This window comes from Streptomyces sp. NPDC030809 (genome assembly GCF_055572195.1).
This window is the reverse complement of sequence record NZ_JBVIDV010000019.1, coordinates 1-52,078: the sequence shown is the minus strand read 5'-3', so window position 1 is coordinate 52,078 and position 52,078 is coordinate 1. Positions and strand designations below refer to the sequence as shown.

Annotated in this window: 51 protein-coding genes; 17 read left to right on the top strand and 34 right to left on the bottom strand. The window is 74.5% G+C overall.

All coding sequences use genetic code 11. The features are described from left to right. Positions 1–68: 68 nt before the first annotated feature. From ACZ407_RS24210 to ACZ407_RS24200, 3 genes are read right to left on the bottom strand one after another with little or no spacing between them, the layout of a single operon-like run. Positions 69–578, bottom strand: coding sequence for a DinB family protein (locus ACZ407_RS24210; protein WP_468131556.1), 510 nt, complete (start codon positions 576–578; stop codon positions 69–71). Positions 579–589: 11 nt separating this feature from the next. Beyond that, entirely contained in the window at positions 590–1,477 is an 888-nt protein-coding gene (locus tag ACZ407_RS24205; protein WP_468131554.1) for an ATP-dependent DNA ligase, read from the bottom strand. A gap of 55 nt (positions 1,478–1,532) precedes the next feature. After that, positions 1,533–3,434 (bottom strand): trypsin-like serine peptidase, encoded by a 1,902-nt coding sequence (locus ACZ407_RS24200; RefSeq protein ID WP_468131552.1) that lies wholly within the window; start codon positions 3,432–3,434, stop codon positions 1,533–1,535. A gap of 137 nt (positions 3,435–3,571) precedes the next feature. On the opposite strand from ACZ407_RS24200, the gene ACZ407_RS24195 reads away from it, so the two are divergent. Then, positions 3,572–4,096, top strand: a complete 525-nt coding sequence (locus tag ACZ407_RS24195) for a hypothetical protein (RefSeq protein WP_468131550.1) — start codon at positions 3,572–3,574, stop codon at positions 4,094–4,096. A gap of 99 nt (positions 4,097–4,195) precedes the next feature. After that, positions 4,196–5,188, top strand: a complete 993-nt coding sequence (locus ACZ407_RS24190) for a Rossmann-fold NAD(P)-binding domain-containing protein (RefSeq protein WP_468131548.1) — start codon at positions 4,196–4,198, stop codon at positions 5,186–5,188. Between the two features lie 175 nt (positions 5,189–5,363). Here ACZ407_RS24190 and ACZ407_RS24185 read toward each other — a convergent pair whose 3' ends face one another. Beyond that, the gene (locus ACZ407_RS24185) at positions 5,364–6,329 is read right to left on the bottom strand and encodes a threo-3-hydroxy-L-aspartate ammonia-lyase (protein ID WP_468131546.1); all 966 of its coding nucleotides are present in this window, start codon (positions 6,327–6,329) and stop codon (positions 5,364–5,366) included. A gap of 404 nt (positions 6,330–6,733) precedes the next feature. Here ACZ407_RS24185 and ACZ407_RS24180 point away from each other — a divergent pair, with 404 nt between their 5' ends. The 4 genes from ACZ407_RS24180 (at position 6,734) to ACZ407_RS24165 (ending at position 10,038) form a co-directional block, all read left to right on the top strand. Then, entirely contained in the window at positions 6,734–7,246 is a 513-nt protein-coding gene (locus ACZ407_RS24180; protein ID WP_468131544.1) for a helix-turn-helix domain-containing protein, read from the top strand. 298 nt (positions 7,247–7,544) lie between these two features. Beyond that, positions 7,545–8,234, top strand: coding sequence for a hypothetical protein (locus tag ACZ407_RS24175; RefSeq protein WP_468131542.1), 690 nt, complete (start codon positions 7,545–7,547; stop codon positions 8,232–8,234). Further along, on the top strand, positions 8,231–9,472 hold the full coding sequence (locus tag ACZ407_RS24170; protein ID WP_468131540.1) for an MAB_1171c family putative transporter: 1,242 nt from the start codon (positions 8,231–8,233) through the stop codon (positions 9,470–9,472). The genes ACZ407_RS24175 and ACZ407_RS24170 overlap by 4 nt, the downstream gene beginning before the upstream one ends. Next, positions 9,469–10,038, top strand: a complete 570-nt coding sequence (locus ACZ407_RS24165) for a hypothetical protein (protein ID WP_468131538.1) — start codon at positions 9,469–9,471, stop codon at positions 10,036–10,038. Before ACZ407_RS24170 ends, ACZ407_RS24165 begins: the two co-directional genes overlap by 4 nt. 51 nt (positions 10,039–10,089) lie before the next feature. Here ACZ407_RS24165 and ACZ407_RS24160 read toward each other — a convergent pair whose 3' ends face one another. Both ACZ407_RS24160 and ACZ407_RS24155 read right to left on the bottom strand, forming a co-directional pair. After that, positions 10,090–10,713 (bottom strand): hypothetical protein, encoded by a 624-nt coding sequence (locus ACZ407_RS24160; RefSeq protein WP_468131536.1) that lies wholly within the window; start codon positions 10,711–10,713, stop codon positions 10,090–10,092. A gap of 109 nt (positions 10,714–10,822) precedes the next feature. Next, a complete protein-coding gene (locus ACZ407_RS24155; RefSeq protein ID WP_468131534.1) occupies positions 10,823–11,827 on the bottom strand; it encodes an ArsR/SmtB family transcription factor in 1,005 nt (334 codons plus the stop codon). 474 nt (positions 11,828–12,301) lie between these two features. Between ACZ407_RS24155 and ACZ407_RS24150 the strand changes: the two genes are divergently transcribed. Then, positions 12,302–14,089: a S8 family peptidase gene (locus ACZ407_RS24150; protein ID WP_468131532.1), complete on the top strand. Its 1,788-nt coding sequence runs from the start codon at positions 12,302–12,304 to the stop codon at positions 14,087–14,089. A 130-nt stretch (positions 14,090–14,219) separates the two neighbouring features. Here the strand turns inward: ACZ407_RS24150 and ACZ407_RS24145 are convergent, their stop codons facing one another. Together ACZ407_RS24145 and ACZ407_RS24140 are read right to left on the bottom strand one after the other, a co-directional pair. Next, positions 14,220–14,774 carry a DUF6434 domain-containing protein gene (locus ACZ407_RS24145; protein ID WP_468131530.1) on the bottom strand — a complete coding sequence of 185 codons (555 nt, stop codon included), beginning with the start codon at positions 14,772–14,774 and terminating at the stop codon, positions 14,220–14,222. A 166-nt stretch (positions 14,775–14,940) separates the two neighbouring features. Next, positions 14,941–15,180 carry a DUF6158 family protein gene (locus ACZ407_RS24140; RefSeq protein WP_468131528.1) on the bottom strand — a complete coding sequence of 80 codons (240 nt, stop codon included), beginning with the start codon at positions 15,178–15,180 and terminating at the stop codon, positions 14,941–14,943. A 236-nt stretch (positions 15,181–15,416) separates the two neighbouring features. Between ACZ407_RS24140 and ACZ407_RS24135 the strand changes: the two genes are divergently transcribed. Continuing rightward, positions 15,417–17,024 carry a sigma-70 family RNA polymerase sigma factor gene (locus ACZ407_RS24135; protein WP_468131526.1) on the top strand — a complete coding sequence of 536 codons (1,608 nt, stop codon included), beginning with the start codon at positions 15,417–15,419 and terminating at the stop codon, positions 17,022–17,024. A gap of 48 nt (positions 17,025–17,072) precedes the next feature. Here ACZ407_RS24135 and ACZ407_RS24130 read toward each other — a convergent pair whose 3' ends face one another. From ACZ407_RS24130 to ACZ407_RS24100, 7 genes are all read right to left on the bottom strand, one after another. Next, complete coding sequence (locus tag ACZ407_RS24130) at positions 17,073–17,447, bottom strand: hypothetical protein (protein WP_468131524.1); 375 nt, start codon at positions 17,445–17,447, stop codon at positions 17,073–17,075. Between the two features lie 54 nt (positions 17,448–17,501). Then, positions 17,502–17,909 carry a roadblock/LC7 domain-containing protein gene (locus ACZ407_RS24125; RefSeq protein ID WP_468131522.1) on the bottom strand — a complete coding sequence of 136 codons (408 nt, stop codon included), beginning with the start codon at positions 17,907–17,909 and terminating at the stop codon, positions 17,502–17,504. A 115-nt stretch (positions 17,910–18,024) separates the two neighbouring features. Further along, complete coding sequence (locus ACZ407_RS24120) at positions 18,025–18,798, bottom strand: transcriptional regulator (RefSeq protein ID WP_468131520.1); 774 nt, start codon at positions 18,796–18,798, stop codon at positions 18,025–18,027. Next, positions 18,795–19,187 carry a roadblock/LC7 domain-containing protein gene (locus ACZ407_RS24115; RefSeq protein WP_468131519.1) on the bottom strand — a complete coding sequence of 131 codons (393 nt, stop codon included), beginning with the start codon at positions 19,185–19,187 and terminating at the stop codon, positions 18,795–18,797. The genes ACZ407_RS24120 and ACZ407_RS24115 overlap by 4 nt, the downstream gene beginning before the upstream one ends. 261 nt (positions 19,188–19,448) lie before the next feature. Then, the gene (locus tag ACZ407_RS24110; RefSeq protein WP_468131517.1) at positions 19,449–21,032 is read right to left on the bottom strand and encodes an LPXTG cell wall anchor domain-containing protein; all 1,584 of its coding nucleotides are present in this window, start codon (positions 21,030–21,032) and stop codon (positions 19,449–19,451) included. A 99-nt stretch (positions 21,033–21,131) separates the two neighbouring features. Further along, positions 21,132–22,049, bottom strand: coding sequence for an NADP-dependent oxidoreductase (locus ACZ407_RS24105; RefSeq protein WP_468131785.1), 918 nt, complete (start codon positions 22,047–22,049; stop codon positions 21,132–21,134). Positions 22,050–22,685: 636 nt separating this feature from the next. Then, entirely contained in the window at positions 22,686–22,865 is a 180-nt protein-coding gene (locus ACZ407_RS24100; RefSeq protein ID WP_468131515.1) for a hypothetical protein, read from the bottom strand. Between the two features lie 207 nt (positions 22,866–23,072). On the opposite strand from ACZ407_RS24100, the gene ACZ407_RS24095 reads away from it, so the two are divergent. After that, entirely contained in the window at positions 23,073–23,852 is a 780-nt protein-coding gene (locus tag ACZ407_RS24095) for a helix-turn-helix domain-containing protein (protein WP_468131513.1), read from the top strand. A 629-nt stretch (positions 23,853–24,481) separates the two neighbouring features. Here the strand turns inward: ACZ407_RS24095 and ACZ407_RS24090 are convergent. The 5 genes from ACZ407_RS24090 to ACZ407_RS24070 all read right to left on the bottom strand — a co-directional run bounded on the left by ACZ407_RS24090 (position 24,482) and on the right by ACZ407_RS24070 (position 29,958). Continuing rightward, positions 24,482–25,174 (bottom strand): (2Fe-2S)-binding protein, encoded by a 693-nt coding sequence (locus ACZ407_RS24090; RefSeq protein WP_468131511.1) that lies wholly within the window; start codon positions 25,172–25,174, stop codon positions 24,482–24,484. Positions 25,175–25,297: 123 nt separating this feature from the next. Further along, positions 25,298–26,590, bottom strand: a complete 1,293-nt coding sequence (locus tag ACZ407_RS24085) for a glycosyl hydrolase family 8 (RefSeq protein WP_468131509.1) — start codon at positions 26,588–26,590, stop codon at positions 25,298–25,300. A gap of 17 nt (positions 26,591–26,607) precedes the next feature. Then, a complete protein-coding gene (locus tag ACZ407_RS24080; protein ID WP_468131507.1) occupies positions 26,608–27,627 on the bottom strand; it encodes a TolB-like translocation protein in 1,020 nt (339 codons plus the stop codon). 11 nt (positions 27,628–27,638) lie between these two features. Beyond that, entirely contained in the window at positions 27,639–29,012 is a 1,374-nt protein-coding gene (locus ACZ407_RS24075) for a discoidin domain-containing protein (RefSeq protein WP_468131505.1), read from the bottom strand. A 235-nt stretch (positions 29,013–29,247) separates the two neighbouring features. Then, complete coding sequence (locus tag ACZ407_RS24070; protein ID WP_468131503.1) at positions 29,248–29,958, bottom strand: TetR/AcrR family transcriptional regulator; 711 nt, start codon at positions 29,956–29,958, stop codon at positions 29,248–29,250. A 142-nt stretch (positions 29,959–30,100) separates the two neighbouring features. On the opposite strand from ACZ407_RS24070, the gene ACZ407_RS24065 reads away from it, so the two are divergent. Next, a complete protein-coding gene (locus ACZ407_RS24065; protein ID WP_468131501.1) occupies positions 30,101–31,345 on the top strand; it encodes a saccharopine dehydrogenase family protein in 1,245 nt (414 codons plus the stop codon). 18 nt (positions 31,346–31,363) lie between these two features. Here ACZ407_RS24065 and ACZ407_RS24060 read toward each other — a convergent pair whose 3' ends face one another. Further along, positions 31,364–32,296, bottom strand: coding sequence for a nitroreductase/quinone reductase family protein (locus ACZ407_RS24060; RefSeq protein WP_468131499.1), 933 nt, complete (start codon positions 32,294–32,296; stop codon positions 31,364–31,366). Between the two features lie 386 nt (positions 32,297–32,682). After that, positions 32,683–33,177: a VOC family protein gene (locus ACZ407_RS24055; protein WP_468131497.1), complete on the bottom strand. Its 495-nt coding sequence runs from the start codon at positions 33,175–33,177 to the stop codon at positions 32,683–32,685. 194 nt (positions 33,178–33,371) lie between these two features. Between ACZ407_RS24055 and ACZ407_RS24050 the strand changes: the two genes are divergently transcribed. The 3 genes from ACZ407_RS24050 to ACZ407_RS24040 all read left to right on the top strand — a co-directional run bounded on the left by ACZ407_RS24050 (position 33,372) and on the right by ACZ407_RS24040 (position 35,233). Further along, the gene (locus tag ACZ407_RS24050; RefSeq protein ID WP_468131495.1) at positions 33,372–33,905 is read left to right on the top strand and encodes a GNAT family N-acetyltransferase; all 534 of its coding nucleotides are present in this window, start codon (positions 33,372–33,374) and stop codon (positions 33,903–33,905) included. Between the two features lie 98 nt (positions 33,906–34,003). After that, complete coding sequence (locus ACZ407_RS24045; protein WP_468131493.1) at positions 34,004–34,393, top strand: STAS domain-containing protein; 390 nt, start codon at positions 34,004–34,006, stop codon at positions 34,391–34,393. A gap of 108 nt (positions 34,394–34,501) precedes the next feature. Beyond that, positions 34,502–35,233, top strand: coding sequence for an SIR2 family NAD-dependent protein deacylase (locus ACZ407_RS24040; protein ID WP_468131491.1), 732 nt, complete (start codon positions 34,502–34,504; stop codon positions 35,231–35,233). Here ACZ407_RS24040 and ACZ407_RS24035 read toward each other — a convergent pair. From ACZ407_RS24035 to ACZ407_RS24020, 4 genes are all read right to left on the bottom strand, one after another. After that, positions 35,155–36,258 (bottom strand): SIS domain-containing protein, encoded by a 1,104-nt coding sequence (locus ACZ407_RS24035; protein ID WP_468131489.1) that lies wholly within the window; start codon positions 36,256–36,258, stop codon positions 35,155–35,157. The two genes, ACZ407_RS24040 and ACZ407_RS24035, sit on opposite strands and share 79 nt — an antisense overlap. Before the next feature lie 258 nt (positions 36,259–36,516). Then, the gene (locus ACZ407_RS24030) at positions 36,517–37,578 is read right to left on the bottom strand and encodes a TolB-like translocation protein (RefSeq protein WP_468131487.1); all 1,062 of its coding nucleotides are present in this window, start codon (positions 37,576–37,578) and stop codon (positions 36,517–36,519) included. Beyond that, entirely contained in the window at positions 37,575–38,969 is a 1,395-nt protein-coding gene (locus tag ACZ407_RS24025; protein ID WP_468131485.1) for an MFS transporter, read from the bottom strand. The genes ACZ407_RS24030 and ACZ407_RS24025 overlap by 4 nt, the downstream gene beginning before the upstream one ends. A gap of 2 nt (positions 38,970–38,971) precedes the next feature. Further along, positions 38,972–39,880 (bottom strand): alkaline phosphatase family protein, encoded by a 909-nt coding sequence (locus ACZ407_RS24020; protein WP_468131483.1) that lies wholly within the window; start codon positions 39,878–39,880, stop codon positions 38,972–38,974. 524 nt (positions 39,881–40,404) lie between these two features. On the opposite strand from ACZ407_RS24020, the gene ACZ407_RS24015 reads away from it, so the two are divergent. Beyond that, positions 40,405–41,463 (top strand): alpha/beta hydrolase, encoded by a 1,059-nt coding sequence (locus tag ACZ407_RS24015; protein WP_468131481.1) that lies wholly within the window; start codon positions 40,405–40,407, stop codon positions 41,461–41,463. On the opposite strand, the gene ACZ407_RS24010 is transcribed toward ACZ407_RS24015, so the two are convergent. Beyond that, positions 41,426–42,868: a carboxylesterase/lipase family protein gene (locus ACZ407_RS24010; RefSeq protein WP_468131783.1), complete on the bottom strand. Its 1,443-nt coding sequence runs from the start codon at positions 42,866–42,868 to the stop codon at positions 41,426–41,428. The two genes, ACZ407_RS24015 and ACZ407_RS24010, sit on opposite strands and share 38 nt — an antisense overlap. A 189-nt stretch (positions 42,869–43,057) precedes the next feature. Between ACZ407_RS24010 and ACZ407_RS24005 the strand changes: the two genes are divergently transcribed. Beyond that, positions 43,058–43,366: a hypothetical protein gene (locus tag ACZ407_RS24005; protein WP_468131480.1), complete on the top strand. Its 309-nt coding sequence runs from the start codon at positions 43,058–43,060 to the stop codon at positions 43,364–43,366. 94 nt (positions 43,367–43,460) lie between these two features. Beyond that, positions 43,461–43,733 carry a chaplin gene (locus ACZ407_RS24000; RefSeq protein ID WP_468131479.1) on the top strand — a complete coding sequence of 91 codons (273 nt, stop codon included), beginning with the start codon at positions 43,461–43,463 and terminating at the stop codon, positions 43,731–43,733. 118 nt (positions 43,734–43,851) lie between these two features. Here the strand turns inward: ACZ407_RS24000 and ACZ407_RS23995 are convergent, their stop codons facing one another. The 5 genes from ACZ407_RS23995 to ACZ407_RS23975 form a co-directional block, all read right to left on the bottom strand. Continuing rightward, positions 43,852–44,715: a tyrosinase family protein gene (locus tag ACZ407_RS23995; RefSeq protein ID WP_468131478.1), complete on the bottom strand. Its 864-nt coding sequence runs from the start codon at positions 44,713–44,715 to the stop codon at positions 43,852–43,854. A gap of 44 nt (positions 44,716–44,759) precedes the next feature. Further along, positions 44,760–45,194 (bottom strand): tyrosinase family oxidase copper chaperone, encoded by a 435-nt coding sequence (locus ACZ407_RS23990; protein WP_468131477.1) that lies wholly within the window; start codon positions 45,192–45,194, stop codon positions 44,760–44,762. 156 nt (positions 45,195–45,350) lie between these two features. Beyond that, positions 45,351–46,472 carry an acyl-CoA dehydrogenase family protein gene (locus ACZ407_RS23985; protein ID WP_468131476.1) on the bottom strand — a complete coding sequence of 374 codons (1,122 nt, stop codon included), beginning with the start codon at positions 46,470–46,472 and terminating at the stop codon, positions 45,351–45,353. Continuing rightward, on the bottom strand, positions 46,469–47,698 hold the full coding sequence (locus tag ACZ407_RS23980; protein WP_468131475.1) for an acyl-CoA dehydrogenase family protein: 1,230 nt from the start codon (positions 47,696–47,698) through the stop codon (positions 46,469–46,471). The genes ACZ407_RS23985 and ACZ407_RS23980 overlap by 4 nt, the downstream gene beginning before the upstream one ends. After that, on the bottom strand, positions 47,695–48,663 hold the full coding sequence (locus tag ACZ407_RS23975) for an NADPH:quinone oxidoreductase family protein (RefSeq protein WP_468131474.1): 969 nt from the start codon (positions 48,661–48,663) through the stop codon (positions 47,695–47,697). Before ACZ407_RS23975 ends, ACZ407_RS23980 begins: the two co-directional genes overlap by 4 nt. Positions 48,664–48,818: 155 nt before the next feature. Here ACZ407_RS23975 and ACZ407_RS23970 point away from each other — a divergent pair, with 155 nt between their 5' ends. Then, on the top strand, positions 48,819–49,817 hold the full coding sequence (locus ACZ407_RS23970; protein WP_468131472.1) for an SDR family oxidoreductase: 999 nt from the start codon (positions 48,819–48,821) through the stop codon (positions 49,815–49,817). A 354-nt stretch (positions 49,818–50,171) separates the two neighbouring features. Here the strand turns inward: ACZ407_RS23970 and ACZ407_RS23965 are convergent, their stop codons facing one another. Both ACZ407_RS23965 and ACZ407_RS23960 read right to left on the bottom strand, forming a co-directional pair. Further along, positions 50,172–51,008 (bottom strand): enoyl-CoA hydratase/isomerase family protein, encoded by an 837-nt coding sequence (locus tag ACZ407_RS23965; RefSeq protein WP_468131470.1) that lies wholly within the window; start codon positions 51,006–51,008, stop codon positions 50,172–50,174. 48 nt (positions 51,009–51,056) lie between these two features. After that, positions 51,057–51,797 carry a PIG-L deacetylase family protein gene (locus tag ACZ407_RS23960; RefSeq protein ID WP_468131468.1) on the bottom strand — a complete coding sequence of 247 codons (741 nt, stop codon included), beginning with the start codon at positions 51,795–51,797 and terminating at the stop codon, positions 51,057–51,059. Positions 51,798–52,078 lie beyond the last annotated feature (281 nt).

Genomic DNA, 52,078 nt, shown 5'->3' with positions numbered 1-52,078 from the left:
CGGCGACCTGCTCCCAACCCCCTGGGGGGTTTCCCCCCCCTGTTTGGGTTGCGCCACGCTGCCGACCCTCAGAAGTAGCCCTTCTGCCCGTCGACCAGCTCGCGTATCGCGTCGAGGTGCCCGGCGTGCCGGGCGGTCTCCTCGATCATGTGGAACAGGATCCAGCGCAGGCTGGCGGCCGAGTCCCGGTACCCGGGATGGCGCCCGGTGTCGTCGAGCGAGCTCGCGGCGACGATCTCGTCGGTGCGGGCGCACTGCCGGGCGTAGTCCTCCAGCAGCCGGTCGAGCGGGATGCCCTCGACCATCATCTCGGAGTCCTCGGGTCCTTCGTATCCGGGCCCCTTGCCCTCCCCGCCGAGGAAGACCACCTCGAACCACACGTGCTCCACCCATCGCAGGTGGCCGAGGAGACCCGCCGCCGTCATGAGCGGGGAGCCGGGGAGCACCGGCCGGTGGGCGTCTGCTTCCGAGAGGCCTGAGCACTTCCAGCGGACCACGGACCGCTGCATGTCGAGCCAGCCGGTCAACTGGGTGCGTTCGTCGGCCGTGTGGTGCGGCCGCAGCCGGGGAGAGGTCATGGGGCGGGAGGTTACCCGGGGGACGGCGGGGTCGGCACCCGGATTTCCACCACGCGGACGGCCGCGTGCCGGGCCGGTCCGGCCACCGCCGTCACCGTCATGCCGGCGGCGCAGGCCGCGTACGGCTCGCCCTCGTCCGTACGGGCCCGGGGGCCGGGCCCGGCCGCGGTCAGGAAGGCCGCGGCGGTGGCGGCCAGGTCGGGCGGCAGCGGCAGGCAGGCCCGGTCCCGCCCGTCGGGGAGCCGTACGACCAGCCGCTTGGGGGCGGCCGCCGCACCCGTGTAACCGAGCACGGGCAGTTCGGCGGTCTCGGCATGCCGCATGACCAGCCGGCCGCCCGGTTCCCCGTAGCGGGCCGTGCCGAGCGCGGCGGCGACCGCCTCGACTCCTTGAGGGCGCAGGGAGTCGTACCAGAACTCCGCGGTCTCGCGGTCGTCGGCGGCCGGGACGGGCTGGAGCGGCGGCCCGATGAGTTCGAGCAGCTCCAGGAGGAGCAGGCGGCGTTCGGTGTACGGGCGGTCGCGGACGTCTCCGTGCACCGGGTGGGCGAGCAGGTCGAAGGCCGCGTACGAGGCGGGCCGTTCGCGGGCGGCGCGCGCGGCGGCAGGCGGGTCGGCCGCGGTGCGCGCCCGGGCGGCGGCCGGGTCGAGGCAGCCGTCGCGCCAGACGACGGCGGCCCCGTCGAGGACGGTGCCGGGGCGCAGCCGGCGGGCGGCGTGCGCGAGCTCCGGCCAGGCGGCGCCGCACTCCCGCCCGGCGCGTGTCTGCAGGCGGGTGCCGTCCGCGGTGCGGTGCACCAGCACCCGCCGGCCGTCGAACACCGGCTCGAACCACCAGTCCGGGCCCTCGGGCAGGCGGCCGGTGTCCTCGGCGGGGGCGGCGGTCACGGGGAAGTCCACGGTCCCAGCCTGCGTACGGGAGCCCGGCCGCGCGCGCCGGACGGTCCGCCCGGGCTCACCTGACCTTCGGCGGGACGAGCAGCCGCTCGCTGCCGGGGGCGGTGCCGGTCTCGGGGTAGGAGGACAGCCGCCCGTCCCCCCAGAGGATCAGCAGGTCGTCGGCGCGGCCGTTGGCGGTGTGGCTGCCGGCGGTGGCGAGGCGGGCGGTCCGGTTCCAGGCCGAGGCGGGCCGGAGCTGGACTCCGGGGCGGACCCCGGCGGGCCCGAGGTCCGGGTGCACCGTGTGCCGGCCGTCGGCCCAGCGGACCATCAGGTCCCAGGTGCCCCTGGCGCCCGTGAAGTCCGCTCCGGTCAGCTGGACGGCGTTCTTCCAGGTCGCGTTGGGCGGCTGGAGCATCTTCTCCCGGCTGAACTTCACGGTGGCGCTGACATCGCTGTAGAGGCTGACCTCCCCGTCCGACCAGCGCACCACGAGGTCGTCGGGGCGGGCGTTGGCGGTCCAGCGGCCCGCGGCGATCTGCACGGCGTGCTTCCAGGTGGCGTTGGGGCCCTGGAGCAGGCTCTGGCGGCCCACCTTGTTCGCCGGGCCCACGTCGGCGACCAGGGCGACCGAACCGTCCGGCCGGCGGACGACCAGGTCGCCGGTGCCCCCGCCGGTGAACTCGCCGCCGGTGACGGTGGCGGCCCCGGCCCAGGCGGCGTTCGGCGCGGCGAGCCGGATCTCGCCCGTGTACCCGCCGCGGCCGTCGCCGGTGTAGAGGGTCACCTCGCCGTCGCTCCAGACCACGAGCAGGTCGGCCTTGCCGTCGCCGGTGTACTCGCCGGACACGAGGTGCCGGGCGTGCATCCAGGTCTCCCCGCCGCCGAGCACGTCCGGGAGGGCGGGCTTGAGCTCCGGGGTGCGGCCGGCGACCGCCGCGTCGTACAGGTCGAAGACCTGGTCGTCGTAGAGGGGGCTGAAGGAGATCGCGTCGTCGCCGTTCTCCAGGCCGCCGCCGTTCCAGCCGCCGAGGTTGCCGACCAGCTTGCCGGTGCGGGTCCGCTCGTCGTAGTCCGCGAGGAAGGGGCTGCCGGAGGTGCCGCCGTAGTAGCCGCCGCAGGCGAAGCGCAGCTGCTTGTAGCCGGTCAGCGGGGTGGTCGTGGTGGTGCACTTGACGGCCTTGTCGGCCGGGGCGCTGCGGCTGGTCGGGTAGCCGATGACGGTCACGGGGATCCGGTAGCCGGGGGTGCGCGTCAGCCGGTTGCCGCCGGTGAGCTGCTGGATCTGGCGGCCCGCCGGGTTCGGCTTCACCGTGGCGAAGGCGAAGTCCAGGTCGGAGCCGGGGCCGGTGCGGGTGTGCCGGTTGTCGCGGAAGGCCCGGTCCACGGCCCAGATGCCGTACGGCTGGGCGGCCGCGGAGGCGCCGGTGCGGTACTGCGGGACGAAGGCGGTCTTGGTGCCGAGGGAGCAGTGGGCGGCGGTGGCGATCAGGTTGCCCTGCGGGCTCTGCACCACGCTCGCGGTGCAGCTGTGCGTGGCCATCCCGCTGTCCACGTAGTAGAGGACGCCGACGGTCGGCGAGCCCGCGTACACGGCACCCTGCGGGATGCCGGCGTACGAGGACCGGGGCGGGCGGCCGGGCTGCGGGGCGGACCGTACGGCGGCCCCCGCGGCCGGGGTGGCGGCGGCCATCCGCTCGGCGGTCCAGAACCGGGCCGCCTCCTCGTTGGTCCAGCCGGCGGAGGCACCGGAGGAGGCCGACACGCCCGGGGGCGCGGACGCGTCCGGGGTGCCGCCCGGGGCTGCGGGCTCCGGCGCCGCCGCCCGGGTCCGCGGACCGGACGGCGACGGCGACGGGGAGGCCGCGGTCGCCGTTCCGGCCGCCGGTGCGGCCAGGGCGGCCGGGGCCGCGGGGACGGAGATCAGGGCGGCGCCGGCCACCACGGCAAGGGCTCGCGCCCGTCGAGAGGTACCCACAACGGCCTTTCTGCCATGGCTAGGGCACGCGAGGCCGGTCGGCCGGGCCGACGGCTCTCGGAAATCCCCCCGGATAAGATCACGGCACGTGGACGGCCTGGTCGGTGCCGTCCGTACGAGCCAGAGGATCACACCTTATGTCACGCATACGCCGCAGCTGCGTGGGCCTGTGCACCGCGGCCCTGCTCGTGCTCGGCGCCGCCCCGGCGGGCGCCGGCACCGGAGGCCTGGACGTGAGCCCCGGTGCGGTCCGGCGGGGCGAACGGGTGTCGATGCACATCCTGAACCCGGGCGTGACGAACCACACCGACGCCGACGACACGATCGCCGTGACCTCCCCGGTGTTCGACGGCGAGGTCCGCCTCAAGCCCTCGGGCAGGGTCAGCTGGGCCGCGAGGGCGCAGGTGCGCTGCGATGCGGAGCCCGGCACGTACACCGTCTCCTTCGCCGAGCCGGTGGAGTTCGACGGCAAGCCGGTCGAAGGCCGGCTGACGGTACGGGCGGACGGGGCGCAGGCTCCCGAGGGCTGTGCCCGGGCCGCGGCGGCCCCCGCCTCCTCCGGCGCCGGGGTGTTCGCGCTGACGGGCGGGGCGGCCGCGGCCGTGGCCGTGGTGGGCGGGCTCACCTGGGTGGCCCTGCGCCGCCGCAGCGCCCGGCACTGAGACCCGCCCGCTCCCGCGCTCCGGCTCCGGCTCCGGCAGCGCTGTGCCGTGGGCGAACCGGCGGGACCGGGAGGCCGGTCCGGTGCTTGGCTGTCCGGCATGGAGATCCTGATACTGGGCGGCACTGCCTGGCTGGGCCGCGAGACCGGACGGCAGGCGGTGGCGCGCGGCCACCGGGTGACCTGCGTGGCGCGCGGCGAGAGCGGGCTCCCGGCCGAGGGCGCGGTGCTCGTCCCCGCGGACCGCGGCGCCGGGCCGCGGGCCTACGAGCCGCTGCGCGACCGCGACTGGGACGCGGTGGTCGAGGTGTCCTGGCAGCCCCGGTTCGTCCGGGAGGCCCTGGCGGCGCTGGGGAGCAGGGCGCGGCACTGGTCGTACGTCTCGTCCATCAGCGCCTACGCCTCGCACGCGGAGGCGGATGCCGACGAGTCGGCGGAACTGCTGGAGCCCACCGATCTGGACGAGGTGGGCCGGGAGCTGTACGGGCCGGCCAAGTCGGCCTGCGAGCGGGCCTGCACGGAGGCGGTGGGCGACCGGCTGCTGATCGCCCGCGCCGGGCTGATCGGCGGGCCCGGCGACGGGAGCGGCCGGTCCGGCTACTGGGTGGCGCGGGCGGCGCGGGGCCCCGGGGAACCTCTGCTCGTGCCCCGGTCAACCGGGGTGGCGACCCAGGTGGTGGACGTGCGCGACCTCGCGGGGTGGCTGCTGGACGCGGCCGAGGCGGGTACCGCGGGCCGCTTCGACGCGGTCGGCCCCCGGCTGCCGTTCGGCGAATGGGTCGAGCTGTCCCGCGCGGTGGGCGGGCACACCGGGCCGGTGGTCCACGCCGAGCCGGACTGGCTCCTGGCGCAGGGGGTGGGCGAGTTCATGGGAGAGGGCTCCCTGGCCATGTGGCTGGCCGACCCGGAGTGGGCGGGCTTCTCGCAGCGCAGCGGGGCCGCGGCGGCGGCCGCCGGGCTGCGGCACCGGCCGCGGGCGGAGCTGCTGGCCGACACGCTGGCCTGGGAGCGGGCGGAGGGACTCGGCCGCCCCCGGCGGGCCGGTCTCAGCGCGGAGCGCGAACGGGAGCTCCTGGCCGCGCTGGGGCGCTAGTCCGTGTCTTCCGGATCTTGCCTGACCCGCGACGCCTGGCACCGCGCCTCGCCGCGTTGTCGGGCAGACCGAGTACGTCCAGTACGGCGGTCTCAGGTCACCAGGCCGTCGCGCCGGGGACGGGCTCGGGGGCCGGCCGGTGCGGGCCGGCCCCCGTCCTGCGTGCCGTCCCGGTTCAGGCGGTGCCGAGCAGGGCCGCGTACCGGGTCATGTCGATGTTGCCGCCGCTGACGAGGACGCCCACCTTGCGGCCGCGCAGCTCCCCGGCGTGCCGGCGCAGGGCGGCCAGGCCCAGGCATCCGGTGGGTTCGACCACGAGCTTCAGGTACGTGGCGAAGAGGCGCATGGCCTCGACGAGTTCTGCGTCGGTGGCGGTGACCACGGTCGGGGCGGTGCGCCGCAGGATCCCGAAGGTCAGCTCCCCCAGGTGCTGGGTCTGGGCCCCGTCGGCGATGGTCTGCGGGGTGTCGATGTGCACGATGCGCCCCTCGGCCAGGGACCGCCGGCCGTCGTCGCCCGCCTCGGGCTCCACCCCGTAGAGCCGGCAGCCGGGTGCCAGGGCCTCGGCGGCGAGGGCCGTACCGGAGAGGAGTCCGCCGCCGCCGAGCGGCACGAAGAGGGCGTCGAGCCCTTCCTCCTCCTCGAACAGCTCCCGGGCGGCGGTGCCCTGGCCGGCGATGACGTGCGGGTGGTCGTACGGCGGGATGAGCGTCAGCCCGTCCTTCTCCGCCAGGGCGCGGCCGATCTCTTCGCGGTCCTCGGTGTACCGGTCGTACGTCACGACCCGGCCGCCGTATCCGCGGGTGGCGGCCACCTTGGCGGCGGGGGCGTCGTGCGGCATCACGATGGTGGCGGGGATGCCGAGCAGCGCGGCGGAGAGGGCGACGGCCTGGGCGTGGTTGCCGGAGGAGTAGGCCACGACCCCGGCGGCCCGCTGCGCGGGCGAGAAGCGGGACAGGGCGTTGTAGGCGCCGCGGAACTTGAAGGCGCCCATGCGCTGCAGGTTCTCGCATTTGAACACGGCCTGGAGGCCGAGCTGTTCGTCGATGAGCCGGGAGCGCAGCACGGGGGTGCGGTGCGCGACCCCCTCGATGCGTGCGGCGGCCTCGACGACGTCTTCGTACTGGGGAAGTCCGGTCATGGCGCCCGTTCGGTAGGGGGTGAACCTGATGGACGCACCCTACCTGCGCGGCACGGAGGATCCGCCCTTCCCGGGCGCCGGAGCGTTGAGGAGGCCGGAGGAGCCCGCGCGGGCGCCCGCCCGCTGAACGTCCCTCCGGAACGGGGCCGTTGACGTGTCTGGGCGCCACCCCCGTGGGCGCCAAGACACATCACGGCATGCGGTTGCCGGCCGCAACCGGCCACCGCATCTCCCATCTAGTCAACTAGACGGGACAGCTCGAAACTTACGCCAGCACCCTCAAGTCTTGTCAAGCCCATTAGACGAGGGCCCCCCGCCCGTACACTGTTCCGTCTAGTCAAGTAGATTGCTCGCGGCGCGGCGGTCCCCCGCGCCCCGACCCGCGTACGGAGGAGGCCCCCGCGATGAGTGAGCGAGCTCCCGGCGACCGGCCCGACATCGCACGCAAACTCGGACATCTGATCGAGACCCTGCATCCCGAGAACCGCGGCCCCTACACGTACCAGGAGATCGCCGACCTGATCCGGCAGCGGGCCGCGGAGGGCGATCCCACGGTCTCGCACGGCACCATCCAGTCGATCCGGACCGGCAAGGTGACCAATCCGAGCGTGGATTCGCTGCGGGCGCTCGCCTCCTTCTTCGGGGTCCCGCCGAGCTACTTCCTCGACGACTCCGTCTCGGCCGCCGTGGACCAGCGGATCCGCGAGATCAAGGAGAGCGTCGAGCGGGCCGGCGCCGGGGACGAGCTCGCCAAGGCCCTGGAGGACCGGGAGGTCCGGGCGGTCGCCTTCCGGCTCAGCGGGCTGTCCGCCCGCTCGCTGCGCGGGATCAAGGGCATCGTGGAGGGCTTCCGCCAGGCCGAGGGCCTGCCCGAGGTGGAGAGCCGCAGGCGGCGGGGGCGCGGCCGGTCCGACTGACACCCCGGCCGGCGCCCGCGCATCCCGTCCGGAGCCCGTGCACATCCCGTCCGGAGCCGGGCGCGGGGTGCGTTCCGGACCGCCCCTTCCACCCTGCGGAACCGGACGGGCGCGCGGTTTCGGCCAGACCGGCGCCCGTCGGCCATGCCCGGACCGTTTTTGCGGACGGATACCCCCTCGGCCTCGGCCGATTCCGTGCCGGGGCTTAGGGTGTGGTCGCAGGCTCTGCCGGTGGCCCGGCCCTGCGCGGCGGCGGAACACCCCGCCGCTGGTCCGGCAGGGATGGGACAGAGCGGGAATGTGGCGGTGGGGACGTCGGCGCCGGGCTTGCGCCGCCCTCGCGAACGGCCTGGAGCTTCCGCAGCCGTTCGACCTCGGCGCGTTCTGCGACATGATCGCCGAGGAGCGCGGCCGCCCCCTGGTGCTGCTGCCCCTGGAGGGTCCCGGCGGCGAGGACCTGCCCTGCGGGGTCTGGCTCGGCCTCGACACCGCCGACCTCGTGTTCTACGACGCCACCGCCCCGGACATCCTCCGCGTGCACATCGTGCTGCACGAGATCGCCCACATGCTCCTCAACCACGTGGCGCCGGAACTCGACCTCGGCACGGACCCCACCCCCCAGGAACTCGACACCGCGGCCACCCATTTCGGCCGGCTGCTCGCCCGGGCCGACGGCGCGCTCGCCGGCGCGCAGCGCCCCGACCTGCCGATCGCCGAGATCGTACGGGCCGAATCGGCACGGATCCGGGCCGCGGCCGCCGCCGCCCGGCCCTCCGACGACCTCCTCGGCCTGTCCGCCGACCGCATCGTGCACCTCCTCGGCCGCACCAAGTACTCCAGCCGCGAGGAGCAGGAGGCCGAGACCGTGGCCACGCTGATCCTGGAGCGGGCCAGCCGGCGCACCGAGATCAAGGCCACGTCCGACGACGCGGCAGAAGTGCTCAACCGCCTCAACGACACCTTCGGGCACCCGGTACGGAACGAATGAACACCTTCAAACTCGTCATCGCCGGCCTGCTGTGGGTGGTGGCGCTCTGGCGCCTGCCCGCCGCCGTCTGGCGCCCCCAGCAGCGCTCGACCTGGCTGGCGTTCACCGGCCTCGCGATCGCCACCACGGTCGGCATCCCGCCGGTGGCCCTGGCCATCGACACCGCCACCGGCATCAACGACCTGTGCGTGCTGCTCAAGAACCTGATCGGGGTCGGCGCCTGCGCGGCCGTCCTCGACCTGGTCATCGCCATGGCCCGGCCCGACCTGCTGCGCCGGTCGCGCCGGCTGACCGCGATCGGCAGCGCCGCCACCGCGGCCCTGCTCACCACCCTGTTCCTGCAGGTGCCCCGGCCCGTGCGGGTGGACAACTTCTACGAGGACCACGCGGCCTCGGACGCGGCCACCGGCTACTGCCTGACCTTCGTGGCCTACCTGGGCCTCGCCACCGCCTTCGGCTCCTGGCTCTGCCTGGGCTACGGGCGCAAGTCGGCACGCAGCTTCCTGCGCACCGGCCTCCAGATCCTCGGTGCCGGCCTGGCCATCGGCACGGTCTACAGCGCGTTCCGCACCGCCCACCTGTCGGCCCGGCTCCTGGACCTGCCCTTCCCGATGACGGAGTCCGCGGCCCAGTACACCGCGGACGCCGTCGAGTACGTGGCGATCTTCCTGATCATCGTCGGCAACTCGCTGGCCCCGCTGGGCGCCCTCCGGCAGGCCCTGCGGGACTGGCGCAGCCTGCGCGCGGTCCGACCGCTGTGGTCCTCCTTGACCTCGGCCGTCCCGGACATCGTGCTGGGCACCCGGGTCCGGCGCGGCCCGCGGATCCGGCTGCACCGGGTGGCGATCGAGATACGGGACGCCGCCCTCGTGCTCTCCCCGTACGCCGGGGCCGCGACCCGCGAGCGCGCCCTCGACGCCGCGCGGCGGGCCGGACTCGGCGGCGAGGCCATGGAGACCACCGCCCAGGCCATGTGGCTGCGCGCGGCGGCCGAGGCCCGGGCCCGCGGAGCGGCTCCTGCACCCGCGGAGGGCCCCGCCCCGTCCGCCTCGGACGCCGAGTCGGACGGGGCCGCGGACGCGCTGGACTTCGAAGGGCTGGACTTCGACGCCGAGGTGGCCCGCCTGCGGCAGCTCACCGCCGCCTACCACTCGGACGCCGCCCGCGAGTTCGCCGCCGCTACGGCGGCGGCCGCGGCGGCGGGATCCGCCCCCGCGCCCCGGGCGGAGTCCGCATGAACACGGCGGCCGTACGCATCACGGACGGGCTGGAGCCCAAGAACTGGCTGATCGCCGTGACCCTGCTGGTGGGCTGGCACGCGGACCGGCTGGCCGGGGTCGCCTGGGGCCTGGTGGCCGGGGTGTTCTGCGCGGCCCTGCCGGCCCTGTGGATCTCCTGGGGCCGGCGCCGCGGCTGGTGGGGGGACCGGCACGTGCGCCGGCGGCAGGACCGGCTGCTGGTGCTCCCGGGGATCATGGTCTCGGTGGCCGCCGGGATCGCCCTGATCCTGCTCCTCGACGGGCCGTTCGAACTGGTCGCGCTGATCGCCGCGATGCTCGTCGCGCTGGTGGTGTTCCTGGGCATCACCACCGTATGGAAGATCTCCTTCCACACGGCGGTGCCGGCCGGTGCGATCACCGTGGCCGCAGCGGCCTTCGGCCCGTGGGCCCTGGCGGCGGTGCCGCTGCTCGCCCTGGTGGGCTGGTCCCGGGTGGTGCTGCGGGACCACACCACGGCCCAGGTGTGCGCGGGAGCGCTGCTCGGCGCGCCGATCGCGGGCTTCGTCTTCACGGGGCTGAGCTGACCCCCCGTCCCGCCGGGACGGCCGGCCGCCTGCCGCGGCCGGCCCCCGGACTCAGGGGGTGAACACCTGGTCCAGGGTGTCGATGGCGCCGTCCTTGCCCACGTGGTACTTGAACACCAGGCCCGAGTTCGGGTGCGCCTCCAGCCAGTCGAGGAACTCCTGCACCCCCAGGGGCTGGTTCTCGGTGCTCTCCACGATGGGGTTGGTGACGGTGATGTTCGCCGCCTGGTCCATGGGCATGGGGATCTCCTTGCCCACGGTCTCGAAGGGCGCGCCGTCCGAGTCGGGGGTGCCGCAGCCCCAGTTGCCGAGCTTGACGATGAGCGAGAGGGAGCCGCCCTCGGGGGTGTAGCGGTAGACCGCGAGCTCGTCCGGGGAGATCGGCATCTTGTGGTCGCAGGAGGGGTCCGGATCCGGAGCGGTGGTCTTCTTCGGCGGCTTGGGCGCGGCCGGTGCGGGCTTCTTGGACGCTCCCGCCGGGGGCTGGGCGGTGGCGCCGCCGCCCGCCGGGGCCTTCGCCGTGGGCCGGGCCGGGGCCGCCGTGGCGGTGCCCCCGCCCTTGCCGCCGCCGGAGCCGGCCGGGGCCTGGGCACCGTCCTCGCCGTTGTTGCAGGCGGTGAGGGCCAGGGCGCCGACGAGGGCCAGGGCGGCGGCGAGGGTGCGTCTGTGAGCCATGTCTTCCGTCTCCTCCGTGGAAAGTCCGGCGTCACCGTAGCGTGCGCCGAACTGCCCGGAGAACGGCCGGATCCCGTTCGTCACAGAGACGGCATCGCACCGTTGCCGATCAGCGAACATGTCCTCCGGGCACCGCTCCGAGCAGCACGCTCCCCAGCGGGGTGATGGTGTGCAGCACGGCGCCGCCGCGCCGGTTCGTGGTGATCAGGTTGGCATTGCGCAGCACCGTCGCGTGCTGGCTGGCCGCGGCGGGGGTGACCCCCAGCCGGCGGGCGAGTTCCGTGGTGTTGCAGCCGTGGACGGTGGCCCGCAGCGCAGCCGCGCGGGTGCGGCCCAGGAGGGCGCCGAGGGCCTGCTCCGGCGGTTCCCCGGTCTCCCACAGCCGGGCGGCGGCGACCGGGTCGGAGAGCGTGGGAACGGCCAGGACGGGCGGGGTCGTCTCGTCGTACGGGTCCCAGAGCAGATCGACGTCCCGGTGCGTGAACACCACGGGGACGAGGACCAGGCCGCGCCCGCCGAGCACCACGTCCTTCTCCCGGCGGTGGTCCACCTCCAGCACGGGCGGCCGCCAGCGCACCAGCGGTACGCACAGGGTCTCCAGGACCCGTTCCACCCCGCCGTCGAGCAGGGTGCGCGCGAAGTCGGCGCGTACGGAGTCCAGGTGGGCGCCCGCGCGGGGCCAGTACGGGGCGATCGCGGTGCGGTGGCAGTCCCGCAGGGCCTGCGCCACCTCCTGCCGGGCCTCCCGGTCCCCGTCGGCGAACCTCCGCACCCAGGGCAGGTGCCGCGGGTCGAAGCGGAGGTGTCCCAGCTCCTCGTGCATCCGGCGGGCGGGGACGGCGAGCAGGTTCTCGGCGGCCTCCTCGATGTCGGCGGTGCTCCCGGCCAGCGTGAACAGGTCGATGCCGGGGCCGCTCTGCGGCATCAGGGCCCGCAGCGGCCGCACCTCCGTGCCCAGTTCCCGCACCACGGCGGAGCGCCAGGGCCGGAACGGCGGGGTCCGGTCGGGGCAGCCCAGCATGGCGAGGGCGTGGTACGTCTCCGCGGCCGCGCCGACGGTGCTGCCGACCCGGGTCCGGGCCAGGTCCTCCGCCGTGAAGTGGATGCGTATCACCGTGCTCTCCCCTGCGTTCTTGATCCCCGAGTCTCGCGCCCGCGGGCACCGGCGTCTACGGGGGTTTCAGCCCAGACTTAAGGGGATGTCGCAGCCGGCGGGGCGGCGCGCACTGTGGTCACCGGCGCCGAGGTGCCGGCCCTGCGGATCCGCCGCCCGCCCCACGGGGGTGGGCGGGCGGCGGACCCGGGGGGCGGACGGGCGGGCGCGGACGGACGGGCGCGGACGGACGGGCGCGGACGGCGCGGACGGCGCGGACGGACGGGCGCAGAGGGGGCGGATCGGTCCGGGAAGGTCCCATTCCGCACAAGTGGACGGCACGGCAAGGGTTTTCCCTGCTTCCCTTCACCTGCACCGGTCTGACATCTTGCGTTCACCCCTTTATTCACGTGGCCCGGCAGTGCCCTGCGCACCGCCGGGTCTTCGGAGGACGCATTGATACCCCACATATTCAGTCGGCTTCGAACCCCCGTCGTGGCGGCCACCGCGCTGAGCGCCGCCCTGGCCCTCGCGAGCAGCACCGCCTTCGCGGACACCAACCCGCCCGGCGCCCCGGCGGCGTCGAAGGCCCGCACGGCCAAGGCCCCCGCGGCCGCGACCGCCTCCGCCGCGGCGAAGACCGCCGGCTGGGTGGCCGGCACCCGCGCGTACCTGGTCATCACGGCCCCCGGTGACAGCACCGCGGTCCGCACGGCCATTGCGAACAACGGCGGCACGGTCTTCGCGAACTACGACGCGATCGGCGTCATCGTCGCCCACTCCGCCTCGGCGGGCTTCGCGGCGACCATGCGCGGCGTGAGCGGGGTGCAGCAGGTCGGCGCGACCCGTACCTCCGACGTGCCCGCCGACGCCTACAACCCGGCGCTCCCGGCGAACCCGACCCAGGCGGCGACCACCCTCACCGAGTCGAACCGCTGGGACATGACCCAGATCAAGGCCGACCAGGCCTGGGCCGTGACCACCGGCTCCTCCTCGGTCAAGGTGGGCATCCTGGACACGGGCGTCGACGACCAGCACCAGGACATCGCCCCGAACTTCAACGCCGCCGACTCGGCCTCCTGCGCCTACGGCAAGGCGGACACCCGCGCCGGTGCGTGGCGGGACGTCGGCACCCACGGCACCCACGTGGCCGGAACCGTCGCCGCCGCCAAGAACGGCAAGGGGGTCATCGGTGTCGCCCCGGGCGTGAAGATCTCCTCGGTCCGCATCGCCGAGCCGGGCAGCAGCCTGTTCTTTGCCGAGAACACCGTCTGCGGGTTCATGTGGGCCGGCGACCACGGCTTCAAGGTGACCAACAACAGCTACTACACCGACCCGTGGCAGTTCAACTGCCCGGACAACGTGGACCAGGCCGCCATCATCGAGGGCGTCCGCCGCGCCCAGGCGTACGCCGAGGGCAAGGGCTCGCTGCAGGTCGCGGCCGCCGGCAACAGCAACTACGACCTGGCGAACAAGACGACCGACAGCGAGTCCCCCAACGACTCCACCCCGGTCACCCGCACCATCACCAACGCCTGCATGGACATCCCGACCGAGCTGCCGGGCGTCGTGACCGTCGCGGCCATGGGCCAGGGCAACGTCAAGGCCTCGTACTCGAACTTCGGCAACGGGGTCATCGACATTGCGGCCCCCGGCGGCGACGGCGCCTCGGGCGTCTACTCCACCCTGCCGGGCGGCAAGTACGGCAACATGAACGGCACCTCGATGGCCTCCCCGCACGTCACGGGCGTCGCCGCGCTGATCGCCAGCACCAACCCGTCGTACACCCCGGCGGACATCCGCACGGCCCTGGGCGTCCAGGCGAACGACACCGCCTGCCCGTCCGACAGCCGCTGCACCGGCACCACCGCGAAGAACGCCTTCTTCGGCGAGGGCCAGACCGACGCGCTGAAGGCGGTCGGCAGCACCCCGCCGCCCGGCAAGTACTTCGAGAACACCGCCGACGTGGCCATCTCGGACAACGCCACGGTGGAGAGCCCGCTGACGGTCACCGGTGTCACGGGCAACGCCCCGGCCACCCTCAAGGTGGGCGTGGACGTCAAGCACACCTACCGCGGCGACCTGGTCATCTCGCTGGTCGCGCCGGACGGCTCGGTGTACCTGCTGGAGGACTTCGCCAACAGCGACAGCACGGACAACGTCATCAAGACCTACACCGTGAACGCCTCCTCGGAAGCCGCCAACGGCACGTGGAAGCTGCGGGTCCAGGACATCGCCTCCCAGGACGTCGGCAGGATCGACGCCTGGAACCTGACCTTCTGAGGTCCGGTTCCGCCACCGGCCACCACCGGTAACCCCCCACAGCACCGCCCCCGGAGCCCCGCCGTACGGCAGGCCTCCGGGGGCGGTGTGCCTTCCGGGGCAGGAACTCCGCAAGCCGGGGCGGGGTGCCCTAGAAGCGGGGCTGCGCGCGGTGCGCCTGCCAGGCCGCCAAGGCCTCCTGGCGGCCGCCGTCCGGATGCGCCTCGTGCCAGTCGCGCAGGAAGCGGTTGAGCTCGAACTGCCCGCCGATCTCCTGCGGGCGGGCCGCCTCCTGCCGGGTCTCCCGCCAGTGCCGGGCCGCGTCGGCCAGGGTGCGGCCCGCGTTCTCGGCGATGTACGCGCGCATGAAGGCGTCGAAGTGGAAGGCGGGGCCGAGTTCCTCCCGGAACCAGGCCCGCAGCACCTGGCTGCACCGCTGCCCCTCGGGGATGACGCTGCTGCCGTCGACCGGCGCGGTCAGCTGCCGGGCGGCGGGCCGGCGGGGCGCGGCGTTCCGCGGGGGCAGCGGCCGGCCGTCGAGCGCGGCGGCGAGGCGCTCCGTGAGGGCGGCCTTGCCGCCGCCGGCGGGCACGCCCAGCAGCCGGGCCAGCCCGGTCAGTTCCGCGAGGGTCCAGTACCAGCGCAGCAGCTCGGTCCCGGTCAGGTCGGCCGTCAGTGCGGGACGGTCCGGTCCGGCGCCGGGCATCAGGCTGCGCCGCTCTCGGCTCGGGTTCGGACCATGTACATGCCGGAAGATCTCATCCGGTGATCCTAACGGGGCGGCCCGGCCCGCCCGGCGCCCGCGAGCAGCAGGGGTGCGCCCCGGGGCGCCACCGCACTCGCCCGGCCCGCGGCCTCCCGTACGCCTGTCTTCAGTCGCTCGTACGGGCCCGGGCCCCCGCGCGGGTCCGGCTCGGGGACTGCGCCCGGTCGGGGTGCCTGCGCAGGTACTCCTCCTCCAGCGCGGCCATTCGGCGGCTGTGCGTCTCCAGGGCCTCGTCCGAGCCGTGCAGCAGGGTTTCGTGCCGGGTGCGGTGGATGGCCTCCAGCTCCTTCAGCAACCGGTCCTCGGCCAGCTCTCCCGGCGGTACGCCTTCGTGGTGGTCGGGCATCTGTGCGCTCCTCCCGGAAACCGTCCTGCCCTTCACCCACAAGTCTGGGCCCCCGGTTCCGGCCCGGCCATCCGGGCCCGCGCGAACGCCCGCTAACGTGTGCGAAAACCAGAGCGGACGCTCGGCATCCGCCTCCGGAAAAAACTTCGGCGGATTTCCGTTATCGGGCGGGCCCCGCGAGGTCTCCCAGGTGTTGGGCAACATCGTCGTCCGGGACAGGCAGGGTTGATCGGAACATGGGCATACAGCAGGGAACGGCACTGGTCGTGGCCGCGCAGGGCGGCGACATGCGGGCACAGGACGAGCTGGTCGCCTGCTACCTGCCGCTCGTCTACAACGTCGTCGGGCGTGCGCTGAACGGCCACGCCGACACCGACGACGTGGTGCAGGACACCATGCTGCGGGCCCTGGACGGGCTGGGCGGCCTGCGCACGCCCGAGAGCTTCCGGTCCTGGCTGGTGGCCATCGCCATGAACCGGGTACGGGCCCACTGGCAGGACCGCCAGGCCCGGCAGGCCGCCACCGGCGGGGCCGGGCTGGAGACCGCGGCGGACATCGCCGACCCGGGCGCGGACTTCGTGGACCTCACCGTGGTCCGGCTGAACCTCTCCGGCCAGCGGCTGGAGACCGCCGAGGCAACCCGCTGGCTGGAGCCCGAGGACCAGGCCCTGCTGTCCCTGTGGTGGCTGGAGTGCGCCGGGGAGCTGACCCGCGCCGAGGTGGCCGAGGCGCTGGAGCTCTCCCCGCAGCACACCGCCGTACGGGTGCAGCGGATGAAGGCGCAGCTGGAGTCGGCGCGGGTCGTGGTGCGCGCGGTGCAGGCCCAGCCGCCGTGCCAGGCGCTCGCCACCGGCCTCGCCACCTGGGACGGGGTGCCGAGCGCCCTGTGGCGCAAGCGGATCGCCCGGCACGCCCGGGACTGCGTGCGCTGCTCCGGCCTGTGGAGCGGCCTGTTCCCGGCCGAGGGGCTGCTGGCCGGACTGGCGCTGGTCGCGCCCACCGCGGGCCTGCTGGCCGCCACCCAGGAGTCGGCCGCGGCCGGGATGGCCTCCGTCGGACACGCAACCGCCGCGGCCGGCGCCCGGGGCAGCGGCGCCCGCGGGGCCCGGCGCCGGATGCAGCGGCGGCGCGGCCGGCGCCGGGCCGTGGCGGCGGGCGCGGTGGCCGTGGTCGCCGTCTCCGGCGGCGCATTCCTCGTCTTCGGCGGCGGGGACGGCGCGGAGCAGACCCGCCCGCTGGCGGCCCCGGCCGACCCGGCGGCGGCGCTGACCCGGTCCGCGGACCCGTCGCCCTCGGCGAGCCCGTCCGCCTCGGCCACGCCTTCCGCCTCGCCGTCGGCCAGTGCGAAGCCCACGCCCAGCCCGTCGGCCACCACGCGGAAGCCGACCCCCACCCCGAAGCCCGCGAGGACCACGGCGAAGCCGCGTCCCTCGGCCACCCGGGCCGGCGGCAGCGGCGGCGCCTCCGGCACGGCCGGACAGGTCGTCTCACTGGTCAACAAGGAGCGGGCGGCGGCCGGCTGCGGCCCGCTCACCTCCAACTCCAAGCTCGCGTCCGCGGCCCGGGGCCACTCGGACGACATGGCGGCGCGGGACTTCTTCGACCACACCAACCCCGACGGGGACGGCCCCGGCGAGCGCATCACCGCGGCCGGCTACCGCTGGTCGACGTACGGCGAGAACATCGCCATGGGCCAGCAGACCGCCTCGCAGGTGATGGACTCCTGGATGAACAGCTCGGGGCACCGGGCGAACATCCTGAACTGCTCGTTCAAGGAAATCGGCGTCGGCATCCACACCGGCTCGGGCGGCCCCTGGTGGACGCAGGTCTTCGGCGCGCGGTGACCGGCGCCCCGCCGGGCCGGGCCGCCCGGCCCCGCCCGGCGGCCCGGCTCAGATCTCCAGCTCGGCTTCGATGGAGCGCAGCTGGTGGCGGGCCATCGCGAGGTTGGCGCGGGTCTTGTCCAGCGCGAGGTACAGGAACAGGCCGTTCGTTCCCCGCGACTTGAGCAGCCGGATCAGGTGGTACTGGCTGCCGAGGGTGATGAGGATGTCCTCGATCTCGTCGTTGAGCTTGAGCATCTCCATGGTGCGCACCTTGGCGCGGACCACGTCGGTGTTGCCGGCCGCGGCGATGTTCAGGTCGAGGTCCTTGCCGCCGCCGATCGTGCCGAGGGCCATGCCGCTGGTGTAGTCGACGAGCGCCGCGCCGATGGCGCCGTCGATCGCGGTCATCGCTTCTTTGAGAGCGGCTTCGGTGTTCGCCATGAGGGGTACGTCCTTTTCTGGTCTCGCGTCGTGATCAGGTGGTGCGTGTGAGGGCTACGTGGTGCGGATGCCCGGCCCTTCACGGCGGGCCAGCGCCCCGTCGACGAGTTCGCCGATGCGGAGGCTGGAGCGGCGGGCCTCCAGGTGCAGGCGGCCCACGTTGATGCGGGGTTCGGCCAGCAGGGTGAGCACGGCGGACCGGCCCGCCGCGTAGGTGGCCACGTAACCCTCCTCGCCGCGGACGAGCAGCTCGCGGAAGCCGCCCTGTCCGGTGAGGTCGGTCAGGCGCTGGGCCACGCCCAGTGCGGATGCGGTGAGCGCTGCGACGCTCTCGGCCTCTCCCGCCGAGGTCTCGCGCGCGAGCACCAGGCCGTCCACGCTGGCGGCGAGCGCGCCGGTCAGCTGGGGCAGCCGGGCTCTTAAGCGGCGGAGCTCACCGAGCACTTCAGGCTCTGCCGTCATCAGCTGTCTCCTTTCGTTGTGGCTCCGGTTCGCCGTCCTCCCCGTGCGCTGGCGCATCGGGAGCCTCATGACGGCGTACACGGACCGTGGCCGGCGGAACAGGGGCGGGGCATGATCACAGGGTTGCCTCCAAGGCGTCACGGAGCCGACGGAGCAGGGCGATGTCCGGGGAGGTGACGTCGGTTACCCAGCCGGGCAGGGGGGTCGGTGGTGGCGGGCTGGGGTCGCGCGGGGTCTCGACCAGTCCGGTCGCGGCCAGGCGGCGTACTTCCAGCAGGGTGTGGAACGCGGAACGGCCCAGCTCCCAGGCCAGTGCGGCCGGGGTCCGCACCCCGTCGGCCTTGCGCAGCAGGGCGCGCTGGCGGGGGGTGACCATCTGGCCGGGTGCCGCCGGGCGGGGCACCACGGGGGCGGAGTCGACGGCCGGGTAGGGCCAGACCGTGTCGAGGAGTTCCCGCCTGCGTATGGTCTCGCGCTCCACGGCCGCGGCGGATACGGAGCGCAGGGAGCCTATCCAGTGGGTGGCGCCGCGCCGGAAGCGGGTGGGCCCGGCGGCCGGCGCGAGGGCGAAGAAGGCGGCGTCGAAGACCGCGCCCAGATGGCAGATCTCCAGCTCGCCCCCGCCGACCCGACCGCTCTCGACGAGGAAGCGGCCCACCTGTCTGCGGGCGCCGGCCCGGTCCACGGCCTCCTGCCAGCCGGAGCGCGGGAGCCTGCCGCCGGCGGTGAGCAGCACGTCGAGGCCGGGGGTGGCCGGGCTCTCCGCGTGCACGACCCGGCCGTCCTCCAGGAAGAGGGTGCCGTGGTCGCGCAGCAGGGCGCCGGTGGCCCGTTCCTCCGCGAGTCTGAGCAGCATCGGGGAGACGGCGGCCGCCGCGTGCGCGTTCATCCCAGGACCAGCTCCCCGGCGAGGTCGCGCAGCCTGATGCGGGCCAGGGCCAGGTTTCCCGCGGAGCGGTCGAGCCAGAGGTGCAGGAAGACGCTGCTGTCGAAGCTGGTCTCGACGAAGCGGAGGACGTGGTAGCCGGTGCGGGTGGTGACGATGACGTCTTCGAGGGGCGGGCCCTCCGCAGCCGGTCCCGGGCCGGGGGCGAAGGACTCGTACTCGGCGGCGGCGCGGGCCAGTTCCGCGGTCTCGGCCGCCGTGGTCTCGTGGTCCCCGACGGGGGACTCCCCGGCCGTGCCCAGTGCGAGACCGCTGCTCCAGTCCACCAGTGCGGCCCCGCGGGCGCCGGGCAGCGCCATGGCCTCGGACAGGCATTCATCGATCCCGGGCACGCAGGCTCCCCTCCCTGCCGGCCGTGCAAGTACGCGGTCGCGTGACGGCGGCGACACAGAACGCTACTCAACATCCGTGGGGAGTAAGCGTGTTCGGGCACATTCCATCGGAACATGCCGAAAAACAGCGCCCCGCGGCCGGAAGAAGATCTTCCGGCCATCGGTGGTGACCACCTGGTGACCGGTCGGGACCGTCCCGTGCAGATCAGGGACCGATACGGTACGGACCCGGCAGCGCGCCGGATCCGTACCGGCCGGAAATCAGCCCTGCCCGTCCCGGGCCGCGGCGGCACGGCGGCGGCGCGCCGCGTACAGGGCCCCGATGCCGAGGACCACCGCACCCGCCGCACCCGCGGCCGCGGGCCACGCGGCGCCGGCGCCGGTGTTCGGCAGGTTGCCGCCCGTACCCGCGGTGGTGCCGTACGTCGCGGAGGGCGAGGCCGTCGGGGTGGCCGAGCCGCTCGGAGTGGCCGACGGGGTGCCCGAGGGGGTGCCGGACGGGGTCGCCGACGGCGAGGGACCGGCCGCGACCGCCAGGTAGACCGGAGCCTTGTTGTCGGCCGGGTTCACCTCGCCGTTCGCCGGCGCGCCCTCGAGGACGAGCTCCCCGCGCGCACCGTCCACCTTCTTCAGGATGCGCAGCCGCAGCACGGCCTTGCCGTCGGCCGGGCAGGAGACCTGCTGGAACTCGTTGAACCCGCAGTACCGGACACCGGGGCGCTCCGCGCCCGGGCCCGGCAGCTCCAGCTCGGTGCCCTCGGGCAGGTCGACGCGGACGTACGCCGGGCGCGGGCCCTCGGGGACCACGGTCGGGTTGGGCACCTCGGTCTCGACGGTCTCGCCGACCCGGCCGCGCACCGTGATGCCCTGCACGGTCCAGTCCGCGCCCTGGTCGTAGTCCTCGGACCGGAAGGAGTACGAGCCCTCCCCGCTCAGGGTGTCGAGGGCCACCGGCTGGAGCCCCAGCGGGGCCCCCGTGCCCCGCACGAGCTTCTTGTAGCCCCGGTCGTACTCCGGCACCGCACCGAGGTTCTCGATGCGGTACTCGTAGCCGCCCTTCATCTGGTCGTGCAGGGTCCGGGCGGTGAATGCCTTGTCCGTACGGAACGCGGTCCCCGGCTTCAGCCCGCCCGGCGAGGGGAACGAGCAGTAGAAGTACGTCGTCTCCCGCTCCGGGTAGTAGCAGTTGGAGTACCGCGCACCCGTGAAGACGGCCTCCGCCGCGCGTACGTACAGCAGCACCCCGCGGGGTGCGGCCACCTGCCCCCTGTTCCCGAAGGCCGGGATCAGCGGCGGAGCCGCACGGCGCTGCGAGACCGGGATGCGGTACTCCGGGTGGGCGCCCAGCGCGGCCGTCGGCTTGCCGATGAACAGGCGGGTGTCGTGCGTGAAGCTGCCCGCGTTCGAGCTCGTGAACCGGGCCTTGACCGTGCCCGCCTCACCGACCGGGACCCCCCGCACGCTCGTTATCTTGAACGGCTCCACCTCGGTGCGCTGGTAGAAGTCCCCCCGCACACAGGTCACCACGTAGTCGGCGCGCGTGCAGCCGTAGCCGAGCCCGGACAGGGTGACCTTGCCCTTGAGCTCGGAGGCGTCGAACACGGCGACGACGTCCTCGGCGTTGATCTCCTCCCCGCTCGCCGTGCGGCCCTTGGAGTACAGCACGGCCCGGAACTCGTTCCCGCTGTCCGGGCCGCCGTCGGGGGCCGCGAAGTAGAAGTCGTCCGGGGCGTACTGCGCGAGTTCGGGCTTCTCCGCCGCCTGCGCCGGGGCCGTGCCGCCCAGCCCCAGCAGCGCGGCGGCCAGCACGGCCGCGCCTCCTCGCACGCGTCGGCTCACGCTCACCTGGCGTCCCCTTCTCCGGCCGGTCGGCCCTCGTTCCCATGTATCCACGACACAAGACACCCGGGATGCGCTCAGGGTTGTACGCGGGAGGCGATCCTCTCAAACGTCGATGATGATCTTCCCGGCGGCCCGCCCCGTCCGGCTGAACGCGAAGGCGTCCGCCAGCGAGGCCAGCGGGTAGCTGCGGGCCACCGGGACCGTCAGCTTCCCCTCCCCCGCGAGCCGGGCCAGCTCCTCCAGATCGCTGCCGACCGGCCGCACCCACATCCACTGCCCGCCGGCACCGAGCACCGAGGCATCGGCGATCGACGCGTGCCGGCCGCCCTCGCGCAGCACGTCCAGCGTCACGTCGAGCACCCCGCCCACGAAGTCGGCCACCACGCTGACCCCGTCGGGCGCGATCTCCCGCACCCGGTCCGTCAGCCCCTCGCCGTACTGCACGGGTTCGGCCCCGAGCTCCCGCAGCCGCTCGTGATTGCGCGGCGAGGCGGTCCCGATCACCCGCGCCCCGAGCGCCCGCGCGATCTGCACCCCCAGCGACCCGACCCCGCCCGCCGCTCCGTGCACGAGCACCACGTCCTCCGGTCCCGTCCCCAACCGCGTCAGCAGCTGGTACGCGGTCAACCCGGCCAGCGGCAGCCCGGCCGCCTCCTCCCAGCTCAGCGAAGCCGGCTTGTGCGCGAGCGCCCGCACGGGCACGGTCACGTACTCGGCGAAGGTCCCGCCGTGCACGTAGTCCTTCCGGGCGTACGCGAACACCTCGTCGCCCACCGCGAACTCGGGACAGTCGATCCCCACCGCCGCCACGGTCCCCGCCACGTCCCACCCCGGCACCACCGGGAACACCACGTCCATGAGCGCGTCCAGATGCCCGCCCATGATCTTCCAGTCCACCGGGTTCACCGCGGCCCGGTGCACCCGCACCAGGATCTCCCCCGGCCCGAACTTGGGCCGCGGCAGCCGCATCTCCTCGAGCACCTCGTCCCCGCCGTACGACGCGTACGCCATCGCCCTCATGTCCTCACCCACACCCACCACACACCCTTCCGTCCCGGTACGCCCCCCTTCGGCCGCCCAGCCAACCACAGCACCCGGCGGCACAGGGGGGCGGCGGGGGGCGTGTCGCGGGGGCGGGGCGGGGTCGGTTGCGGTCGATCCGCCCTCGGCGCGCTCCTTCTCCCCCCTGACCTTGTCGCTGCGGGGCAGCGTCTGCCCACCACCCCCGGCGTGGGGCGGGGTGTGGCCGTGCGGGGTTGGGGTGGGGCGGTGTTGTGGGGGGCTCCGGGGTGTGCCCGCATGTCTGATGGTCCGGCCGTCCCGGCGGCCGGTGTCAAGGGCGCTCCCTTCGGTCGCGTCGCTGCGCGATGGCCCTTCGGGCCACCCTTGACACCGGCCACCGTGCCGTCAGTCCCCAGACTTGCGAGCACCCCCCGGAGGGAAAGCCGGTCACGGGGACGGCGATGCCCACGGGCGGGATCCGGGAAGCCAGGCAGGGTCATGTCCGGGGCCCGCCCTCACGGGCGAAAGACCCGCCCACGACCGCTACGTGCCCAAGGCCGGAAGGCGGCTGCCGGTCGGCTCGTGGCCGGGCATAGGCCGCCCGCGACCGCTACGCGCCCAATGCCGAACGGCGGCAGCCAGGTGGGTGCTGGGTCACCGGACGGCCCGGTGGTACCGATGGTTTCGGATCACCACGTTCGCGTCGGAGATGTCAGAGTGATCACCGCGCTGGTGGGCGGCCGCCCGCTGCACGGCCTGCCGCTCGCAGATCACGCAGCCCTCCACGGGCTTGGGCTGAGCCTCCGGGGAGGCGAGCGAGACGTCCATCCCCATGCCCCCTCCGGGGGCTCCTTCGTTAGGCGTGGCCATGAACTCGCCTTTCGTCCGGCTTCCTGGTTCGTGGGTCGATGTTCCTGCTCACTGCAGGACGGAACGACGACGCTTGCGGCGTCGCCGGGGCGTCACTCGGCTGGGGCCAATAACGCCCGAAGGGCGTCAAACCGGTGTCATTACATGCTGGTTGGGTCTAGCTTGGACGCTATGACGACCGCCATGGTCCCGAATGATGCGCTGCGTGCCGTTCGAATCGGCCTGCGTTTGAGTCAAGACGATCTCGCCAAGGCCCTGCGGCGGGCAGGGCAGGAGCTGGGAGAGCCCAACGAGGCATCGAAGCGTCTGGTACAGCGCTGGGAGTCCGGCACGAGCAGGACACCCCGGGGAGTGTACGCAAGAGCATTGGAGCGGGTCACTGGCCGACCGGTGGAAGCGCTGGGGTTCGTACTTCCCGTACCGGTGGCAAGGGTCCACGCAGACGGGAAAGGAGGGCATGACATGGATGCACGGACGCCGGACGGGGTCGCTTCCACCGCCGGAGGCGCTCAGCCCGCCGTCCAGAGCAGCGAGGAGAACTTCTCTGGCGTCTGGCTGAGCCGGTACGAGTTCTTCTCGTCGAGCCGAAACGACACCTACGAAGGGAAGCACTACGTAGTGGTCGTGCAGCATGGGAACCGGCTGACCGCCCAGAGCCTGCCGGGGGGATCGTCCAACGCGGACAGCCCACTCACGTTGGATTTGACCGTGGATCGGAACGTGGTCACGGGTTCGTGGGTGGAACAGACGGCCGCGGACGGCTACTACAACGGCGCCCGCTACCACGGCGCCTTACAGCTCCTGATCGAGCCGACCGGTCGGCGCATGGCCGGGAAGTGGGTTGGCTTCGGCAAGGACTTCGACGTGAACACCGGACCGTGGGAACTCCGCCTGGTCGACCGCTCGACCAGCAAGGCAACGCTGGAGCGGTACAGCCGCCCGCCCGAGTAGTCCGCCCCCGCGCGTACCCGAAGCACCGCTCGGCGCCGCTTTCTGATGAGAACCGCCCGGCGGCCGCCGTCCGCGCCCTTGGGCGCGTAGCGATCGGTGGCGGCTTATGTTCGGCCACGAGCCGACCGGCGGTCGCCGTGCGGCATGGGGCGCGTAGCGGTCGTGGGCGGGTGTTTCGCCCGTGAGGGCGAGCCCCGCCGACAACGCTGCCGAGCTTGCCGGATCCCGCTGGTGGGTGTCGCCGTCCCCGTGACCGGCTTTCCCTCCGGGGGGTGCTCGCAAGTCTGGGGACTGACGGCACGGCGGCCGGAGTCAAGGGTGGCCCGAAGGGCCATCGCGCAGCGACGCGACCGAAGGGAGCGCCCTTGACACCGGCCGCCGGGACGGCCGGACCATCAGACATGCGGGCACCCCCCGGAGCCCCCCACAACACCGCCCCACCCACACCCCGCAAGGCCACACCCCGCACCACAAACCCAACCCGCCCCACACGGGACCCCGCACGGCCAGACCCCGCGCAACACCCGGGGGTGGTGGGCAGACACTGCCCCACCGCAACAAGGTCAGGGGGGAAAAGGAGCGCACCAAAGGCGGATCAGCCGCAACCGACCCCGCCCCACCCGCCCCCCTCAGCTGCGGTTCCGGCTGTGGCGGAGTACGCAGTCGCCGCAGTAGCCGCCGGGCTGGACGCGGTAGTACAGGCAGCAGTTGTTGCGGACGAAGGCGAAGCCGAGGTCCGGCTCGTGGATGAAGGTGCCCGTGCCGGAGAGGGGGCCGGATTCCAGGAGGGCCGCCACCAGGGGGATGGGATCGTGGGGGGCCCGGGGTAGGGCGCCCGTCAGGACCCGGAGGGCTCCGACGAGGGCCGAGGCCGAGTTGCCGGCCAGCACCTTCGGGGAGAGGCCGTGACCGGCGCGGACGGCCTTGTCGAGTACGGTCAGGTTTCCCTCGGCGAGGGCCGCCAGGCCCGCTTCCGGCGGGCCGGGCAGGGGGCGCGGGTCGGGCAGTGCCAGTTGCAGGGAGCCGCCGCGCGGCAGGCGCCAGTGGACGCGGTCGGGAGACAGGTCGGGCACGCGGCCGGAGAGGGCCGCGGCGCCCAGGGCCAAGGACCAGAGGCGGGAGGCGATCCCCAGTTGGGCCGTCGAGGCGGCCACCCGGTCCGGGCCGGTGCCGATGCGCAGGCCGACCTCGGCCACGTACGGTGCGAGGCCTGGGCCGTAGAGCTCGGTGAGCGGCCGGAACTCACCGCCGGCTGCGGCCGCACCGCTCTCGGCGGTGAAGAAGGGGCCGACGGCCGCCAGGGTGCGCATGATCTCTTCCACGCGCACCAGTATCCCGGCGGCCCCGGCCACCCCCGCCACCAGGGCTCAAGGGCTCAAGGGCTCAAGGGCCCAGCCTCAGCGCCCCGGCCCCCGAACGTGGAGGCCCCTCACCCCGCCCAGCCCTCACGGCGTCCAGTAGTTCCGGGTGACGACGAGCATCGACTGGAGCTGGACGGTGGCGGCGAAGTAGTCCTTGCGGCCCGGCGCTGTGGCGGCCATCTTCTTCCACAGGGCGTCCAGCCACGCCTGGCTGCCCGGGTCGGTCATCGCGGCCACGGCGAACGGGGCGTAGAAGGCCGGTTCGCTGTCGGTGCCGTACGCCTTTCCGTCCAGCCGGTAGCCGTCCTTGATGCGTGCGGGGTTGCCGCCGGTGGCGGAGCGCACCCAGGCGTTCATCTTCCGTACCGCGGCGCGGGACGCGGCGTCGCCGTTGACCACCGCGTCGGTGCCCAGCCGCCAGGGGTCGCGGCAGGCGTTCCAGTTGTAGTGGCCGTCGTGGCGGTCCTCCAGCACCTTGCCGGGAGCCGGCTTGGGCGTGGTCGTCGTGTCGACGACGAAGTCGGGCAGCAGACCGGTCCGGGGTGCGTGGCGGGCCTGGAGTCGGGCGACGGCCCGCTGGGTGGAGGCCAGCACGGTGTTCCAACCGGCGTCGCCCGTGGCCTTCTTGAAGGCCTTGAAGTGGCCGGGCATCCAGTCCGAGGTGCGCGAGATGCGGTCGTCGCGGCCGGAGGACCAGTCGCCGAGCTTCGTCAGGCCGGTACGGCCGTGCACCTCGCTCGCCTTGACCGCCTTGATCCGCTTGCGCGCCAGGCCGCGGTAGTCGTGGGTACCGGAGCTGCCCCACTGCCGGTGCGCGAGGAGCAGTCCGTACGCGATGTCGAGGTCCCCGTCGGTCGCGGAGTCGGATCCGTCGACGCTCTTGCAGTTCTCGTCCTGTTCGGCCGCGTGCAGCGCCGGGTTGCGGACGGACGGGTGGGCCAGCACGTAGCGGAGGATGCCGTCGAAGATCTTCTTGGCCTCGGGGTCGGCGCCCGCCATCAGGGCCGTGATGACCAGACCGTAGCCCTGGGCCTCGGCCACGTACGGGTGGTCGGCGTCCGGGGCCTGGATCTGGTACCAGCCGTGGCCGCAGTTCTGCCGGACGAAGTACGCCTTCCACTTCTTGTAGTGGGCCAGGACGACCCGGTCGTGGGCGGCGCGGCTGCCGGAGGGCCTGAGGGTGCCGGGTGCGTACCCGAACGCGTGGCTGCCGAAGGGCACGGCGGGCGCCGGAGCCGCGGCGGGCGCAGCGGCCGCCGGAGCACGCGTCTGCGTACCCGCCGCCGCCACCTCCGCGGTCGCGCCCGGGCCCGCCCAGGTGGCGAGGCCCCCGAGCACGGCGGCCGCGGAGAGCAGGGCCATGGATCGGTGTGTCAACTTTCTTTCCTCCACGCTCAATTCTCACCGCCGTGCAGGGCTGCCGGGGACGAGGCCCCGTGCAGGAGGAGCCGGGGCGGGCCGGCGCCGGGCTCCACCCCGACCGCCCAGACGTCGGTCGCGCGTCCGCCGCCCTTCCCGCCGCCGGGCAGCGCGTACGCGACCGTGCGGTCGTCGAGCCAGGCCGCCTGGTCGTCGACGCTCCGGGTTTCGGCGAGCGGGGTCTCCCGCATGGTCCGCAGGTCGAGGAGGTGCAGCCGCCAGGGTGCGGCGGGGTTGCCGGACACCTTCTTCTTGAAGGCGATCCGGGTGTTGTCGGGCGACAGGGAGGGGCATTCGGCGTTCTGCCGCAGGGCTTTCGCCGACCAGGCGCGTACGTTCCCCTCGACGAGGTGCGTGCGGCCCCCGGTGGCGACGGTGGCGTAGAAGCGGTTGTCGTCGCGGGCGAAGGTCACGCCCCAGTAGTTCACGTCGGGGGCGTGGTGGCGGCGGCCGCCGAGGGTGAGGGGGATCTGTTCGATGGAGGTGACGAGGTACCCGGTGCGCAGGTCGAGGATGGCGGTGCGGGTGGAGAACCCGCCGCCGGAGTACGAGTCCCCGGCGGCGAACACGGTCCAGGACAGCATGCGCCCGGAGGCGGACACCCGGGCCCGGTTGGGGATCCCGGGGACGGTGATCCGGCGCACCTCGCGCATCCGCCGGTCGAGCACGATGGCGTACGTCTTGGGCAGGGACACGCCCGGCGCGGCGCGCAGGCAGAGGGCGGTGCCCCCGGCGGCGTAGAACCGGTCGCAGACAGGGCCGCCTCCGGCCCCCTCCCCCGTCCCCCGGTACGCGACCCTCCCCGTGGCCGCGTCCCGGAAGTAGAGCCCCGGTGCGGTCAGCCGGAAGGCGGCGTCGGCGGCGGCCGGTTCGCCCCCGGGTCCGCGCCCGCCGGGTCCGGCCCCGCCGCGGCTGCCGGCGTGGACCACGGTTCCCACGGCCACCCCGGCGAGCAGCGCTGCGGCCGTGAGGAGGATGCCCACCCTCGTGCGCATGCGGAGGTCCATCAGTGGCATCCGTACGCCGGGCTGGTGTCCTTGGCCTTGCCGTCGGTGCCGACGTAGCTCCAGCTGTATCCGGTGTCGGTGAAGTCGAGCTTCAGGACGCCGTAGGGGCCGCTGATGCGCTTCTGGCTGTTGGGCTGGACGTTCTCGATCGGGTAGGGCTCGGCGCCGCCCATCCCGCCGACGATCTCGGTGATGCCGTCGGCGACGGCCTTGCCGTCCGGGTTCTGCGGGGCGAACCGCTCGTAGTGGTGGTCGTGCCCGTTGAGCACGAGGTCGGCCTTGGCGGCGTAGAGGATCTTCCACACGGGCTTGCTCACCGGGTCGTTGCCGTGGCCGCCGGAGGAGAACAGCGGGTGGTGCCAGTACGCGGCGATGCAGCTGCGGGTGTTGGCCGCGAGGTCGGCCTTCAGCCAGGCGATCTGGGCGCTCTGGTCGAAGGAGTTGGAGTCGAGGGCGATGAAGTGCCAGTTGCCCTCGTCGAAGCTGTAGTAGCTCTTGCCCTGCGGGTAGGCGAGGGCCCCGAAGTAGGACTTGTAGCCGGCGAGCGGGCCGGCCGGGTCGTAGGTCTCGTGGTTGCCGGGCACGGGGTGGGTGGCCGCCTTGAAGGCGCCCCAGGTCTTGTCGTAGTAGGCGCGGTAGTCGGAGAGCCGGGCGTCGTCGTACTGGTTGTCGCCCATGGTCAGGTAGAACTTCGGGTTGATCTGCCGGGCGAGGGCGGCCGTCTTCGGGTGGGCGCAGCCGCTGTCGGAGGCGGTGCACTGGGCGGCGATGTCGCCTGCGGCGACCACGCTGAAGGCGCCGGTGGGCGGGGTCCCGCCGTCCAGGGTGCCGTACACCTCGGCCTCGTGGAGCGAGTAGCCGTAGGAGGTGCCGCGTGCGGTGCCGTAGACGCGCAGGTAGCGGCCGGTGCCGGTGAGGGAGGTCCAGTCGTCCGTACCGCCGTTGCCGGCGGACTCCTGGGCGAGGACCGTCCAGGCGGCGCCGTCGGCGGAGATCTCGACGCGGTAGGCCTTGGCGTACGCGGCCTCCCAACTCAGCTTCACCCGGCTGATGTGGGCGGTGGCCCCGAGGTCCACGCGGATCCACTGGGGGTCCACGCCCTCGGTGCTGGCCCAGCGGGTGCCGGGGTCGCCGTCGAAGGCCTTCTCGGGGCCGAAGGCGGAGGTTTCGACGGAGGAGGCGGTGGCGGGCTTGCCCCGGGAGAGGAGGGGGTCGGCGGCGGCTCCGGCCCGGCCGGAGTGGGCGAGCAGCGTCCCGGCGACGAGGAGCAGGACGAGGAGCGGGAGCAGGACGGAGGAGGGCACGCGGCGCGGCGGGCGGGTGCCGGCGGCGGGGCTGCGTGCGGGACGGGGAGCGGGAGCGTTCAGGTGCATCCGGAGGACTCCTGACCTTGGACGACCACGAGCGACGGGAGAGAGCTGGGCAACTGGTACGCGAGCGCGGCCGCTGCCCGCCGTGGGGCGGGCAGGGCAGGGTGCAGCGTCGCGGCGGCCGGGTCAGAGCTCTCGCTGAGCGCGTCATGCCCGGGGGCGGGCACCGCGCCGAGCCACCGCCGGGGATGCTAGCGAATAGGAAAGTTTCCTACCAGTCCTTGGGCGGAAGCCGTCCTCATCCGCCCACCGCCGCCGCGAGCTGCCCCGCCGCGCTGTCCAGGAGCATGTCCAGCGCCACCGGGTACGCGCTGTCCTTCATCCGCGCGGCCAGCAGCGGCGCCGTGGCCGCGATGTGCGGGTAGGCCTCCGCGGGCAGGTGGGCGTACGTGGTCTCCCACAGCTCCTCGTCCGCCGCGCGGGTCTCGGCGGCCAGCGCCAGCGATCCCGCGTCGAGCGCGGCGAAGGCCAGGCTCTGGTCGATGAAGGCGTGGTAGATCCGCACCGCGGCCGGGTCGGGGAACCCGGCCGTGCGCAGCACCCCGAGCACCGCCTCGTCCGCGGCGATCTCCCGGGGGCGTCCGGTGACCCGGCTCGCGGTGAGCACCGCGGCCTGGGGGTGGGCGAGGTAGGCGCGGTGGATGCGCAGGCCGAGGTCCCGCAGGTCGCGCCGCCAGTCCCCGCAGGCCCGCCAGCCGTCGAGGGCGCGCCCGGTCAGCTCCTCGCCGATGGCGCGGGTCAGCTCGTCCATGCCGGCGAAGTAGCGGTAGAGGGTGCTGGGGTCGGCGCCCAGAGCGGCGCCGAGGCGGCGGGCGCTCAGCCCGGCGCTGCCGTGTTCGCGCAGCATGCGCAGGGCGGTCTCGACGATCAGCTCCTCGGAGAGGACGGTGCCGCTCCGGGTGGGCCGGCGCCGCCGCCGGGCGGCCTCGGGAACCACGGGCTTCGCCATCGGAACGCTCCTTCCGCTCTTATGCCAACACCATTGACGTTATCGCGGCCCCCCGGCTTTCATCACCCACCAAGGGCGCCCCCTCTCCTCTCGCCCGTCTCTCCTCCTGCCGTTTCCCGTCTCCACGGAAGTGGGTTCTGTCATGCGTGTCCTCCTCGTCGGTGCAGGTGGCGTCGGCACGGCCATCACCCGGATCGCCGCCCGCCGCTCGTTCTTCACCCGGTTCACCGTCGCCGACTACGACCTGTCCCGCGCCGAGGCGGCCGTGGCCTCCGTTTCCGCCGGCTCCGGGAGCGGGGGCGGCGGCGCCGAGTTGCGGTTCGACGCCTGCCGCATCGACGCCTCCGACGAGGCCGCCGTGACCGCGCTGCTCGCGGAGGGCGGGTACGAGGTCCTGCTCAACGCCACCGATCCGCGCTTCGTGATGCCGCTGTTCCAGGCGGCGCTGGCCGCGGGCGCCCACTACGTGGACATGGCGATGTCCCTCTCGTACCCGCACCCGGAGCGCCCGTACGAGCTGACCGGGGTCAAGCTCGGCGACGCCCAGTTCGAGCGGGCCGCGGACTGGGAGAAGGCGGGCCGGCTGGCCCTCGTGGGCATGGGCGTGGAGCCCGGGCTCTCCGATGTGTTCGCCCGTTACGCGGCGGACGAGCTCTTCGACGAGATCGAGGAGGTGGGCATCCGGGACGGCGCGAACCTGACCGTCGAGGGGTACGAGTTCGCCCCCTCCTTCAACATCTGGACCACCATCGAGGAGTGCCTCAACCCGCCGGTGGTCTACGAGTCCGGCCGCGGCTGGTTCACCACGGAGCCGTTCAGCGAGCCGGAGGTCTTCGACTTCCCGGCGGGCATCGGCCCGGTGGAGTGCGTGAACGTGGAGCACGAGGAGGTCCTGCTGGTCCCGCGCTGGGTGGACGCGAAGCGGGTGACGTTCAAGTACGGCCTCGGCGCGGACTTCATCGACAAGCTGAAGACCCTCCACGCGCTGGGCCTGGACCGGACCGAGCCGGTCACCGTGCGCACCGGGGAGGGCCCGGCCCGGGTCTCCCCGCGCGACCTGGTCGCGGCGGCCCTCCCGGACCCGGCCACGCTCGGCGACCGGATGACCGGCAAGACCTGCGCCGGTACCTGGGTGAAGGGCACCAAGGACGGCCGGGCCCGGGAGGTGTACCTGTACCACGTGGTCGACAACGAGTGGTCGATGGGCGAGTACGGCTCCCAGGCGGTGGTCTGGCAGACCGCCGTGAACCCCGTGGTCGCCCTCGAACTGCTGGCGGACGGCCGGTGGGGCGGGGCCGGTGTCCTGGGCCCGGAGGCCCTCCCGCCCCGCCCCTTCCTCGACCTGCTCACCGAGTTCGGCTCCCCGTGGGGCCTGCGCGAGCAGTAGCCGGCCCCGCGGCCGGGGCTACGGCCGGCCCGGTCCCGCGGGCGGGAAGGGGATCCCGGCCAGGACCGGGATGAGGGACTCCTCCTCGTAGTCGAGGTGGGCGTGCAGTTCGTCGGCCATGCGGTCCAGTTCCGCGAGGAAGGCCCCGGGCTCGGCGGTCGCGATGCCGCCGAGGAGCCCGAGCAGCCCGGCCTTGATGCGGGTGACGGTGCGGTGCTCCTCCCGCAGCCGGGCGAGCGGCGCGGCCAGGTGCGGGTGACTCGCCTCCAGGGCGGGGAAGACGTGGGCGTCCTCCCCGGCGTGGTGGAACTCCAGCGAGGAGCAGAACGCCAGGCAGTGCTGCCGCAGCTGGAGTCCGAGACCGGGTGCGGGCGGGCCGTCGGGCCCCCGGTGGGCGGCCCGCGCGGCGAAGTGGGCCGCGGCCTCCTCCCGTACGCGGGCCAGCTGGGCCCGCAGCCAGGTGTGGATCTCGACCAGCTTCTCGGCCATGTTCGCCGGGGCCGCGCCGGGCTGCGGGCCGGTGCGCTGGAGCACGACCACGGGCAGGATGCGCTCGGTGCCGCGCTGGTAGTCCCCGTACCCGGGGGCGGTGCGCACGGCTGCGGCGAACAGCCTGGTGCGCCGCTCCCCTTCGGCGGGCACGGCGACCGCCTCGAACTCCTCCGTGCCGAGCTCGACGCGGACCATGGGGTGGGCGAGCAGGTTGTGGTACCAGGCGGGGTGCCGGTCGGAGCCGCCGGCGGAGCCGATGACGCAGAGCGCCCCTTCGGCCCGGACGTAGCCGAGGGGGACGGTGTGCTCGGCCCCCGAGCGGGCGCCGAGCGTGGTCAGGAGGAGCAGGTCGCCGCCCTCGAAGGGGCCGCCGACCTTTCCGCCGTTGGCGCGGAACTCGTCGATGACGCTCTGGTTGAACGCGGCGAAGGAAGGGGCGGAGGAATCGGAAGAAGGCATGGGTGTGTCGGTCTCCGGACAGGTGTGCGGGAATGAGGGAGGGAAAACGGCTGCCGAAATCGGCGAGCGGGTACGCCGGGGCCTTCCCCTGTCCGGAAGGAAAACGGAAACACGGACCGAAGGACCGCGTGCGGAGGTTCTGCGCGCGGGCAAGTCCGCGCGCGGGCAACGGCCCGAAGGAATGGGAACGCACAGGGGACGGCGCGCAACGGCGCTCGGGTCTGACGCTCTAGGCGGAGTTCGAACTCATGACATCGCCCCCTGGATAAAGGTGCCGCCCGGCATCCGGCCTGCCCAATGCTCTCGGCCGGCGCCACGCAACACCTTTCCCATTACAACCGTCAACTGCGGCCGCTGTCAACGGCGATGGCCGCGCCCCGGGGCGCTCACGCCCCGTCGTACGCGCGCTGGAGCTCGGCGATGTCGAGCTTGACCATCTTCAGCATCGCGGCGGTGGTGCGGGCCGCGCGCTCCCGGTCCTCGTCGCCGATCAGGTCGAGGAGGATGCTCGGCACCACCTGCCAGGACACCCCGTACTTGTCCTTGACCCAGCCGCACGCGACGCCCTGGCCGCCGTCCGCGGTCAGCCGGTCCCAGTAGTGGTCGACCTCCTCCTGGTCGGCGCAGTGGATCTGGAAGGAGACGGCCTCGTTGAAGGTGAACTCGGGCCCGCCGTTGATCGCGACGAACTTCTGGCCGTTGATCGTGAATTCCACGAACAGGACGGTTCCGGCCGGGCCGGGGCCCGCCTCCGTGTAGTGGCCGATGCGGCCGAGGGAGGAATTCGGGAAGATCGACACGTAATGGTGCGCCGCCTCCTCGGCCTGTCCGTCGAACCACAGGCACGTGGTGAATCCGTCGGCGGAAGTGGGGGATGTCATGGCTGCCTCCTGGTGCTGCGGCTCTCCGTGGTGCCGTTATCGGCATTGGCGGTCTTATCGGGATAGACCGCCCAGCCCTCCGGAACTCATCGGTACCCACCCGAACGGCCCACTCCCGTGCACATAGCGGACGGCGGACTCCGCATTCAGGGGCGATTTCCGGCAGGGGGGATGCATTGGAGAGGATGGGCCCCATGACCGAGATCTACACCCCCCGTCTCCTGCTCCGCCGCTGGCGCGAGGAGGACCTGACCGCCATGGCCGAGATCCACGCCGACCCGGCGGTCATGCGCTGGATCGGCGACGGCTCCGTACGCGACATGGAGCAGACCGCCGCCGGGATCGAGCGGTGGGAGGACGAGTGGGACGACGAGGGCTTCGGCCTCTTCGCCGTCGAGCTCCTCGGCTCGGGTGAGCTGGCCGGGTTCACCGGGCTCTCGGTCCCCCACTTCCTGCCCGAGATGAGCCACGAGGTCGAGATCGGCTGGCGGCTGGGCCGCCCGTTCTGGGGGCAGGGATACGCCTCCGAGGCCGCGCACGCCGCTCTGGAGTTCGCCCTGCAGGACCGCGGTCTGGAGCACGTGATCAGCATCTGCCGGCCGCAGAACAGCGCCTCGCTGAACGTGATGCGCAAGCTCGGCCTGCGCCAGGAGCGGGAGACGGTCCACCCGGAGTTCGGCCACCCGCTCCTGGTCCACGGCATCGACCTCACGGAGTACGAGGCCTAGTGCTGCGAGCCCCTGCGCCCGGCAGCGTCGCCGGTCGCAGGGGCCGCACCGCACGCACCACCCCGCACCACCCGCACCGCAGGAACGAGGAACGACGCATGACCATCGAGTGGCGTTACACGACCCAGCAGGGGCTGGGAGTCCTCTCGCTGGCCGGATATCTCGGCCCGGATGCCACCGCCCGGTTCACCGGGGCGGTGGGCTGGGCGCTGGCCCGCGGCACGGGGCCCGTCGTCCTGGACCTGACCGAGCTGCGGGGCTGGTCCGACGGCGGCCGCACGGCCGTGGCCGAGGCGGCCCGGCAGCTCGCCGCGGGCGGCCGGGCCCTGGAGCTGGCCGCGGTCCCGGCCGAGGGCGCCCTCGTCCCCGACCCCGCGCACCCGCCGATCCCGGTCCACCGCGACCTGGAGTCCGCCCTCGCCCGGCACGGCGACCCGTCCGGCACGGCCCGGGAGTGGCGTACGGACGACTGGCCCGCCGACCTCTGACGGGCGGGCCCGGCGCCGTCCCGCCGGGCTGCGGCAGGGCCCGCGGCCCGCGGCCGGCCCGCGGAAAACCTCTTCGCCGGCTCCGCAACCCGTGCGTACGCTCGCGCCATGGGCACACCACTGGTCGCGATCCTCAGCGGCGCCGGCATCTCCACCGACTCGGGCATCCCCGACTACCGCGGGCCGAACGGCCTGTGGCGCAGTGACCCCGGCAAGGAGAAGCTGGTCACGTACGACGCGTACATGGCCGACCCGGAGGTCCGCCGCGCCTCCTGGCGGATGCGCCGCGAGGTCGGCGCGCTGGCGGCGCGGCCGAACGCCGCGCACCACGCGGTCGCCGGCCTGGAGCGGGCCGGGGTGGCCGTCCGCGTGCTGACGCAGAACGTGGACGGGCTGCACCAGCTCGCCGGGCTCTCGGAGCGCAAGGTGCTGGAGCTGCACGGCACGGCCCGCGCCGTGACCTGCACGCGCTGCCACGTGCGCTCGACGATGGCGGAGGCCCTGGACCGGGTGGCGGCCGGCGAGGAAGATCCGGCGTGCCGGGCCTGCGGAGGGGTGCTGAAGGCGGCGGTGGTGATGTTCGGCGAGCGCCTGGACCCGGTGGTGCTGGGCCAGGCGATGGCCGTGGCGAAGGGCTGCACCGTGTTCATCGCGGTCGGCACGACCCTCCAGGTGCAGCCCGCCGCCTCGCTGGCGGGCATCGCGGCCGAGGGCGGCGCCCGGCTGATCATCGTGAACGCCGATCCGACCCCGTACGACGATCAGGCCGCGGAGGTGATCCGGGAGCCGATCGGCACCGCGCTGCCGGCGCTGCTGGACCGGCTCGCCAGCGAGGGCTGAGCGGCCTCCTGCGGGGTGCCTTCCTTGGTGTCGGTGTGCCGGAAGACCGTGGACTCGACCGGGATGCCCCGCTCGGTGCGCAGCTGCGCCGCGAGTTCCTGGAGGACCACGGTCTCCAGGACCACCCGCGGCGCCTCGGCGCATGCCGGCAGCCGGATGGTGAAGAGGTGTTCGGCGGGCTCCACGCGGGCGGTGGCGACCAGCAGGGTGCAGTGGCCGGCCGCGGCCAGGGAGCGGGCGAGCGGGATCTCGCGGCCGGCGCCGAAGACCACGTGCAGGGTGTTGCCCGCGGACTCCATCGCCCCGTGCAGGTAGTTGCGGGTGGCGGCGGCCGTCCCCGCCATGCGGGCCACCTCGCGCAGCAGGAGGGCGCCCTCCTCTGCGGAGGCCAGCGAGGGCCCGGACCCGACCACGTCGGCGGCGACGCACAGGGCCGCGCGGTCGCGCAGGGCGGCGACGACCTCGGCGGCCTGCCGGCGGACGGCGGCGGAGCGGGCGGCGATGTGCTGCCAGCCGTCCTCGTGCGCGGGGCGTCCGGTGAGGGCGCCGGTGATCAGGTCGAGGGCGACCAGGGTTCCGGTGTAGCCGATGGTGGAGGCCTGCGAGTCGGGCTCGCTCCCGAGGTCCACCACCCGGTCGGCCAGCCTGCCGAGGGGTGAGGCGACGGCGTTGACGACGGCGGTCTTCGTCTCGTCGGGTGCGCTGCGGAAGGCGGCGAGGGTCTCTGAGCTGCGCCCGCCCTGCGAGATGGCGATCAGGGCGTCGGTGTCGAAGCCCCGGGTGCCGTCCCCGATCTCGCTGGCGAGCACGCGTTGGGCGAACACGCCGTGCCTGCGGAGCTGTTGGACGGGCAGGGCGAGGGCCGCGTACGAGGCGCCGATGCCGGTGAACAGCGGGCGGCGGGCGGTGCGCAGCCGTGCCATGCCGGGTTCGGCGAGCGTGCGGCGCACCCGTGTGGCGATGCGCTCCAGGGCGGGGCCCTGGCCGGTCTGGGCTTCGAGGAAGGTGATGCGGGATCCGGACATGCGGGATTCCTTTCGGTCGTCGGATCCGACCATGGCGCAGGCGGGGGCGGGACAGTAGGGGGCTGCGAAGGCGGCTTGGTGCATGTGACAGGCGAATGGGATCGGAAGGGGCGGCGGCCGGGGTCCCGGGGGTTCCCGGTCCCCGTGCGTCACCGGCCTCACCTGGCCGTCTCTTCGCGTCGCGGGGGCGCCGCCGTGCGCCTTGCGCGCTCCCCGACGTGCTTCCCGCGTGCTTCCGGGCGCCGTCGCGCCCGCCGCTCAGCGCCCCGTGCGGGGCGGGGCCGGCGTCGGGCCGAGGAAGGCGGGGGCGAGGGCGGAGTCCAGGAGGCGGCGGGGGCTGCCGGTGCCGTCGGCCGGGATTTCGTACAGGTCGGCGCCGAAGTCCCCGGGCAGCGCGTAGACGAGGGTGCGGTCGTCCCGCCAGAGGGGCTGGTCGTCGAGGGTGCGGGGCTCGGCCAGCGGGCGCCGGGCGAGGTCCGCGAGGTCGAGGACGTACAGCCGCCAGGGGGCGTCGGCGGGGAGGCCCGGGACCCGCTGCTTGTAGGCGATGCGCTTCTCGTCGGGCGAGAGGGAGGGGCATTCGACGTTCTCGGCGAGGGTGGTGGCGGTCCGCAGGAGCATGTCCCCGCGCACCAGGTACGTCTTCCCGCCGGTGCCGAGGGTGGCGTAGAAGTGCCGGTCGTCGGCGGAGAAGGTGACCCCCCAGAAGTTCGCGTCGGCGGCGCGCAAGGGCCTGCCGTCGTTTCGGATGGCGTACGACTCCAGGCTGGCCACGAGGCGGCCGGTGCGGGTGTCCAGGACGGAGGTGCGGGTGGAGAACCCGGCGCCGGCGTACGAGTCCCCGCCGACGAACACCGTCCACGCGGCGAACCGGCCGCTGGGCGAGACGCGGGCGCGGGTCGGGATGCCCGCGAGGGGGTGCCGGGAGACCTCCTTGAGGCGCGAGTCGAGGACGACCGCCCGGTAGGCGTCCTGGACGGCGCCCCGGACGGGCTGGAGGCAGAGGCCGGTGCCGGCTGCGGCGTGGAAGCGCAGGCAGTGCGTGCCGGAGGCGGTGCGGGGGCCGCCGGGCGAGGCCGCGGGGACGGCGGCGAGTTCGTCGCGGTGCGGCCCCCAGGCCATGTTGCGGAACACGAGGCGCGGGCCGGCGGCGGGGGCGGCGGACAGCGAGACGGGTCCCGGGACGACGACGGGCCCGCCGGCCCGGGCCCGGTCCTTCCGCTCGGCGCGGTCGGCGGCGTGGAGCACGGCGGCGGCGGAGACCGCGGCCAGGAGGAGGACGGCGGCGAGCAGGACCGGCAGCCGGTGCCGGTGGGTCATGCCGGGCCCGCCGGTTCCGCTGCCGCGGCGGGGCGCAGCCGTACGGAGAGTGCTGCGGCGGCGGCGAGGGCGGCGGCGGCCGCGGTCAGGGCGGTCCGTTCGCCCCAGGCGGTCCAGGCGGCGCCGAACGCGAGGGAGGCGGCGAACCGGGCGAGGGCCTGGCCGGTCTGCACCAGGGCGAGGCCGCCGCCGCGCAGGGCTTCGGGGACCGTGCCCGCGGCGGCGGCCATGAGGACCCCGTCGGTGGCGGCGTAGAAGGCGCCGTGGAGGAGGAGCACGGCGCAGGGCAGGGCGGGGCCGTGCCAGGGGCCGAGCAGGAGGGCGTAGCCGAGCAGCAGGGCGAGGTGGCCGCCGAGGAAGACCCGCCAGCGGCCGATGCGGTCGGCGAGGCGGCCGAGCGGGAGGGCGAGCAGGAGGAACGCGGCGGCGGTGCCGAGGGGCAGGAGGGCGAACCAGCGGTCGGCGAGGCCGGTGCGGTGCCGGAGCAGCAGGAAGACGAAGGCGTCGCTGACGGTGCACAGGCCCAGGAGCAGGGCGCAGAGGGTGATGCGGCGCAGGTCCGGGCGGTGCAGGAGGGCGAGGGAGTCGCGCAGGGACACCCGGCGGGGCCGCTCGTGCGCACGGGCCTCCTCGCTCGCGCCGGTTTCGCGGTGGGGCCGGCCGGCGGGTGGCCGGGCGCCGCCCGCCCGGCCCGCCGCTCGCCCCGGTCGCGCCGGTCGCGCCGGTCGCGCCGGTCGCGCCGGATCTCGGGGGACGAACAGGACGAGGACGGTCAGGCCCAGGGCGGCGATGCAGGCGCTGACGGTGAACACGGCGTCGTAGCCGTCGGCGGCCTGGCGCAGGATCAGGAAGGCGAGCAGCGGCCCGGCGAGCGCGCCCGCGGTGTCCATGGCGCGGTGCACGCCGAAGGCGCGGCCGCGGTCCGCGGGATCGGAGGCCAGGGAGATGAGCGCGTCGCGGGGGGCCGTGCGCAGGCCCTTGCCGGTGCGGTCCAGGGCGAGGACCGCGCCGATGGCGGGCAGGGTCTGGGCGAGGAGCAGCAGGGGCCGGGCGGCGGCGGAGAGGGCGTAGCCGAGTCCGGCCACGGTCTTGTGGCGGCCGGTGCGGTCGCCGAGGTGGCCTCCGGCCAGCCGGACCAGGGCGCCGATGCCGTTGTAGAGGCCGTCGAGGAGGCCGAAGCCGAGGGGGCTGAGGCCGAGTCCGGCGACGAGGTAGAGCGGCAGCACGGCCGAGACCATCTCGGAGGAGACGTCGGTGACGAGGGAGACCGTGCCGAGGGCGAGGACGGTGGGTGCGACGGCGGCGCGCCGGACCGGGCGGGTGCCCGGGCCGGCGTCGGGTGCCGGGGTCGCGGTGGGCGCGGGCGTGCCGCGGCTGTCGGCGACGTACATCGTCAGAGGGCCCAGATCCCCGTGATGTCCTTGGCACCGGCGGCGTTGCCCGCGTGGGTGGTGAGGCCGGCGAGGCCTTCCAGGGTGCGCAGGACGTCGTAGTGGTTGTAGGTGGTGGAGGTGGAGCTGCCCGGGATGACGGGCTGGCCGTAGAGCACGGTGGGGATCCTGTTCCCGGCGAAGCGGTTGTCCTCGTCGAAGGTGACGACGAGGAGGCTGTTGTGGGTCCTGGCCCAGTCGGCGTAGGCCTTGAGGTTGTTCTTGAGCCAGGTGTCGCCGGTGCCGACGGAGCAGTCGTGCATGTCGTTGCAGAGGTTCGGGACGACGAAGGAGACGTGCGGCAGGGTGGTGAAGTCGGTGGGGAACTGGGCCATGGTCCTGGCCGTGTCGGTGGGCACGTTCGAGAAGGCGAACCAGGGGTTGTGCTTGCGGGCGTACTTCCCGCTGCTGCACGTGGTCGAGCCCTGGGCGGGCAGCGCCTCGTTGTAGCTGGCCCAGGTCCGGCCGGCGGCGATCAGCTCGGCGGCCAGGTTGGGGGCGGAGCTGAAGCCGGGGGTGTAGCAGCTGTCGCCGGTGACGCCCTGGTTGCTGCCGGAGAACAGCTGGAGGTAGTTGGGCTGGCTGGGGTGCGTGACGCCGTACGACTGGGTGAGGCCGGCTCCGCCGGCCTTGAGGGAGTTGAGGTACGGGGCGCTGGAGCTGCCGATGACCTGGCTGTAGGAGTGGTTCTCGAAGACGACGACCACGATGTGGTCGGGTGCGGGCAGCGTGGCGGCGGCGTGCGCGGGCTGTGCGCCGCCGAAGCCGGCCCAGAGCCCCGCCGCCGCGGCGGCGGCGCAGAGGGCGGAGACGAGGACGGAGGCGAGGGCGGTGAGTCTGCGGCGGGGCCGGGTGAGCGGGGTGCCGGGCACGGCGTGACCTCCGAGGGGGTGGGGGAGGCCCGCACGGCAGGGCCCCTCGGGAGCGGGGCCGGGCGGGGCGGCTGCGGGCCGCAGGAACCGTACCGGCGGCCGGGTGCGGCGGCCAGAGCCGTGCACCCGGCCGCTGATTCTGGCCGGAATTCGCTTCTGTCCGGGGCTGCTTGGGGGACGGGGACGGCGCGGCGGTTCCGCAGGCGGCCACGGACCCGGGCTGCCGGGCGGCCGCCGAGGGGGCGCGGCGGGCGCGGCCGCGGGCAAGGGTCTGCTCAGCATCACCCCAAGAGAAGGAAAAGGAGGCAACCTCGAAGGCCTGATCGACATCCTCAGGACGGAAACGCAAGAAAAACAGCCCGAAAGCCACCCTCAAGGGCAGCAGAACAGTCCGGAGCAGTCTGAAGATGTCGTACGCACCGCACGGAGCACCCCCCGGCGCGCCTCAGGGGACACCCCACGGCGCCCCCCGCGCGCCGCAGCCGGCGGGTCCCCACCGCCGCCCGAACCGCGTCCGCCGCTGGGTGGTCGCCGGGGCCTCCACAGCCGCACTCGGACTGATCGCCTGGCAGGTCATGGCGTACTACGAGATACCCCCGTTCACCGACAAGGGCGACCCGGTCTCCTTCGGGGCCCCGGCGGACCGGGCGCCGCGCACCGGCGGCACCGCGCAGCCGGGCGGCGGGGGCAAGCGGCCCGGGAAGACCACCCGGGTGCTGATGCCGACCGGGCCGGCGGCCGACTTCAAGAACTCCATGACCCTGCCGGACGGCACCCACGTGGCCGTCACCACCTTCGACGGCAAGAAGTCCGGGTTCAGGGGCAAGGTCTGGGTCTGGGCCCCGAAGGAGTACGGCGAGAAGGAGTTCGCGGACAGCGGGTTCCCGGTCATGATCGCGCTGCCCGGCGGCCCCGGATTCCCGAGCAACTACTGGATGGGCACCGACCTGGGCCTCCAGACGAGCATCAGCAAGTGGTACCAGGAGGGCAAGAGCAAGCCGTTCCTGCTGGCCATGCCGGTGCTCAACCCGGCCCCGGACGACAACGGCATCTACTGGGACGGCTCCGACATCCCCGGCCAGCCCAAGATGGGCACCTGGCTCACCGAGGACGTCCCGGAGCTGATGCGGGAGAACTTCCGCACGATCGACTCGCGCGACGGCTGGGCCTTCATGGGCTCCTCCACCGGCGGGTTCGCGGGCCTGAAGGCCGTGCTGAAGCACCCGGACAAGTTCAAGGCCGTGATCGCCTCCGGCCCCGACATCGTCCCGGACTCCCCGCTGTGGAAGGGCCACGAGAAGGAGAAGCAGGCGAACAACCCCGAGCTGCTCGCCAAGGAGCTCATCGCCCGCAAGGGCCCCGACGTGTACCTCGCGTTCCAGGTCGGAACGAACGAGAGCAACGTGAACACGCTGCCCAACGTGAAGAAGTTCATCGCCGCCTACGGCAAGGGCCCCGTCCACACCGAGCTCAAGGTGATCCAGGGCGGCCGGCACAACGCCAAGACGTACGTGCCCGCCATGGGCGAGGGCCCGATCCAGTGGATCAGCGAGCACATGGCCGGACCGGTGTCGGACTCCTGACCACCGGCCCGGTGAACCGGTGCGGGCGCTCCGCCGCGTCCCAGGCCGGCCAGCCCGGATCGCCTTCGGTGGCGTAGCGCACCCAGGCGGCGTGCATCTCGTCCGCCAGTTCCCGGGGCACGTCCGGGCCGGCCAGCCAGGAGGCCTCGGGCACGTCCAGGGTGTCGAAGACGAACCCGAGCTCCAGGGCGTGGCAGGACCCCATGCCGGGGACGCCCGACTCCCAGGCGAACTCGTACACGTGGCAGGGCGCCGCGCCGCGGGAGCGGGCCAGCGCGCGCAGCGGGTCGCGCAGCAGGTGGTCGGTGAGGAGCTGGCCGAGCACCTCCCCCGCCCCGCGCCCGGCCGGAGCCGCCCGCCGGGCGCGCACCTCGGCCAGCCCGCGGCCGCTGCGCAGCATCCCGAACCCGAGGGCGAGCGGGCCGAGCCGGTCCAGCCGCGGGAGCAGCCCGGTGGGGGCGAGCCACAGCCGGTACTCCTCCGCGGTCCAGCCCAGCAGCAGCGGGACCCCGCGGGCCGCCCGCCCGGCCGTCAGCGCGGTCCTCGGGTCCTCGGGGAGCAGGTCCCCGTCCGTCACGATCCCGAAGGCCGGGCCGCCGATCAGCGGGCTGGACCGGCGCAGTACGGCGGCCTGCGCGGCGAGCAGGGCGGTGCGGTCCACCGCGGCGAAGGCGGCGGCCGTCGCCGGCACCTTCAGCCCGCCCGCCATCCGCCGCACCATGGCCCGGACCTTGTCCCGCGGCAGGGCCTCGGGGGCGCCGCTCTGGAGCACCGCGCGGGCGAAGAGGCCCTGGGCGCGCGGGGCGGCGAGCAGGGCGCCGATGCTGATGGCCCCGGCGGACTCGCCGAAGACGGTGACGCGGTCCGGGTCCCCGCCGAAGGCCGCGATGTTGTCGCGCACCCATTCGAGGGCGGCGACCTGGTCGCGCAGGCCGCGGTTCTGGGGGGCGTCGGGGAACACCCCGAAGCCCTCCACGCCCAGCCGGTAGTTGACCGACACCAGCACCACGCCGTCCCGGGCGAAGGCCCGGCCGTCGTAGACGGGCACGGCGGAGGAGCCTCGGGTGAGGGCCCCGCCGTGGATCCACACCATGACCGGCAGGCGCGCCGAGGGTGCGGGGTCCGGGGTCCACACGTTCAGGTTGAGGCAGTCGTCGCCCGGCACCTCGGGGTCGGGGAGCAGGGAGGCGAACGGCTCCGGGTAGGGCACCTTCGGCGCGGTCGGCCCGTACGCGGCCGCCTCGCGTGTGCCCTCCCACGGCTCGGGCGGGGCGGGCGCGGCGAACCGCAAGGGGCCGAACGGGGGAGCCGCGTACGGGATGCCGCGGAAGACGGCGATCCCGTCCTCGGTCCGGCCGCGGACCCTGCCGTACCGGGTCCTGACCACGGGCTGCGCGTTCTCCATCGGGTGCTCCCCCGGCTCCTGCGTACACATGTGCCCGCCCATCCCAGCACCGCCGGGGCCGCGGCGCCAGCTGCCCCATCGGGTGACCTCGCGTGACCTGCGTCCGGACGGGTGGTTGAGCCCGGAGGCGGCCGGGTCCGGCTCCGCCGCCATCGGCACCGCCGATCCCACCGACACCGCGAGGCTTCCATGCGTTTCCACCCCTCCCTCCTCCTGGCGGCCGCCGCAGCGGCGACGGCCGGCGCGGGCAGCGCCCACGCCGCCGGGGCGGACTTCCAGTACCTGGGGACCGACGACAAGGTGCACGTCATCCGGCACGCCGAGGGCTGCGTACCCGCCTCGGGCGGCGCGGGGCAGGGGGTGGTCAACCACTCCGGCCGGGCGGCGGTGCTGTACGCGACCCCCGACTGCACCGGGACGCCGCGGGACGTGGTGCCCGCCGGGGCGAGCAAGGTCGTCTCCGGTTTCGGCTCGGTGGAATTCCCCGTCACCAGGTAGGCCCAACGGCCGTGACCATGAGGCTCCGCCTGCGTTGTATGCCATGTCAACGCCGCGGGGCTCCCGCGGCTCTTCACCTCTCAAGGAGATCTCGATGTCGCGTATCGCGAAGGTGGCAGCCGTCACCGCTGCCGCCGGCAGTGTTCTGGCCGCCGGCGCCGGTATGGCCGCTGCCGATGCCGGAGCGCACGGTGCTGCGATCGGTTCCCCCGGCGTCGGCTCGGGCAACGTCGTCCAGGTTCCGATCCACGTTCCCGTCAACGTGTGCGGCAACACGATCAACCTGGGTGGGCTCCTGAACCCGGCGTTCGGCAACCAGTGCCTGAACGTTTCGGACCACGAGGAGAAGAGCGCCTACGGCGACTAGTCCTTGCCGGACCGGTTGTGTCACCCGGCCCCCCGTCGCAGCTGCGGCGGGGGGCCGTTGCCGTGGGGTCCGTGCGGAGCCCCCGGGCCCGGTCCCCGCGGGGGCGGACCCGCCGCCGTCAGACCTCGTAGCGGTAGATGCCCTTGTGGCTCAGGAGCTCGCCGGGGGTGGCGTCCCAGGGGGGCATGGGGTCGTCGAGGGTCAGCACCCGGCCGCGCTGGCGGTCCCAGCGGTCGAGCGGGGCGGCGGGCAGGTAGCCGGAGCGGGGGTGGCGGGCCTGCCAGCGGTCCCAGACGAGGTCCACGAAGGCGTGGTGCAGCCAGAAGACGGGGTCGTTGGGGGCGGTGCCGCCCGTCATGTGGCCGCCGATCCACTGGTGGACCTTGTTGTGGTTGCTCCACCGCTCACTGCTGTTCCTGGCCCAGCCCTCCAGCTTGTTGCGGAAGCTGCCCGAGGCGCGGGAGTCCCAGGGGGAGGCGTCGTACGCCGGCTCGTCGAGGGCCCATTGCAGCTCGGCGGCGGTGGGCAGGCTGATGGGCTTGTGGGGGCGGCCGAGGTTGCGGGTCAGGTAGACGGCCTCGGTGACGCCGACGGTGATCTCCCAGTTGCCCCGGTCGTAGGCGAAGGGGCCGGTGGCGACCTTCCGCTCGGGGCCCCGCCCGGTACCGCCCATGAAGTCGTCGGCCCAGAGGGAGGAGGCGGGGCTGCGGTCGGCGGTCCAGTCCCAGTAGGGGACGGACACCTTCGGGTCCAGGGCCTGGAGGGCCCGCTCGAACTCCAGCAGGTAGCGGCGGTGCCAGGGGAAGAACGAGGGGGACATGTGCCCCACGCGCAGGCCGTCGTCGTCGTCCGGCACGAAGTACTTGTCGTGGGTGCGGACGAACTCGTCGTAGGTGCCGTTGCGCTTGAGCTCCAGCACGGCGGCGACGAAGCGCTTGCGCTGGGCGCTCGTGAGGTTCTTCTGGTTCTGGCGGGTGTACACGCGGGCGGTTCCCCTTCCGGCCTGGGCGTGGCGGGTGGCGGCGGTCAGCCGTGGTGGGCGGGTGCGGCGGCGAGGCGGACGGTGCCGAGCTCGTCCACCGCGGCGCGGGCGAGGTCCCGCGGGCTGTCGAAGGACTCGAAGTGGTTGACCCCGCTGAGGTAGCTGCCGTCGGCGCGGCGCATGACGTGCAGGGGGCGGCCGTCGATGCGCACGTCGAGCGCGCTGCGGGCGTCCGCGGCGGCCGGGAAGGCGCTGATGTGGCGGCCCCGGTAGGTCTCCTCGAAGAGCGGGGCGGGGCCGGGGGCCGGGGCGGGGCGCGGGCCGGGGGTGGCGGCCGGGGCCACGGTGCGGCGGGAGCGCAGCACCGGGGTGAGGGCCGCGGCCGTGGCCGAGACCACGCCCGCGGTGAAGACCGTACGGAGGACTGCGCGGCGGGTGGACGTGGTGCGCGGGGGCGCGGTGCGGGGGTGGGGGCGCATGGGATCTCCTCGGTTCTCGGAAGGCCGCCTCTGCGGTCTAACGCGGGGGTGGTGCCGAGGTCACCGGGCGGCGCCGCCGCCGTTCTCCGGGGGCTCCGCCCCGGCCCCCGCGCCCCGGACTCCCCCGGCCCGGGGATCCGCCGCGCCGGGGCCCCGTCAGGCCGGGGGGCCGGGGAGGTCGGCGAGGGTGGCCACGCGGCTGCGGTGGTGGCCGGGGGTGCCGAAGGCCAGGGCGGCGGACTTGGCCCGTTTGAGGTGGACGTGGGCGGGGTGCTCCCAGGTCATGCCGATGCCGCCGTGCAGTTGGACGCACTCCTCCGCGGCGTGCACGGCCGCGTCCGAGCAGGCGGCCTGGGCCACGGCCACGGCGAGTGCGGTGTCCGGGGCGCCGGTGGCGAGGGCGTCGGCGGCGTTGCGGGCGGCCGCGCGGGCTCCGGCGATCTCCAGCCAGAGCTGCGCGAGCCGGTGCTTGAGCGCCTGGAAGGAGCCCACGGGCCGGTTGAACTGGTGGCGGCCGCGCACGTGGCGGACGGTCTCGGCGAGGCACCACTCCGCCAGCCCGAGCTGTTCCGAGGCGAGGAGTCCCGCCCCTGTCTCGAGCGCCCGCGCCAGGGCGGCCCCGGCGGCGCCGGGCCCGGCGAGCAGCTCCCCCGGGGCGTCCGCGAGGGTGACCCGGGCGAGCGGCCGGGTGAGGTCGAGGGGGACCTGCGGGGCGAGGCCGGCGTCCGCGGCCCGTACGGCGTACAGCCCGGTGTCGGCGGGGACGAGGAGGACGTCGGCGGCCGCGGCATCGGCGACCGCGGGGACCGTGCCGCAGAGGCGGCCGCCGCCCTCGTCGCGGACGGCGGCCGGAACGGGAGCGCCGGGGCCGAGGGTGAGCGGCACGGCCAGGACGCAGACCGTGGTGCCCGCGGCGAGTCCGCCGAGCAGGGCGGCCACGGCGGGGCGGGCGGTGTCGCAGCCGAGGAGGGCCGCGGCGGCCACCACGGGGCCGGTCAGGTAGGGCAGCCGGGCCGCGGACCGGCCGAGTTCCTCCAGGACCACGGCGGCCTCGCGGGGCCCGGCGCCCTGCCCGCCGAGCTTCTCGGGCACGAGGAGACCGGCGGCGCCGATGCCCCGGGCGAGGATGCGCCACAGGTCCGCGTCGTACGGGTCCCCGGCCTCGGCGCGGGCGAGGCCCGCCACCGGGTCGGCGGCCCGGTCGTCGAGCAGGGCGCGTACGGCGGCGCGCAGGTCTTCTTCGGCGGCGGTGTAGAGCAGGTCGGGGGTGGCGGTCATCGGGCCAGGTCCTTCCAGGGGAGGTCCTTGTCGTCGCGGGGTTCGGCGGGCAGGCCGAGGATGCGTTCGGCGACGATGTTGAGGAGGATCTCGCTGGTGCCGCCCTCGATGGAGTTGCCCTTGGCGCGCAGGTAGCGGTATCCGGCGTCGCGGCCGGTGAAGTCGACGTGTTCGGGGCGGCGCATCGTCCAGTCCTCGTACAGGAGGCCCTCCTCGGCGAGGAGTTCCACCTCCAGTCCGCTGATCTCCTGGTTGAGGCGGGCGAAGGCCAGCTTCATGCCGGAGCCCTCGGGGCCGGGGCGGCCGGCGGCGAGCTGCTGGCGCAGCCGTTCGCCGGTGAGCCGGGCCACCTCGGCCTCCACCCACAGGTGCAGCAGCCGCTGGTGGAGCTCGTGGGTGCGCAGGTCGGGCCGGTCCCGCCAGGTGGCGGCGACGGGGGCGATCATGCCGCCTTCGCGGGGCAGCCGCATGCCGCCGATCGCGACGCGTTCGTTCATGAGGGTGGTGCGGGCGACCTCCCAGCCCTGGCCGACGGCCCCGAGCCGGTGCGCGTCGGGGATGCGGACCCCGGTGAGGAACACCTCGTTGAACTCGGCCTCGCCGGTGAGCTGGCGCAGCGGCCGGACCTCGACGCCGGGGTCGGTCATGTCGCAGAGGAAGTACGTGATGCCCTGGTGTTTGGGCAGCGCGGGGTCGGTGCGGGCGACGAGGATGGCCCAGCGGGCCAGGTGGGCGCTGGAGGTCCACACCTTCTGGCCGTCCACGATCCAGTCCCCGCCGTCCGCCTCCCGTACGGCGCGGGTGGCGAGGGCGGCGAGGTCGGAGCCGGCGCCGGGTTCGCTGAACAGCTGGCACCACACCTCCTCCCCCGTCCACAGGGGGCGCAGGAAGCGCTGCTTCTGCTCCTCGGTGCCGTACGCGAGGATCGTGGGGGCGGCCATGCCCAGGCCGATGCCGATGCGGCGGGGGTCGTTGTCGGGGGCGCCGGCGTCGGTGAGGAGGGCATCGACGAGGGCCTGGAGGGTGCGCGGGGCGCCGAGGCCGCCGAGGCCCTCCGGGAAGTGGACCCAGGCGAGGCCGGCGTCGAAGCGGGCGCGGAGGAACTCGGTGCGGCCGGTCCGGGCGGGCGGGTGCGCGGCGAGGAACTCCTCGGTGCGGCGGCGCAGTTCCTCCGCCCCGGGGCCGGGGCCGGTGCCGGGGGCGCCGGTGCGGGGTGCCGGGCTCATCGGGGGCCGCCTGCGGGGAGGACGGCGATGCGGCCGGTGGTGGCGCCGTCGGCGAGCCGCTGGACGGCGTCGGCGGCGGCGTCCAGCGGGACCCGTTCGCTGACCAGGGGGTGGATGGCGCCGGTGGCGGCGAGCGCGGTGAGCTCCTCGTGGCAGGCGCGGACGGCGGCCGGGTCGCGGGTGGCGTACAGGCCCCAGTGCAGGCCGACGATGGAGTAGTTCTTGACGAGGGCGTGGTTGAGGGCGGGGGCGGGCACGGTGCCGCCGGCGAAGCCGACGACGAGGATGCGGCCCTCGAAGGCGATGCACTTGGCGGAGGCCGCGTAGGCCTCTCCGCCGACCGGGTCGTAGACCACGTCGGCGCCGCGTCCGCCGGTGAACTCCTTGACCCGGGCGGCGATGTCCTCGGTGCAGCGGTCGATCACGAGGTCGCAGCCGAGCTCCTCGGCCACGCGGGCCTTGGCCTTGCCGCCGGCCACGCCGATGACGGTGGCCCCGGCGGCCTTGCCGAGCTGTACGGCGGCGCTGCCCACCCCGCCCGCGGCGGCGTGCACGAGGAGGGTCTCCCCGGGCTGCAGGCGGGCGCGGCGGCGCAGGCCGAACCAGCCGGTCTGGTAGCCGATGTGGAGGGCGGCGGCCTCGGCGTCGTCGAGGGACTCGGGCGCCGGGAGCAGGGCGGCCGCGTCGGCGGTGGCGTACTCGGCGAAACCGCCGTGCGGCAGGCGGGGGTTGGCGATCACCCGGCGGCCGTCCTCGGTCTCCCCGCAGATCTCCACCCCGGGGGTGAAGGGGAGGTCGGGCCGGATCTGGTACCGGCCGCGGACCAGGAGGGCGTCGGGGAAGTTGACGTTGGCGGCGAGGACCTTCAGGCGGACCTCGCCGGCTCCGGGTTCCGGCCGGTCCACCGTTTCGAGGCGCATGGCCTCGCGGGGTTCGCCGTGGGTGTGTACTCGCCAAGCCTGCATCCGGGGCCTCCAGCCGCCGTCGAGGGACCGTACTCCGCGGCATACTAAGCGGTCGCTTGGCCTCAGGGGAACCTGCCCGTCCCACCCGCGGGTGACATCCGGCCGGAACCGGCGCGGGCCTGGCCTTCTCCGGGGGCGCGCGCTAGGGATGCGCCATGAGCGAGCCCGAGTTCCCCGCCGGATCCCCCGCCGGATCCCCCGCCGCATCCGGCCCGCCCGACGCGCCCGGCCCGCGCGACGTGTCCGGCCCGCGCGACGTGTCCGGCCCGCCCGGCCTGCCTGCTCCGCCGCCGCTCGGGGCCTGCGCCCTGCCGCCCGGTACGTACGCGGGGCGGGTGGTGCTGGTCACCGGGGGCGGCTCGGGGCTGGGCAAGGCCATCGCGGCCGAGTTCGCGCGGCTCGGAGCCGATCTGGTGATCGCGGGGCGCACGGCCGGGCGGCTGCGGGCCGCCCGCGAGGAGCTCGCGGCGCTCGGCGGCGGGCGCGTGAGCACGGCCGTGTGCGACATCCGGGATCCCGAGCGCATCGCCGAGGTGTTCGACGCGGCCGAGGCGGCCTGCGGGCTGCCCGACGTGCTGGTCAACAACGCCGCCGCCAACTTCCCCTGCCCGGCCGAGGACCTGTCCCCCAACGCCTGGCGGGCGGTCGTGGACATCACGCTGACCGGCACCTGGTTCGCCACCCGCGAGTTCGGCCGCCGCCATCTGGCCGCGGGCACCCCCGGCTCGATCCTCAGCGTCGGCGCCTCGTACGCCTGGACCGGCGGTCCGGGCTTCGCGCACAGCGCGGCCGCCAAGGCCGGGGTGAAGAACCTGGTGGAGACCCTCGCCGTCGAGTGGGGCCCGTACGGGATCCAGGTGAACGGGCTGGTGCCGGGACTCATCCCGCACCCCGACATGACCGGGGACATCCGGGCGGGGCTGGCCGGGGCCGGTCCCGCGGCGGCCGGGGCGCGGCAGCCCGCCCGGCGCGTGGGGCTGCCCCGGGAACTCGGCTGGGCGGCCACCTTCCTGGCCTCCCCCTACGCGCGCTTCATCACCGGGCACACGCTGGTGGTGGACGGGGCGAACTGGCAGCGGCGCGCGGTGGTGGCCCCGGCCGCCGTGCCGGTACGGGAGCAGCTGGGGCGGGGGCCGTTCACGGACGGCGGGTGAGCAGCGGCGGCGGGGCACATTCCGGCCCCGCCAGGGGGCACCTCCCCGAGGTAGCCGGGGAGTTCGGGGCACGGAGGTGCGGGGGCGGAGCCCCCGGAGCCCGGCGACGGGGCGGGACCGGGCGGGGCGGACGGGGCGGGGGGCGGGGGGGGCGAGCCCGGGCGCAGGACGGGGGGCCGAGCCCGGGACCGGGCGGGGCGGGGACGAGCCCGGGGGGCCGGGCAGGGCGGGGGGGCGAGCCCGGGCGCAGGGCGGGGGGCCGAGCCCGGGACCGGGCGGGGCGGGGCGTGCCCGGGGGTCCGGGCAGGGCGGGGCGGGGGCGAGCCCGGGGGGCCGGGCGGGGCGGGGGCCGGGTCAGCGGCCGCCGAACTCCGGGGGGCGGCGGGCCGCACGGGCCCCGTAGCCCTCGGCGCAGTCCTCCGAGGTGAGGGTGAGGGCCGCGGTCATCGCGGTCCGCTCCAGGGCGGCCGCCAGCTGCGCGTCGGCGAACGAGTCCACCGAGCGCTTCACCCCCTGCACGGCGAGCGGGGCGTTGGCGGCGATCTCCTGCGCCACCGCCCGCGCCTCGGCGGCGAGGGAGTCCGCCGGGACCACCAGCTGGACGAGGTTGAGCCGGTGCGCGGTGGCGGCGTCGATGCGCCGGCCGGTGAGCGCGAGGAACTTCGCCCAGCCCGCACCCGCCTCCCGGGCGATCCGCAGGTCCCCGCCGGCGTCCACGGCCACGCCCAGGCGGGTCTCGGGGAGGGCGAAGACCGCGTCCTCGGCGGCCACGCGGATGTCGGCCATGAGGGCCAGCTCGAAGCCGAAGCCGATGCAGTGGCCCTGCACGGCGGCGACCACGGGCTGCGGGAGCCGGGCGAGGACGTTGAAGCGCTCGTGCACCCAGCGGATGCCCTCGTAGTAGTTGCGGGTGCGGGCGGCCGCGGAGTCCCCGGTGATGGCGCCGCCGGGGGCGGTCACGTCGATGCCGGCGCAGAAGGCCCGGCCCTCGGCGCAGAGCAGGACGGCGCGCACGGCCGGGTCGAACCTGATCCGGTCGGCCAGCAGGCCGAGCTGGCGGCTGGACTCCCAGCTCCAGCCGTTGAGCGTGGCCGGGCGGCAGAGGGTGAGGACCGCGATCCCGTCCTCCCCGACGCGGAGGCGGATCCGCTCCTCGCCCTCTGCGATCTCCGTGCCGGTCGTGTCGATCACCGCAGCGCACCCCCGATTCTGACGATGCGTCAGGATAGGGGGCCGGGCTCAGCGGGGGAAGACCTCGAAGGGCACGGCGGGCCGGCCGCCGAACCGGGCCGCGGTGCGCTCGGCGGTGCCGGCGAGGAAGGTGCGGCAGTACTCCTCGGGGTCCTGGTCGGTGAGCCCCTCGATGTACGCGCGGTGCTCCAGCAGGGACCGTACGGAGCGCTCCAGACCGGCGGTGGCGTCCGCGGCGTGGGTGGGCGAGGGGGAGTTGGCGACGGCCACCCAGCGCACCCCGCCCCACGGCTCCAGCCCCTGCTCGGCGAGCTCGGGGAAGATCCACCGGTTGCCGGCGTCGGCCGCCGCGTCGAGGACGGCCCGGCCGACGGCCCGGTGGTCGGGGGTGTTCCAGAAGCCGCCGGGGCCCGGCCCCCAGGTGTCGCGGTGGTTGAGGGTGACGAGGAGTTCCGGGCGGTGCCTGCGGATGGCCGCGGCGATGTCCCGGCGCAGGGCGGTGCCGTACTCCAGCACGCCGTCGCGGTGGTCGAGGAACTCGACCGTCTGCACCCCGACCACCGCCGCGCTCGCCCGCTGTTCGGCCTCGCGCAGCGGGGCGCAGACCTCCGGGGCGAGGCCGTCGATACCGGCCTCGCCGCGGGTGGCGAGCAGGTAGACGACCTCGCGGCCGCCGTCGGTCCAGTCGGCGATGGCGGCGGCGCAGCCGTATTCGAGGTCGTCGGGATGGGCGACGACGGCGAGGGCGCGCTGCCAGTCCGTGGGCATGGGTTCCAGCTGGTCGGTCATGATCGAACGATAGGCGATGCGGGGGTGGGGGCCTGCGAACGGGCGCTGGGCGAGGGCGAGATGACCCCGCCCTGCCTCTGCTTCCCACCCCACGAGGGGCGGCTGCTCGCCGGGCGGGGCCAAATCCAGCCCCTCCGGCGCTTGAGGAGCGGGTCCGGGCAGAGCCCGGTGCCCGGCGCCAGCCGGGTTGCTCTTGGGGCTCCGCCCCAAACCCCGCGCCTCAAACTCCCCCAGCCCCAGGGGGTTGGGAGGTACCCCCTGGCGAGGCTGGAAGTTTCCCC

Bases quoted from the DNA above. Each gene is read 5' to 3' on its own strand.
- ACZ407_RS24210 (WP_468131556.1), bottom strand. From the start codon at position 578: ATGACCTCTCCCCGGCTGCGGCCGCACCACACGGCCGACGAACGCACC.
- ACZ407_RS24195 (WP_468131550.1), top strand. From the start codon at position 3,572: ATGTCACGCATACGCCGCAGCTGCGTGGGCCTGTGCACCGCGGCCCTG.
- ACZ407_RS24190 (WP_468131548.1), top strand. From the start codon at position 4,196: ATGGAGATCCTGATACTGGGCGGCACTGCCTGGCTGGGCCGCGAGACC.
- ACZ407_RS24185 (WP_468131546.1), bottom strand. From the start codon at position 6,329: ATGACCGGACTTCCCCAGTACGAAGACGTCGTCGAGGCCGCCGCACGC.
- ACZ407_RS24180 (WP_468131544.1), top strand. From the start codon at position 6,734: ATGAGTGAGCGAGCTCCCGGCGACCGGCCCGACATCGCACGCAAACTC.
- ACZ407_RS24175 (WP_468131542.1), top strand. From the start codon at position 7,545: ATGTGGCGGTGGGGACGTCGGCGCCGGGCTTGCGCCGCCCTCGCGAAC.
- ACZ407_RS24170 (WP_468131540.1), top strand. From the start codon at position 8,231: ATGAACACCTTCAAACTCGTCATCGCCGGCCTGCTGTGGGTGGTGGCG.
- ACZ407_RS24165 (WP_468131538.1), top strand. From the start codon at position 9,469: ATGAACACGGCGGCCGTACGCATCACGGACGGGCTGGAGCCCAAGAAC.
- ACZ407_RS24160 (WP_468131536.1), bottom strand. From the start codon at position 10,713: ATGGCTCACAGACGCACCCTCGCCGCCGCCCTGGCCCTCGTCGGCGCC.
- ACZ407_RS24145 (WP_468131530.1), bottom strand. From the start codon at position 14,774: ATGCCCGGCGCCGGACCGGACCGTCCCGCACTGACGGCCGACCTGACC.
- ACZ407_RS24140 (WP_468131528.1), bottom strand. From the start codon at position 15,180: ATGCCCGACCACCACGAAGGCGTACCGCCGGGAGAGCTGGCCGAGGAC.
- ACZ407_RS24135 (WP_468131526.1), top strand. From the start codon at position 15,417: ATGGGCATACAGCAGGGAACGGCACTGGTCGTGGCCGCGCAGGGCGGC.
- ACZ407_RS24130 (WP_468131524.1), bottom strand. From the start codon at position 17,447: ATGGCGAACACCGAAGCCGCTCTCAAAGAAGCGATGACCGCGATCGAC.
- ACZ407_RS24125 (WP_468131522.1), bottom strand. From the start codon at position 17,909: ATGACGGCAGAGCCTGAAGTGCTCGGTGAGCTCCGCCGCTTAAGAGCC.
- ACZ407_RS24120 (WP_468131520.1), bottom strand. From the start codon at position 18,798: ATGAACGCGCACGCGGCGGCCGCCGTCTCCCCGATGCTGCTCAGACTC.
- ACZ407_RS24105 (WP_468131785.1), bottom strand. From the start codon at position 22,049: ATGAGGGCGATGGCGTACGCGTCGTACGGCGGGGACGAGGTGCTCGAG.
- ACZ407_RS24100 (WP_468131515.1), bottom strand. From the start codon at position 22,865: ATGGGGATGGACGTCTCGCTCGCCTCCCCGGAGGCTCAGCCCAAGCCC.
- ACZ407_RS24095 (WP_468131513.1), top strand. From the start codon at position 23,073: ATGACGACCGCCATGGTCCCGAATGATGCGCTGCGTGCCGTTCGAATC.
- ACZ407_RS24080 (WP_468131507.1), bottom strand. From the start codon at position 27,627: ATGCGCACGAGGGTGGGCATCCTCCTCACGGCCGCAGCGCTGCTCGCC.
- ACZ407_RS24075 (WP_468131505.1), bottom strand. From the start codon at position 29,012: ATGCACCTGAACGCTCCCGCTCCCCGTCCCGCACGCAGCCCCGCCGCC.
- ACZ407_RS24070 (WP_468131503.1), bottom strand. From the start codon at position 29,958: ATGGCGAAGCCCGTGGTTCCCGAGGCCGCCCGGCGGCGGCGCCGGCCC.
- ACZ407_RS24065 (WP_468131501.1), top strand. From the start codon at position 30,101: ATGCGTGTCCTCCTCGTCGGTGCAGGTGGCGTCGGCACGGCCATCACC.
- ACZ407_RS24060 (WP_468131499.1), bottom strand. From the start codon at position 32,296: ATGCCTTCTTCCGATTCCTCCGCCCCTTCCTTCGCCGCGTTCAACCAG.
- ACZ407_RS24055 (WP_468131497.1), bottom strand. From the start codon at position 33,177: ATGACATCCCCCACTTCCGCCGACGGATTCACCACGTGCCTGTGGTTC.
- ACZ407_RS24050 (WP_468131495.1), top strand. From the start codon at position 33,372: ATGACCGAGATCTACACCCCCCGTCTCCTGCTCCGCCGCTGGCGCGAG.
- ACZ407_RS24045 (WP_468131493.1), top strand. From the start codon at position 34,004: ATGACCATCGAGTGGCGTTACACGACCCAGCAGGGGCTGGGAGTCCTC.
- ACZ407_RS24040 (WP_468131491.1), top strand. From the start codon at position 34,502: ATGGGCACACCACTGGTCGCGATCCTCAGCGGCGCCGGCATCTCCACC.
- ACZ407_RS24035 (WP_468131489.1), bottom strand. From the start codon at position 36,258: ATGTCCGGATCCCGCATCACCTTCCTCGAAGCCCAGACCGGCCAGGGC.
- ACZ407_RS24030 (WP_468131487.1), bottom strand. From the start codon at position 37,578: ATGACCCACCGGCACCGGCTGCCGGTCCTGCTCGCCGCCGTCCTCCTC.
- ACZ407_RS24025 (WP_468131485.1), bottom strand. From the start codon at position 38,969: ATGTACGTCGCCGACAGCCGCGGCACGCCCGCGCCCACCGCGACCCCG.
- ACZ407_RS24010 (WP_468131783.1), bottom strand. From the start codon at position 42,868: ATGGAGAACGCGCAGCCCGTGGTCAGGACCCGGTACGGCAGGGTCCGC.
- ACZ407_RS24005 (WP_468131480.1), top strand. From the start codon at position 43,058: ATGCGTTTCCACCCCTCCCTCCTCCTGGCGGCCGCCGCAGCGGCGACG.
- ACZ407_RS24000 (WP_468131479.1), top strand. From the start codon at position 43,461: ATGTCGCGTATCGCGAAGGTGGCAGCCGTCACCGCTGCCGCCGGCAGT.
- ACZ407_RS23990 (WP_468131477.1), bottom strand. From the start codon at position 45,194: ATGCGCCCCCACCCCCGCACCGCGCCCCCGCGCACCACGTCCACCCGC.
- ACZ407_RS23985 (WP_468131476.1), bottom strand. From the start codon at position 46,472: ATGACCGCCACCCCCGACCTGCTCTACACCGCCGCCGAAGAAGACCTG.
- ACZ407_RS23980 (WP_468131475.1), bottom strand. From the start codon at position 47,698: ATGAGCCCGGCACCCCGCACCGGCGCCCCCGGCACCGGCCCCGGCCCC.
- ACZ407_RS23975 (WP_468131474.1), bottom strand. From the start codon at position 48,663: ATGCAGGCTTGGCGAGTACACACCCACGGCGAACCCCGCGAGGCCATG.
- ACZ407_RS23970 (WP_468131472.1), top strand. From the start codon at position 48,819: ATGAGCGAGCCCGAGTTCCCCGCCGGATCCCCCGCCGGATCCCCCGCC.
- ACZ407_RS23960 (WP_468131468.1), bottom strand. From the start codon at position 51,797: ATGACCGACCAGCTGGAACCCATGCCCACGGACTGGCAGCGCGCCCTC.